Source organism: Tenebrionibacter intestinalis (assembly GCF_016632365.1).
In the GTDB taxonomy this organism is placed as follows: Bacteria; Pseudomonadota; Gammaproteobacteria; order Enterobacterales; family Enterobacteriaceae; genus Tenebrionibacter; species Tenebrionibacter intestinalis.
Map to the genome: position 1 here is coordinate 1 of NZ_JAEPBH010000014.1, position 57201 is coordinate 57201.

Consider the following 57201-nt stretch of genomic DNA (forward strand, 5'->3'; position numbering starts at 1 on the left):
CTGTCTTTTTTCACCCGCCCATTACTGGGGATTCCTCAGGGCCAGAGTGGGGCTTGTTCCCTGAGCGGGTACCGGGAAAGGAAAGCAAAAAAGGCGGGGAGTTGGCCTGTAAAATACCGGGCAGCGCGCTGCCCGGTATTCGTATTAACACGCTGGACGCTTAGTTCGCAGCCGTCAACAGATGTTGATTACTCTGATACATGGTTATCAGGAAACTGTTATAGCTGCTGCCTCTGGTCGAGTATCCCTTCAGCTTATGAATCATATTCATTGCCGTCAGCTCCCGATCCGCCTTGCGCAACTGAGCGCGGGAAGCACGAAACGATTTATACGCCGGGTGGGTATTGAGGTTGTTGACGTAGGCGCTTACCGACTCGTTTACCGAGGAGAAATGAAGATAGCCCTTAACTTTTCCCGGTTCACTGTTACAGCTCTTGCGCGAACATTTCATACCAAACAGATTGGTATTAGCGCGCGCCAGCTTCGAAGTACCCCAGCCGCTTTCCGCCGCCGCCATAGTCGCCACCATGCTGTTTGGAATAATGTCCACGCGCTCAAGCAACGCTTTCCACGGTATCTGACGGGTGTTGCCGTTCCAGGACACTTTGTAATTCTTAGCCAGAGCCTGTAAACGCGCCTTTTCCGAAGGCGCCCAGCGCCCCTCGTACTGTTTTGAGATTAACCAGTTACGATCTGCGGTAATAGCCGCATTTTGCTTTGTAATATAAGGCATTAAAGTCCGAAGAAACGCTTTTTTCCTTTTCGGCCCGGAAGGGTATTGTCGCAAATCAGGAAGTGAACGGCTTACACTATTGCGAGAATACTCTTTTTTACTGGCTGCCAACAATTTACTGTGACTCTGATGAGGCGTATGACTCGTCTTTTCTGTCGCGTGCTTCTTTGCCAGAACCTCTCCTGAGAAACCCAGCGTAAGCGACATGAGTACCATAGCCCCGAGTAATCGGTAGCGTATTGATATCATTATCTCTCCTGGTTGAATGCGCTGCTGTACGGCAAACGCAGTGAAACCATAAAACAACACATGGTGCGTAAATAGTATCAAAAATAAGCAAATTTTACAGCCAGGGAAAAGCCTGATTGCGAAATCAAGGCATTTATAAAGCGCAAATCGCGGACTTTAAAACCAAAAAAATCAACCGGTTATGCACTAAAACGCCAGGGAATCAGCATTTTTTCCTGAACTGCAATGCAATGCTCCTCTTTGCCGCTTAACAACGTTATTGACGGGTAATGTCCTGACTCAACGTAGCGTACAGGGCGCGTCCGCCCACGCCCCGCTCCGGTGTCCGGCCTGCCAACTTCAGGCTGCAAAGTGGGCGCAGGGTACGCGACCCTTATCGCTCATTTTTGACCGACCGTGCTGCTCCTCTACAAAATCCATAAAACACAGTCGTATACCATTTCCACCCCTCCACTGTAGTACACAATGGCCAATTATGCGGCGTTTCGTTACTCCAGACGCGAATAGCCGCACAGTCCCATGCGCCACAGCCAAACCCGGAATAAAATGCTAAACATTTCGCCAGATCACAGAATAAAATTACGAAAAAGCCGGCGAAACCCGGTTTGCACCATACTGGCTGCAGGGTTATGGTGAATGTCTTATTTACTCTTCTCAGACAGATTCACCGCTATGACGTTTTCACTTTTCGGCGAAAAATTTACCCGCCATTCAGGCATTACGCGCCTGATGGAGGATCTTAACGACGGCCTGCGCACCCCAGGCGCGATTATGCTCGGCGGCGGCAACCCGGCCACCATTCCGGCAATGCAAGCGTATTTCCAGGGGCTGCTCACAGAGATGCTGGCCAGCGGAAAAGTTACTGACGCGCTGTGTAATTACGACGGCCCGCAGGGTAAAAACGACCTTCTGGAGGCCCTGGCGGGTATGCTGTGCGAAACGCTGGGCTGGGAGGTTAAACCACAGAATATTGCACTGACTAACGGCAGCCAGAGCGCATTTTTCTACCTTTTTAATCTGTTCGCCGGGCGCATGGCCGACGGCAGCCGCAAAAAAGTGCTGTTTCCGCTGGCGCCTGAATACATTGGCTATGCCGATGCCGGCCTGGATGACGATTTATTCGTTTCCACGCGTCCGAATATTGAACTGCTGCCCGACGGGCAGTTTAAATATTACGTTGACTTCGCAAATCTGAATATCGGCGAAGATACCGGCATGATCTGTGTTTCTCGCCCGACAAACCCTACCGGTAATGTCATTACCGACGATGAACTGCACAAACTGGATAAACTGGCGAAGCAGCACGACATTCCGCTGGTAATTGATAATGCCTACGGCCTGCCGTTTCCGGGCATTATCTTCAGTAACGCCCGCGCCCTGTGGAACCCAAACATTATTCTGTGCATGAGCCTGTCAAAACTGGGCCTGCCGGGCAGCCGCTGCGGCATTATCATCGCGCGCGAGGATATTATTACCGCCATTAGCAACATGAATGGCATTATCAGCCTTGCGCCCGGCGGCACAGGCCCGGCGATCGCCTGTGAAATGATCAAGCGTAAAGACATCCTGCGCCTGTCGGAAACCGTTATTAAGCCGTTCTATCAGCAGCGCGTTCAGGAGACGATAGCGACCATTCGCCGCTATCTGCCCGCAGAGCGCTGCCTTATCCACAAACCCGAAGGCGCTATCTTCCTCTGGCTGTGGTTTAAAGATTTGCCCATTACCGCTGAAGCGCTGTATCAACGCCTGAAAGCGCGCGGCGTGCTGATGGTGCCGGGCAATCACTTCTTCCCGGGCCTGGCGCATCCCTGGCCGCATACGCAACAGTGTATGCGCATGAACTATGTACCAGAGCCGGAAAAAATTGACGCAGGAGTGAAAATTCTCGCGCAAGAGATCGAGCGCGCCTGGCGCGAGGCGACATAACAGGCGGCTTAAACCGCCGGCGTCGGCGCGGCGGCGCACTTTACGGCGCCCGCGCCAAACGCATACGCCCGGCTTACGGGCAAACTCAATCGACGTTAAACAACCTGCCATCGCGCAGCAGGTGTTCGTTGCCGCGCCGCCGGGTATAACCAATACGGTTAAAGTATTCGAGGATTTGAATCGCCAGCTTGCGGCCCACGCCGAGCCGATCGCGAAAATCCGCAGCGCAAGTCGCGCCCCCTTCCCGATCCAGCCTGCGGATTAGCCCGGCAAAGTCGAGAATACGTTCGCGCCGGTAATATCTGTCTTTCACAATCGCGATAATCAGCCCCATGCGCGCCGCCAGGCGCAAAAACTGCCGCATCTTTTGTTCATCCAGCCCGGTTTCGTTCGCCAGATCGCGCACCCACCAGGGATCGTCGCCAAACAGCGCTTCCACCCGTTGCCAGAGCGCCTGCTGCTCGCCGGAAAAACCCGGTTCATGCCCGGGAAGCCGTAACCAGCCCTGGCGGCTCTCCAGCACGCCCTCCTGGCACAGACGTTCAATAAGCTCCAGCACCAGCGCCTCGTTTTCAGCGGGCAGCGCCATACGCCGCAGCCGCTCGCGGCCCGGCCCTGGCTGATCGTCATGCTGTTCATGGTACGTCGCCAGCGTTTTCAACAGCGACTGCTGCCAGCCTGCCGCAACCGCCGGGCTAAGCGCATAATCCCCCGCGCGCAGCAGACCGGGTTGCTGCAGGAGCTTATCCAACCCCGGCTGCGCAAGCTGACGCGCCCAGGCAAACGCCGTAAGCGACACCGCGCCGCGCCGCAACCAGGCATTAAACGCCTGCTCATCTTCGCCGGCCTGCCTGAGTTCGCTTACCCAGTCCAGAAACGGACGGCGGCGCTTACCGCGGCGCGGCGGGTCGAGCAGCAGTACCCGCGCGCCGGCCAGCGTCTGGCGCGCGCTGATATCGCGCAGCACCAGCCTGTCGTCGTCCGCCAGCCACAGCGGCGTATCAAGCGCCAGCTCGGCAAGATCGTTTTCCAGCAAAGAGACTCGCCCTGTGATATGTCGCGCGGCGTGATGCAGATGCAGCGGTTGCCACTGCGCAAGCGGTACATGAGCATCAAGCTGCACAATGACGCGCGAAACCGGCTCGGGCGGGCGTACGGCCAGCAGCCAGTCGCCGCGCTGTATTTGCGCTTTTTGCGCATCGCCGGCGATATTCAACGCAATACGCTGCCCGGCATGGGCGTGCTGCGCCGGCTGATTTTGCGCATGCAAGCCACGCACGCGCATCGGTTTATCCACGCCCGTCAGCCACAGCGTATCGCCTGTGGCCACTTCGCCCGTTAACGCGGTGCCGGTCACCACCAACCCCGCCCCTTTTACGGTAAATGCGCGATCAATCGCAAGGCGAAAGCGTTTATCGGTACGTTGCGGGCGCTCTGTCAGTTCGCTCAGATGCCCCGCCAGCGCCGCAATACCCAGCCCCTGAGTTGCGGCGGTGACAAACAGCGCGGCGTCAGGCCACCCCATCTTCCTGACGGTTTGCAACACCTCGTCACGCACCTGCGCCACGCGCGCATCGCTCACACGATCGGCTTTGGTGAGCGCAACAGTCAGCGCCGGGCGCCCGGTAAGCGTGAGAATCGCCAGGTGTTCGCGGGTTTGCGCCATCACGCCGTCATCGCAAGCGACCACCAGCAGCGCGCGATCGATACCGCCGACGCCTGCCAGCATATTCGCAAGAAATTTTTCATGCCCCGGCACGTCAATAAAGCCGATAACCCGCCCGTCAGGCTGCGGCCAGTAGGCATATCCCAAATCAATGGTCATGCCGCGCGTTTTTTCTTCCGGCAGGCGATCGGCGTTGACGCCGGTTATCGCTTCCAGCAGCGTCGTTTTACCGTGGTCAACGTGCCCGGCAGTGGCAATAATCATTTGAGCAACATCTCCAGTAAACCTGTTTCATCCTCCAGACAGCGCAGATCCAGCCACAGGCGGCCATCGGATATGCGCCCTATTACCGGGCGCGGCAGCTCGCGCAGCTCGCGGGAAAGCGCTTCGAGCGCGCCGCCGCTTCGGGCCTCAAGCGGAGTAAACGTCAGCGCCGCGCCAGGCAGCCTGTCAACCGGCAGCGAACCGCTGCCAATCTGCGACAGGCAAGGCTCTACCCGCAGCGTAAATGCCGGAAAACGCGGCGCAAGCGGCGCAAGCAGGCGCTGACCCAGCGCGGCTATCTCCTGCGCCGGGCGCGTTAAAAAACGCAGCGTCGGGAGGCTTTCACGCAGTTTTTCCGGATGCTTATAGAGCCGCAGCGTGGCCTCCAGCGCGGCAAGCGTCATTTTATCGGCGCGCAGCGCGCGCTTGAGCGGGTGCGATTGTAAACGCGCAATCATTGCTTTTTTGCCAACGATGATCCCGGCCTGCGGGCCGCCCAGCAGCTTGTCGCCGGAGAAGCTCACCAGGCTAACGCCGGCGGCAATCAGGCGCTGCGGCATCGGTTCTGCGGGCAAGCCATACTGCGTCAGATCCACCAGCGAACCACTGCCGAGATCCGTCACTACCGGCACGCCTGAGGCATCGCCAAGCGCCGCCAGTTCGGCTTCGTCCACCGCTTTGGTAAAGCCTTCAATGTAATAATTGCTGGTATGGACTTTCATCAACAGCGCCGTACGCTCGTTCAACGCCGTGCGATAATCGTTAAGGTGGGTGCGATTGGTCGTGCCTACTTCACGCAACTGGCAGCCCGCCTGACGCATAACGTCAGGAATACGAAACGCGCCGCCGATTTCCACCAGCTCGCCGCGTGATACCACCACTTCACCGCCGTCCGCGCAGGCCGCCAACATCAGCAGCACCGCCGCCGCATTGTTATTAACGATACAGGCGTCTTCCGCCCCGGTCAGTTCGCACAGCAAATCCGCCATCGCGCGATCGCGATGGCCGCGCCCGGCGCCGTCAAGGTCGTATTCCAGCGTGACCGGCGCGCGCATGGCCTGCGTAACGGCCGCGATTGCAGCCTCAGCCTGTACGGCGCGCCCAAGGTTGGTGTGCAGCACGGTGCCGGTAAGGTTAAATACCGGGCGCAGCGCACCGGCGTCAGCGCGGGCCAGACGCGTGCGCACGGCCTGCGCCCAGTCGCAGCACCATGCCGGCAGGCGCTGGCGCGCGCGGATTTCAGCTCGCGCCTCGTCCTGCATCAGGCGCAGGGTTTCCACCAGGCGGGTATGACCATACTCAGTAAGCAGTGCGGCGAAAGCCTCCCTGCGCAACAGTTTATCGGTGGCGGGAAGCTGGCTGAATAACGCGTTCTGGCTCATGGAAATGCATCGTTGTGAATAACAAAGGCACAGTTTAACAGGGGCGAACGCCCGCTGTCATAGCGCAAGGTCATGAAGCAGGCGGTTCCGTGCGGGCGAAGCTTTCACGCTGGAACAATTGCCCGGCCATACGCACCAGCAGCGGACGGGTAGCGCACCAGCCCGGCACCACGCGGCGAAAATTGAGGTAGCCGATAGCACTTCCTACGGCGATAGCGCCCAGGCGCGGGGGATCGAACGCAATACGCTGGTCATTAAGGTTTTGCTCCAGCCAGTCGAGGCCGCGCGAAATTTTGTCGCGCTGGCGCAGCAGAAAATCCTCCGACTGCTGCGGGGCCGGGCGCAGACGCTCACGCACCAGCAATACGGCGGCATCGAGAATGCCGTCCGCCGCGGCTTCTATTTGCCGCTCCCACAGCGCCGCCGCCGGTTCACGCGCCAGCAGCGCGGGCGCGATGCCTAACAGTTCGAGATACTGCGCAATAACTGGCGAATCAAACCAGGCCTGGCCATCATCCGCTATCAGAACAGGCACCTTACCCAACGGATTATGCTCCGATACCTGGCTGCCCGCTTCCCACGGCGTTGCGTTCACAAACTCAAAAGCAATGCCTTTCTCCAGCAGCATTACTGAAATTTTGCGCACATAGGGACTGGTATAACTGCCGATAAGTTTCATAGCGCCGTACCTTTTTTAGCCAACAGAATATGTCCTGTTCAGTATGGCGTACCCTGACGGAATGTCGCCTGTGACGAAAAACGGCTACAGTGAGACAGGCGATCCCGATCACAGAGGTAAACATTCGCGCCGCCCACGGGTGATAGAGATCACATTTAGAACACATTTATGACGCTTTAAATTGTGATAAAACTCACAAATAAACCTCATTTTTGGCGGTTTTTGCTCCACTCCCTTTTTTATCTGTCCTTAAATTGTGATTAACATCACGTAATTACCCCATCCACACCCTGAAATTTAGTGATTAAAATCACATTATTTCACCCTGTCTGGACAGACGCCCGATTCAGTGCCAGATTTCGCGTCACGGAATACCAGAACGGCGGACTTCGCCGCTTCATAAACAATTACCAACCGGCGATTTCCGGCGCACAAACATAAAAAGGGGTGTTTTATGTCATCCGATATCAGGATCAAAGTGCAAAGCTTTGGTCGCTTTCTCAGCAATATGGTGATGCCGAATATTGGCGCTTTTATCGCCTGGGGTATCATCACCGCACTTTTTATCCCTACCGGATGGTGGCCTGACGAAACACTGGCGAAGCTGGTTAGCCCGATGATCACTTATCTTCTGCCGCTGCTTATTGGCTACACCGGCGGTCGGCTGGTGGGCGGCGAGCGCGGCGGCGTAGTGGGCGCAATTACCACAATGGGCGTTATCGTCGGTGCGGATATGCCGATGTTTCTCGGCTCCATGATTGCAGGCCCGTTGGGCGGCTACTGCATTAAGAAGTTCGACGCGGCCGTTGACGGCAAGATTAAATCTGGCTTCGAAATGCTGGTGAACAACTTCTCCGCCGGCATCATCGGTATGCTTCTGGCGATTCTGGCGTTTCTGGGCATCGGCCCGGCCGTTGAAGTGCTCTCAAAGCTGCTGGCCGCAGGCGTTAACTTCATGGTGGCGCACGATATGTTGCCGCTGGCGTCTATTTTCGTTGAACCCGCGAAGATCCTGTTTCTCAACAACGCCATTAACCACGGAATCTTCTCGCCGCTGGGGATTCAGCAATCTCATGACATCGGCAAGTCTATCTTCTTCCTGATTGAAGCCAATCCAGGCCCGGGTATGGGCGTGCTGCTGGCCTATATTTTCTTTGGCCGCGGCAGCGCCAAACAGTCTGCGGGGGGGGCCGCAATTATCCACTTCCTGGGCGGTATTCATGAAATCTACTTCCCGTATGTACTGATGAACCCGCGTTTGATAATCGCTGTTATCCTGGGCGGCATGAGCGGCGTGTTTACCCTGAACGTACTGGGCGGCGGCCTGGTCTCCCCGGCGTCTCCAGGTTCCATACTCGCAGTGCTGGCAATGACGCCCAAAGGCGCATACTTCGCCAACATCGCAGCGATTGTTGTCGCAACAGCGGTCTCGTTCGTGGCGGCTGCCGTTTTGCTGAAAACCAGCAAAGTGAAAGAAGAGGATGATATTGAGGCCGCAACCCGCCGCATGCAGGACATGAAAGCCGCCTCCAAAGGCGCCGCGACTGGCGAAGCCGCCAGCGACCTGAGCCACGTGCGTAAAATTATCGTAGCCTGCGACGCAGGCATGGGCTCCAGCGCGATGGGCGCAGGCGTGTTGCGCAAGAAAGTGCAGGATGCGGGCCTGAGCCAAATTTCTGTCGCCAACAGCGCGATTAACAGCCTGCCAGGCGACGTAGACATTGTGATTACCCACCGCGATCTGACGGAGCGCGCCATGCGCCAGGCGCCGCAGGCGCAGCATATTTCGCTCACCAACTTCCTCGACAGCGGCCTCTACAGCAACCTGACAGAACGCCTGGTTGCCGCGCAACGCCACACCGACAATGAGAAGAAAGCGCGCTCCGGTCCGAAAGACAGCGACGATAGCGCCGGCCAGAGCCTGTTCCGCCTTAGCGCAGAAAACGTCTTCCTGGGCTGCCGCGCCGCCCACAAAGAAGAAGCGATTCGCTTTGCAGGCGAACAACTAGTAAAAGGCGGCTACGTTGAACCGCAATACGTAGACGCAATGCTTGAGCGCGAAAAACTGACCCCCACCTATCTGGGCGAGTCCATCGCCGTGCCGCACGGTACGGTGGCAGCAAAAGATCGCGTGCTGAAAACCGGCGTTGTGTTCTGCCAGTACCCGCAAGGCGTGCGCTTCGGCGACAATGAAGACGATATCGCCCGGCTGGTTATCGGTATTGCCGCTCGCAATAACGAGCACATTCAGGTTATCACCAGCCTGACCAACGCGCTGGACGATGAAACGGTTATTGAGCGTCTTGCCGGTACTACCCACGTGGAGGATGTGCTGGCGATACTGGCAGGCCATAAATAAAGACGCCCACAGATAAATAATTTCTCCGTGGGGCAAGTTCAGTCGGCTTATCATTTTTACCGCTGAGCGAAATAACGGCGGCCTGACGCGCGCTTTACGTCAGGCCGCGACATCTTAACCTCTCCCGCAAGAAAGAGGGTTTGGGTAAGGGAATCTTACCCAAACCCTTTCAGGGTCAGTTAATTTAAGAAGGTTCAGAATATGAAAGCATTGCATTTTGGCGCAGGAAATATCGGACGCGGCTTTATCGGCAAACTGCTGGCTGATGCCGGTATTTCACTCACGTTTGCCGATGTTAACCAGGCCGTACTGGATGCGCTGAACGCACGTCACAGCTACCAGGTTCACGTTGTGGGCGAGCAGGAACAGGTCGATACCGTAAGCGGCGTAAACGCCGTCAGCAGCGCCGGGGACGCGGTCATCGACCTGATTGCCGACGTTGACCTGATAACTACCGCCGTCGGCCCGGTGGTGCTGGAGCGCATCGCGCCCGCTATCGCCAAAGGCCTTATCAAGCGCCGCGCCGCGGGCAACGACAGGCCGCTGAACATCATCGCTTGTGAAAATATGGTGCGCGGCACCTCTGAGCTTAAAGCCTGTGTGCTGAAAGCCCTCGGCGAGGAGGATAAAACCTGGGTCGAGGCGCACGTCGGCTTTGTCGATTCCGCCGTTGATCGCATCGTGCCGCCGTCCGCTCGCGCCGACGACGATCCGCTGGCCGTGACGGTGGAAACGTTCAGCGAGTGGATTGTTGATAAAACCCAGTTTAAAGGCGCGCTGCCGCCCATTCCCGGCATGGAGCCAACCGACAATCTGATGGCGTTTGTAGAGCGTAAGCTCTTCACGCTGAACACCGGCCATGCCATTACGGCCTGGCTTGGGCAGCAGGCGGGACATCAGACCATTTGCGAGGCCATTCTTGATAAAAACGTACGCGCCGTCGTTCAAAGCGCAATGGAGGAGAGCGGCGAAGTGCTCATCCGCCGCTACGGCTTTGATGCCGCCAGCCATGCGGCTTACATTCAAAAAATCCTGGGCCGATTTGAAAACCCTTATCTGAAAGATGACGTTGAGCGCGTAGGTCGCCAGCCGCTGCGTAAACTCAGCGCCGGCGACCGGCTCATCAAACCGCTGCTCGGCACGCTGGAGTATGGCCTGCCCCACGCCGGCCTGGTTAAAGGTATCGCGGCCGGGCTGCGCTACCAAAGCCAGGAAGACGCCCAGGCGCAGCAACTGATGCAACTGCTGGCAGAAAAAGGGCCGCGCGACGCGCTGGCGCAAATTTCAGGCCTGGACGCCAACAGCAGTGTCGTCACAGAAGTCGTGAACGCTTACAATACGCAGGCATAACGCCGCGGGGCGCGGCGCGTACCGCGCCCCGGTTAACCTTTATCAGATATGCAGGCGCAAATGGAAGAAACACAGGCCTTTGAAAACCGCGTGCTGGAACGCCTGAACGCCGGCAAAAACGTCAGGAGCCTGCTTATCGCCGCAGTAGAGCTGTTAACAGAAGCGGTCAATAATCTGGTTATGCAAGTGTTTCGCAAGGACGATTACGCCGTTAAATACGCCGTTGAACCGCTGCTCGACGGCAATGGCCCGCTCGGCGAACTCTCAGTGCGTCTGAAGCTGGTTTACGGGCTGGGTGTGATTAGCCGCGCGGAATACGAAGACTGCGAGCTGCTGATGGCGCTACGCGAAGAGCTGAATCACGACGGCAGCGACTATACCTTCATTGATGATGAAATACTCGGGCCTTTCAGCGAACTGCACTGCGTTAGCGCGCTCCCGCCCGCGCCTTCGCCCGACGACGATCCCAAACTGGCCGCAATGCAGATTCAGCGCTACCAACAGATCGTTCGTTCCACTCTGGTGCTTTCGCTGACCGAACTGCTCGCCCGAATCGGCTTAAAAAAAGCCTTCCGCAAATAATCGTTTTCCCTTTTTGGCTACACTCTGGTGTATCCTTGCCGCCCTGTCGGGTAACTATCGCGAATTATCATGAAAGAGATCGAAAAAAACGAAATTAAACGCCTGAGCGACCGTCTGGACGCCGTGCGCCATCAGATGGCGTCGTTATCGCTGGTTGAACAGGCCGACAAGTACGCAGAGCTGGAAAAAGAAAAAGCCTCGCTGGAGACCGAAATTGCCCGCCTGCACGAAGTGCGCGGCGAAAAACTGAGCAAAGAAGCGCAGAAGCTGATGAAGATGCCGTTTAGCCGGGCGATTACGAAAAAAGAACAGGCGGATATGGGCAAGTTAAAGAAAAGCGTGCGCGGCCTGATAGTGGTTCACCCCATGACCGCGCTGGGCCGGGAAATGGGTCTGAAAGTGATGACCGGCTACGCCCACGCAACATTCTGAGGCTACCAGTCCTGGGTTGAGCGAGGCGAATCCGTACGGTGGCTCCAGCGCTTCATCTCACGCAGGCTCTTCGGGGAGAGGTAAACGTTGCCTTTCCCTTCCTTTACGCGCCTTAACAGCCCCAGCGCCGTCAGCTTTTTCAGGTCATCGCGCGCGGTGTTTTCTGACACCTTCATCCGCTTGCTGATTTCAGCCGCCGTAAACAGCACCCCAGGCTGGTGGATTGCGATTGCCGCCAGATCGCGCTGGCGGCCATTCAGATCCGCATATATACCCGATTCATACAACCATTGCTTAAGCCGGGCGCGTGTCTCAATAATCTGCTGAATATAATCAATATATTCCCGCACCGCGCGGCTGACTATCTCGCACTGATAATTCACAAAGTAGGTCAGGTCCATATCATCCGTTTCGGTATAAAGATAGGCCCTTACGTACTGCGATGGCGCATTCTTAAGCAGCTTGCTGATGGAAATATAGCGAAACGCGGTATAACCGCACTTAAGCATATACCAGTAAAACAGCGCTCTGGCGGTGCGGCCGTTGCCATCCCTGAACGGATGCAAATAGCCAATGAAAAAATGCAGGATGCACGCTTTTACCAGTGGATGCAGGTAGTTTTCATCGTTTGCCGTTTCATGAGGCAAGTTGATAAATTCACACAAGTGCGCCAGCGCCTCTGGCAGCACATTCGCCGGCGGCGGCGCGTGAACAACGCTCCCTTCATGATCGACAACCGCAACGTCATCTTCCTCCTGGCGCAGCACGCCGGGCGTATATTTTGTATCATCGATACCTTCAACGGCCATACGGTGCAGCGCAAGTATTTCATTGATATCGAACTTTTTTAAACCACGCTGCGACACATACTGCATCAGACGATAATTTCCCATTATCATCAGTTCGCTTTCATCACGGGGCTGGCGGCCCACTTTAATCATTTCAAGCGCGACACGGCTCGTTGTCGCCGCGCCCTCAAGCTGGCTGGAGGCAATAGATTCCGCCGCCCGCAGCTCGTCCATCAGATATTCCGCGCCGTCAAAACGCTCATATCGCTCCTTTTCCGCCGCAGACGAGGCCAGCCTGTCAACCGTGGAGCAGGATTTTTGTATTGTCGCTGTGTTATTAACAAAAGGCGGCACCAGTTGCTGCATTGCCTCGTTCCAGACTTTCGCCGAAAGCCAGGACGCAGAAAGCAAGCGCGCAAGCTTCAGGTACTCCCACAGTTTATCCAGCTTTTCCGGCGGCGTAATACGGTGTCGAAGCTGGTCATAATGAAAGTATGACGTCCCCTTAAGCCTGTAGCCAATCAGATATTCATTGACCAGATCATCGGTAATTACTGATATATCAAGCGCAGGCGGGCGGGTCACTTTCATGCTTCACCTCAAAAATGTAGAAAATTGAGGTGATAGTGGGTGAAGTGAGCGAAAAAGGCAAGCTGGCGTAATTTGCAAAAGCGATCAACCAAATAACCGGCGGGTAAAACTTTCAATTTTGCCGCTGATGCGCCGCTTTTGCAGGGTTTTCGTCCAGCCTGCAGACAGGCCCGCCGCACTCAGCAGGCGGTGATACTGCTCATCGTCAAAGGGCAAATGCCAGGCGATGGCCGCCGCGTCGTACACGCTGACGTCGCTCAGGCGCGAAACCAGCGCCAGCGGCTCGTCGGCGCTGACTGCGCCGCCCGCAATGACCCGATACAGCCAGCCCACCCGGCCATTTTCCTGCATCCGCTGCGTTAAATCACCGACGCCGGAATGGAAATTAAGCTTGTAACACGGCGAACGCGGCTGCGTCACCTGAATCAGGGCGTGGCCCCAGCGATAGATATCGCCAATGTACACGCTGCGCTCGGTCATGCCTTCAGTAGAAAGATTCTCCCCGAAACCCGGCGCAATAAAAAAATCCGCCTGCTCAGGGAACGCCTGCCGCCAGGCGGCGTAGTGCTCGCGCGGATAGTGACACAGCGCGCGATCAACGCCGCCGTGGATAACTTTCTCCGCCTGGCTGTCGCCCTGAAGCCCGGTCGAGGTCAGCTTCAGCTCGCCATCCACCTGGAATTTCTCAATAGCGCTTGGCCGACTGCCCGGATAGTCACGCACCTTACCGACAAAAACCTGAACCGGATAATGCATCTGCCGCTCCTCTCATTGCGGGGATAAAAAAAGCGAGCCTGTCGGCCCGCTCAGATTGTCGCCAAAGAGGCCAAAAACGTGGTTTCGCCCCCTTTTTCGCTATCAGCCGAAAATCAATACCTTGATTTTCCCTGTTTATTTCGTGACATTGCGTGCCGAAGCCGCGCGTATCGGCATCTGACAATCGTCTCAGCGAACCTTCCGGCCCGCGCTTATTCCTGACGGCGAATTATTTTTTAGCGGCAAAACGCGCTGCGGCTTCGTCCCAGTTCACCACGTTCCAGAACTCTTTGATGTAGTCCGGACGGCGGTTCTGGAATTTGAGATAGTACGCGTGCTCCCACACGTCCAAGCCCAGAATCGGGTAACCGGAAGCGCCGGCAACCGCTTCACCCATCAGCGGGCTGTCCTGGTTTGCAGTAGACGTCACGGCCAGTTTTCCGTCTTTTAATACCAGCCACGCCCAGCCGGAGCCAAAGCGGGTCGCGGCCGCTTTTTCAAACTCTTCTTTAAATTTTTCCACGCTGCCAAAATCACGCTCAATCGCGGCTTTCAGATCGCCCTGAAGCGTCGTGCCTTTTTTCAGGCCCTTCCAGAACAGGCTGTGGTTTGCATGGCCGCCTGCGTTATTGCGCAGCACGGTTTTCTTATCGGCAGGCACCTGATCCAGTTTCGTAATAAGCTCCTCTACCGGCAGGTTCGCCAGCTCCGGCAGGCTTTCCAGCGCCGCGTTCGCGTTATTCACGTAGGTCTGATGATGTTTGGTGTGATGGATTTCCATCGTCTGCTTGTCGAAGTGAGGTTCCAGCGCATCGTAAGCATAAGGCAGAGACGGCAGTGTATAGCTCATAAATTTATCTCCCATATTGTCGGGCGGCAAAGTTGTTAACGCCGCGTGAGCAGTCGGTTTATTATAGTTAGTTAAAAGATATTGAAAATGTTTATCCGTGCCACAGCGATAGATTGCCCTATTGTTAGTAAAAATGTGAGCGTAATCCGTGGATTCCCGCACATTTTGCCAGCCCCCTGCTTAACGCGGCAGCCGTTCAAAGGTTATCCTCTGCGCCTCTTTTTAGACTCCTGCAATTGGGCAGCGCGCACGACGCCTGGCCCGCAACAGGGGGATTAAAACAATGAGTGACGCAATTACAATGGGGATTCTCTGGCATCTGATCGGCGCTGCCAGCGCCGCCTGCTTTTATGCCCCGTTCAAAAAAGTCAAAAACTGGTCATGGGAAACCATGTGGTCGGTCGGCGGCATCGTGTCCTGGCTGGTGCTGCCGTGGCTTATCAGCTTCGCGCTGTTGCCTGATTTTTGGGGCTATTACGGCGCCTTCAGCGCTTCCACGCTGCTGCCGGTATTTCTGTTTGGCGCAATGTGGGGAGTCGGCAATATCAACTATGGGCTGACCATGCGCTACCTGGGGATGTCAATGGGCATCGGTATCGCCATAGGCATTACGCTTATCGTCGGTACGCTGATGACGCCTATTCTTAACGGCAAATTCGACGTACTGATCGGCACGCCTGGCGGCCGCCTGACGCTGCTCGGCGTACTGGTGGCGCTGGTGGGCGTCGGTATTGTCACCCGCGCAGGCCAACTTAAAGAGCGCCAGATGGGTATTAAGGCCGAAGATTTCAATCTGAAAAAAGGCCTGTTGCTGGCGGTGATGTGCGGGGTTTTCTCTGCGGGAATGTCCTTTGCTATGGACGCCGCCAAACCTATGCACGACGCCGCCGCCGCGCTGGGCGTCGATCCGCTATACGCCGCGCTGCCAAGCTATGTGGTTATCATGGGCGGCGGCGCGTTAATCAATCTCGGTTTTTGCTTTATTCGCCTTGCGAAGGTGCCATCGCTATCCATCAAGGCCGATTTCTCCATTGCCAGGCCGCTGATTATCACCAACCTGCTGCTCTCCGCGCTGGGCGGGCTGATGTGGTATCTACAGTTCTTCTTCTATGCCTGGGGCCACGCCAGGATACCGGCGCAGTACGACTACGTAAGCTGGATGCTGCACATGAGCTTCTACGTGCTGTGCGGCGGCCTGGTAGGCCTGGTGCTGCGGGAATGGAACAATGCGGGTCGTCGCCCGGTCGGCGTACTGAGCATCGGCTGCGTGGTGATTATCATCGCTGCCAATATCGTGGGGCTGGGGATGGCGCGCTAAGCCTGCACGGATAATGTCTCACGCGCGGGCGGTGAAGAATTCGCCCGCGCGTTTGCTTTACGAGGCGCGCGCAGCGCCTTCTGCGCTTTACGTTAAACCGGCGCTTCGGTTGCCGCGCCGCTACCGCTGCGCTGACGCCACTGCCTTGGGGTTACGCCGGTTTCCCGGGTAAATACCACCGAAAAGTAGTTACTGTCTTCAAACCCGCAAAGCATGGCGATTTCGCTAATCAATAACCCGGTGCGCTGTAACAGATACTGCGCATGGCAAATGCGTAGCTGGCGCAGATAGTGATTGATGCTCATACCGGTTTGCTGACGGAACTGCTGACGCAGGGAGCGCTCGCTGCACTGGTGCTGCGCACAGAACGCGTCGAGGTCGAACGCCCGGTTCAGGCTGGCCGCCAGCGTGGCAATCAACCTGTCCAGCACGCTTTCGTCCTGCGCCTGCGCCCGATCGGGCTGATAGCGATGGCGCTGTAGCGTCAACAATAGCTGTAAAAACAGCGCTTCGGCCAGTTTACCGGAGAGCGCGTCTTCTCTGGCGCTCTCCTGTTCAAGCTGGCTGATAATCTGCCGCGCCAGCGTCATGCCTACGCCGCCAAGCCGCCAGGCGGGCTGCGCAGGAAGCGTTTCGTTCCAGTCCGCGCCCAGGCGCAGGCGCTCCGGGCACCAAATAATATTTTGTAAAACCAGATCGTTTACCGAGGCGTAGCTATGGCAGTCTTCCGCGCGGATATAAAATAAATCGCCGCGCGTAACGCGATAGGGCCGCCCGTTGAGCACGTGCAGCCCGTTGCCGCGCCACACCAGCACCAGCTCGCAAAAATCATGAGAATGCTCAGCGAAAACACGCTGAGGATAGCGGTCGGCTACTGCCACAGACTGGGCGTCGCACGTGAATAAATCCGTTTTACGCAGGATAAGTTCGGCCACGGAATACCTCAAAAACCAGGGTCGAATATTATCAGCGCAACACGGCCAAAAAACGGTGACCCGTTTCGCGTTACTGAAGCAGCGTGTCCCGCCCCTGGCGTACCTCCCGCGGCGACCAGTTAAATTCTCGCTTAAACAACGTGGAAAAGTGATTGCTGTCGCCAAAACCGCAGCGAAACGCGATATCCGTGACGCTCTCTTCGCTATGGCGAAGCAAATGACGCGCCCTCATCAGCCGCAGCCGGTTGAGATAGCGCTGCGGCGTCAGCCCGGTTTGCTGTTTAAGCTGGCGATGCAGCGTGCGCAACGAGAGCGAAAACGTTGCCGATAGCGTTTCCCAACAGATCTCTTCTGCAAAGTGATCTTCCAGCCAGTTCAGCAAATGGCTGAGCCGCACATCGCCGTCATCCCTGTTCTGCGCCAGGCTTCCCTGGCGCAGCAATACCAGCAGTTGCATAAACAGGATTTCACGCCCGGCAACCACATGGGCGTCGTCGGCGTCCACAGTTTCCTCAAATTTTTCAATTAACTGCCGCACCTGCTGTAGCGTACCTGCCCCCACGCGCCAGTGTGACGGATAGTGGCCGTTATGCTCCTGCGGCAGCAGGCGATCGAGGCTTGAGAGAAAGCTGAACGCGTCCGGCGCACGGTACAGCACATTAGTCAGGCAAAGGTTCTCAGTGTGCTCGAACAGATGTCTGTCGTGGTCGCGCACAAAACAGACTGAACCGCCGCTCAGCGTATAGGGCTGACCGTTGAATATATGCGTGCCGGTGCCATGCTCAACAATAATAATTTCATGAAAATCATGGTGATGCTCCGGGAATTCACCCTGAGGCAGGCGCGGCTCAATGGCAACGGACGCCCGTCCGGAAGGAAAAAAATCAGCGCCATGCAATACCGTCATCGTCATTTCTCCACCGCTGTACTTTGCCCGATAGTAGTGAGCGCGCATTATTCTCACCTTAAAATTTCGGCGCGCAGAGACGCAAAAACTGCACGTTTTTCAAGAAAGACAGCGGCTTTACGCCGAAATGCGCGAGCTGTCACACCCCCGGGCCTGTCGCGCAACGGGCTTTTATGTCGGCTGCGGCGCGCAAGCGCCGCAAATTGTGAGCCACCTCACGTTCACCTTTGCTTCCTTGCCAGCGCCCTGGCCGCGCTGTCAGTAGTAAGAAGGTGGTCCGATACATCGTTTTTTACACTGGCGGACAACAAGTAGCAGAGGAACACGTTATGTCGGTTCGTCATTGTGTCGCCGTAGACCTGGGCGCTTCCAGCGGCCGCGTTATGTTGGCCACCTATAACAGAGAAAAACGTAGCCTTGCGTTAAAGGAGATTCACCGCTTCGCCAACTGCCTGCGGCAGGTGGACGGTAGCGACTGCTGGGATGTGGACGCGCTGGAGAGCGAAATTCGCCACGGCCTGCAAAAGGTCTGTGATGAACACGTGCGCCCGGACAGCATAGGCATTGATACCTGGGGCGTGGATTTTGTGCTGATTGATGAAAACGGCGAGCGCGTCGGGCTGCCGGTGTCCTATCGCGACGCCCGCACCGAAGGCGTCATGCCACAGGCTATCGCAAGCCTCGGGCGTGAAAATATCTATCGCCGCTCCGGCATTCAGTTTCTGCCGTTCAACACGCTCTATCAGCTACGGGCGCTCAGCCAGCAGCAGCCTGCGCTGATTAAGCGCGTGGCCCATGCGCTGCTGATCCCCGATTACTTTTGTTTCCGCCTTACCGGCGCGCTCAACTGGGAATACACCAACGCCACCACTACCCAGTTGGTTAATATCAATACCGATAACTGGGACGACACGTTACTCAACTGGGCGGGCATCCCCCCTGGCTGGTTCGGCGCGCCCACCCACCCTGGCAACGTTATCGGCCAGTGGATCTGCCGCGAAGGCCACCGCATCCCGGTGGTTTCAGTAGCCACGCACGATACCGCCAGCGCGGTGATTGCCGCGCCGCTGGCGGATGCCGACGCCGCGTATCTGTCGTCCGGCACCTGGTCGCTGATGGGGTTTGAAAGCAAAACGCCCTTTATCGACGATAACGCGCTGGCTGCCAACATCACTAACGAGGGCGGTGCGGAAGGGCGCTATCGGGTGCTGAAAAATATTATGGGGCTGTGGCTGTTACAGCGGATCGTACGGGAACAGGCGATAACCGATCTTCCCGATCTTATCGCCCGCACCCGTCAGATCCCGGCCTGCCGGTTTGTTATTAATCCCAACGACGATCGCTTTATTAACCCGGACGACATGAGTCTGGAGATCCGACGCGCCTGCCGTGAAAGCGGTCAGCCGGAACCGCAAAACGATGCCGAACTGGCGCGCTGCATCTTCGACAGCCTGGCGCTGCTGTATGCCAAAGTGCTGGATGAGCTAAGCGCGCTACGCGCTCGCCCGTTCAACCGCCTGCATATTGTCGGCGGCGGCTGCCAGAACCAGCTTTTGAACCAGCTATGCGCCGACGCCTGCGGCATACCGGTTCTGGCCGGGCCGGTGGAGGCCTCCACGCTTGGCAATATCGGCTGCCAGCTTATGGCGCTGGACGAAATACCCGATGTGGACGCCTTTCGCCGCGTGGTGGAAGAAAGCCATATTTTAACGCCGTTTACCCCGCAACCTGAAAGCGACATTGCCCGCTATGTCGCGCAGTATCAGCCACAACGTTTAACCAGGGAGATTTGCGCATGACCACTCAACTTGAACAGGCCTGGCGCCTTGCTAAAGAACGTTTTGCCGCCACAGGCGTTGATGTCGAACAGGCGCTAAGCCAGCTCGATCGCCTGCCGGTGTCCATGCACTGCTGGCAGGGCGATGACGTGGCCGGATTTGAAAACCCGCAGGGGCAGCTTACCGGAGGCATCCAGGCGACCGGCAACTACCCGGGCAAAGCGCGCAACGCCGCGGAGCTTCGCGCCGATCTGGAACAGGCGCTAAGCCTGATTCCAGGCCCAAAGCGCCTGAACCTGCACGCCATCTACCTGGAAGCCGAGGGGCATGTCGATCGCGATCAGATTAAACCTGAACATTTTAAAAACTGGGTGGAATGGGCAAAGGCAAACCGCCTGGGGCTGGATTTCAACCCATCCTGTTTCTCTCACCCGCTGAGCGCCGACGGGTTTACCCTCGCGCATGCCGACGATACTATCCGCCAGTTCTGGATTAACCACTGTAAGGCCAGCCGCCGAATCTCCGCGTATTTCGGCGAGCAGCTCGGCACCCCGTCGGTGATGAATATCTGGATACCGGACGGCATGAAGGACATCACCGTTGACCGTTTCGCGCCGCGTCAGCGCCTGATGGAGGCGCTCGACGATATCATCAGTGAAAAACTCAACCCGGCGCATCACATTGACGCGGTGGAAAGTAAGCTGTTTGGTATTGGCGCAGAGAGCTATACCGTCGGCTCTAACGAGTTCTACATGGGCTATGCCACCAGCCGCCAGACCGCGCTGTGCCTTGACGCCGGGCACTTCCACCCAACCGAGGTTATCTCCGATAAGATTTCCAGCACCATGCTTTACGTGCCGCGCCTGCTGCTGCACGTCAGCCGCCCGGTACGCTGGGACAGCGACCACGTCGTGCTGCTTGATGATGAAACCCAGGCCATCGCCAGCGAAATTATCCGCCACAACCTGTTTGATCGCGTACATATCGGCCTCGACTTCTTCGACGCCTCCATTAACCGCATCGCCGCCTGGGTAATCGGCACCCGCAACATGAAAAAAGCACTGCTGCGCGCCCTGCTGGAACCGACCGAAAAGCTGCGCCAGCTTGAGCGGGACGGCAACTACACCGCGCGCCTGGCGCTGCTTGAAGAACAAAAATGCCTGCCGTGGCAGGCGGTATGGGAAATGTACTGCCAGCGCCACGACACCCCGGCGGGCAGCGGCTGGCTTGACAGTGTGCAGGCCTATGAGAACCGCGTACTGAGTCAGCGCCGTTAACCAACCGTAGCCTCTGCCGTGCAGGCACAGAGGTAGAGAATCCTCCCGGCAAAGCCGGGCTGAGACTGCTGACAAACCCCCTCCTGTCGCAGACAGGAGGGATGAAACACAATAAAAAATAGGGGAAATCAATGCTTTGATTTTCGCCTGCTTACCACAAAGAAGGAAAACCCCCGTTTTTTCCTTCTTTGTCAATAAACTGCGCCCGGCAAAGCCGGGCTAAAGGAATAACCACGATGCAGAGCATTATTAACGCCTGGTTTGTGCAGGGCATGATCAAAGCCACAACCGACGCCTGGCTAAAGGGCTGGGATGAACGCAACGGCGGCAACCTGACGCTGCGGCTGGACGCTGCGGATATCGCGCCGTACCAGGCGGACTTCCACGCGCGCCCGCGTTACATCGCCCTGAGCCAGCCACTGCCCGCGCTGGCGAATATGCCGTTTATCGTCACCGGTTCTGGTAAGTTCTTTCGCAATATGCAGCTCGACCCAGCGGCCAACCTGGGCGTGGTGCAGCTAGACCACGATGGCGCGGGCTATCACATTTTATGGGGGCTTCAGCACGACGCGGTGCCCACTTCAGAGCTACCCGCACACTTTCTGTCACACTGCGCGCGTATCCACGCCACCGGCGGTAAAGACCGCGTGATTATGCACTGCCACGCCACCAACCTCATCGCCCTGACCTACGTGCTGGACAACGACCCCGACATCATTACCCGCAAGCTATGGGAAGGCAGCACCGAGTGTCTGGTCGTTTTTCCGGACGGCGTCGGCATTCTGCCGTGGATGGTGCCAGGTACCGATGAAATCGGCGAAGCAACGGCAAAAGAGATGGATTCGCACTCGCTGGTGCTGTGGCCATTCCACGGCGTATTTGGCAGCGGGCCGAGCCTTGACGACGCCTTCGGCCTGATTGATACCGCTGAAAAATCCGCTGAAATTTTGGTGAAGGTCCTCTCAATGGGCGGTATGAAACACACCATCAGCCGCGAAGAGCTAATAGCGTTGAGCAAACGGTTTGGCGTAACACCGCGCCAGAGCGCGCTTGATTGCTAATACCATGATAAATTTAATGTTTTTTATGCCCACGCTTAGGGCATAACACCAGGAGAACCCAATGAGCTTTATGCTGGCATTACCCAAAATCAGCCTCCACGGCACGGGGGCGATTGGCGATATGGTGAAGATGGTCGCCGATAAACGCTGGGGCAAAGCCCTGATCGTCACCGACGATCGGTTGGTGAAGCTGGGCCTGCTTGACAGCCTGTTTAGCGCGCTTAAAGCGCACGGTATGGCATGGCATCTGTTTGACGGCGTCTTTCCTAACCCAACAGAAAGCCTGGTCCAGAGCGGCTATCAGGCCTATCAGCAAGCACAGTGCGACTATCTGATTGCCTTTGGCGGCGGCAGCCCTATCGACACCGCCAAAGCTATCAGGATCCTCACCGCTAACCCGGCGCCCTCTATCGCCTGTGCCGGCGTTGGCAATGTAAAGCGCCCCGGCGTGCCGCTGGTAGCGATTAACACAACCGCCGGAACCGCCGCGGAAATGACCAGTAACGCGGTCATTATCGACAGCCAGCGCCGTGTTAAAGAGGTCATCATTGATACCAATATCATTCCTGATATTGCCGTAGACGACGTAAGCGTAATGATGAAAATTCCCGCTGACGTTACCGCTGCCACCGGCATGGACGCGCTGACGCATGCCATTGAGGCCTATGTTTCACGCGGCGCGCACCCGCTGACCGACGCCAGCGCGCTGGAGGCTATCCGCCTTATCAATACATGGCTGCCGCAGGCGGTGGCCGACGGCGATAACATACAGGCGCGGGAAATGATGGCCAACGGTCAGTATCTGGCGGGTATGGCGTTCAATAGCGCCGGGCTGGGGTTGGTACACGCGCTGGCTCACCAGCCGGGCGCCACGCACAACCTGCCGCACGGCGTATGCAACGCCATTCTGCTGCCGGTCGTGGAAAACTTTAACCGCCCACAGGCGATATCGCGCTTTGCCCGCGTTGCACAGGCGATGGGGGTAAATATCGCCGGCATGAGCGAAGAACAGGCAAGCCGCGAGGCCATCAACGCCATCCGTCGGCTTTCTGAACAGGTTGGCATCCCGTCTGGCTTCAGCCAGTTAGGCATCACCGCAGACGATATCGAAGGCTGGCTGGATAACGCGCTTGCGGACCCCTGCGCTACCTGTAATCCTCGCGCCGCCAGCCGCGACGAGGTACGCGCTCTGTATCTGGAGGCGCTGTGATTAGAAAAGCGTTTGTTATGCAGGTTAACCCGGATGCGCACGAAGAGTATCAGCGCCGCCACAACCCCATCTGGCCGGAACTGGAAGCTGTGCTAAAAGAGCACGGCGCGCATCATTACGCCATCTACCTTGACGCCAGCCGCCATCTGCTGTTTGCGACGGTGGAAATTGAGTCGCAGGCGCGTTGGGACGCCATAGCGCAAACCGAAGTCTGCCAGCGCTGGTGGCGGCATATGCGCGAGATCATGCCGTCCAACCCGGACAACAGCCCGATCAGCACCGAGCTAAAAAGCGTATTTTATCTGAAATAAACGCCCTCACGCTGCCTCGCCGCAGCGTGAGTCCGCCTTAAGCATCTTTTTTATTTCCCGCCTGCGCAGTTAAAAACCGGGGCTGTTACACCTCTCCTGCAATTACGCCAACGCATCGCGTTGCATTTATATTAAAAAACATTAATGATACGAACAGGCAATAAAGGAACGAGGGTGCATATGGATATTCAGTCAGTTATTATTCTGCTGCTGCTGCTTGCAGTCATCTTTTTTTTATACAAAAGCCGCAATAAAAAACGCGCCTCCTCACCCCCGCCCCAGACTTTTCAACGGCCACGCAGCGTCAGTAACGTAGGCGATCAGCTCTATTTTGTGGAAAACGGCGTATTTAAAAAACACAAGCTAATGAATAAAGAAGAATTTTATCTGTTTCGCAAAATAGAACTCTTCCTTCAGAAAAATTACAGCGGGTATCGCGTTTTCCCTCAGGTAGCGATGGGCGTATATCTTCGCTCCGATGACGCGCAGGCCCACAGCTCTGTTAACAGCAAGCGTGCCGATTTTGTGATTATTTCAAAATTTGGCGAACCGTGCGTTGTGGTGGAATACCACGGCGGCGGCCATTATAAGGCCAATGCCGCATCCCGGGACGCGGTAAAAAAAGAAGCCTGCCGCAAGGCCGGTATCCGCTATATGGAAATTGAGGCGAACTATAAAGATGACGACATCAATGCGATTGGCCGCTATCTCGCCCAGGCGGCGGCGGCCTGACAGGGCTATTTATTCCGCCAGGCGCTGCGCATGGGTATATACCGTGGCGCGGCCAGGTTTGCTAAACCCCACCAGCGTCAGGTTGCAGCGCTCCGCCACCTGCACCGCAAGCGACGTGGCCGCCGAGACGGCAAACAGAATTTCCACACCGCACATCGCCGCCTTTTGCACCATTTCATAGCTGGCGCGGCTCGATACCAGCGCCACGCCATCGCGCCAGCCCTGGCGGCTGCGGCGGCCCAGCAGTTTATCCAGCGCTACGTGGCGCCCCACGTCTTCATGGCCGCCGATTATCTCCCCCTGCGGCGTAAGCCAGGCCGCGATATGCGTACAGCCGGTTAACTGCCCCACGGGCTGAAAGCGTCGGATCTGACCAAGCGCGTCGTCAAGCGCGCGCAGTGAAAACCGCTGCGTAAACGGCAATGGCGCAACCGGCTTGCCGATATCATTAAGTTGCTCAACGCCGCACACACCGCAGCCCGTGCGCCCGGCCATCTGGCGACGGCGCTCTTTAAGCCCCATAAAGCGGCGGCTGGAAAGCTCAATACGCACCTCAATACCGTTACACGCGGGCACAACGTCTATACCGTAAATATCCTGCGGCGACGCAATAATGCCTTCAGACAGCGAAAACCCTAACGCAAACAGCGCCAGATCTTTTGGCGACGCCATCATAACGACATGTGAAATGCCGTTATAAACCAGCGCAACCGGCATCTCTTCCGCCAGCCAGTCTTCGCGACTCGTTTGAAGCGCTGTGCGGCTGCGCACGGGAGCAGCGCGATAGCATGTGAATTCAGTCACATCTCGGAATTTGCTACTGCATATATCATTCACTATAAATTAACCAGATTATAACAAGACCGGTGCAGGTATGTTATTCTCTACCATATCTCGCCATAAGAAGCGGGAATAGATCAAACTTGTACCTTTCATACCGCTGTTAAAAAAAATACTACCTATGAGACAATGTCAAAACAGGAGCACTTCCATGCTAGTCAACAGAAGACAGTTCTTTAAGATCTGCGCTGGCGGTATGGCAGGCACCACGGCCGCCGCGCTGGGCTTCGCGCCCGGCGTTGCGCTGGCGCAAACAAGGCAGTATAAGCTGCTGCGCACCCGTGAAACCCGCCAAACCTGCACATACTGTTCCGTCGGCTGTGGGCTGTTAATGTACAGCAGCGGCGATGGCGCTAAAAACGCAAAAGCTTCCATTTTCCACATCGAAGGCGATGCCGACCACCCTGTTAACCGCGGCGCGCTGTGCCCAAAAGGCGCGGGGCTGATAGATTTTATTCACAGCGAAAGCCGCCTCAAATTTCCGCAATATCGCGCGCCGGGTTCGAATAAATGGCAGCGGTTAAGCTGGGATGAGGCTTTCGCCCGCATCGCAAAACTGATGAAAGAAGATCGCGACGCCAACTTCATCGCACAAAATGATCAGGGCGCTACGGTTAACCGCTGGCTCTCTACCGGCATGCTGTGCGCTTCTGCATCCAGCAACGAAACCGGCTATTTAACCCAAAAATTCACCCGCGCGCTCGGCATGCTGGCCGTGGATAACCAGGCGCGCGTCTGACACGGACCAACGGTAGCAAGTCTTGCTCCAACATTTGGTCGCGGCGCGATGACCAACCACTGGGTTGATATGAAAAACGCCAATCTCATCGTCGTGATGGGCGGAAACGCGGCAGAAGCGCATCCGGTGGGGTTTCGCTGGGCGATGGAAGCCAAAATCCACAACGGCGCGAAACTGATTGTTATCGACCCGCGCTTTACGCGTACTGCCTCGGTCGCAGATTTCTATGCGCCGATTCGCTCCGGCACCGATATCGCGTTTTTATCGGGCGTGCTGCTGTACCTGTTAACCCATAACAAATTTAACCGCGAGTACGTTGAGGCTTATACCAACGCCAGCCTTATCGTACGTGAGGATTACGGTTTTGAAGACGGCCTGTTTACCGGCTACGACGCGCAAAAACGCCAGTATGATAAAACCAGTTGGCATTACGAACTGGATGAAAACGGATTTGCCAAACGCGACACAACGCTCACCCACCCCCGCTGCGTATGGAGCCTGCTAAGGCAACACGTTTCTCGCTATACGCCCGAAATGGTAGAAACGCTCTGCGGCACGCCTGCGGCGGATTTTTTGAAAGTGTGCGAGTACATCGCGCAAACCAGCGTGAAGGATAAAACCGCCTCATTTCTGTATGCGCTCGGCTGGACGCAACACTCCACCGGCGCGCAGAACATCCGCACGATGGCGATGGTGCAGCTACTGCTTGGCAACATGGGCATGGCGGGCGGCGGCGTGAACGCGCTGCGCGGCCACTCCAATATCCAGGGGCTGACCGATCTCGGCCTGCTGTCCACCAGCCTGACGGGCTATATGAACCTGCCCAACGAACAACAGCCGGATATCCAGACCTACCTTGCCGCCAACACGCCGAAACCGCTGCTAAAAGGCCAGGTGAATTACTGGAGCAACTATCCGAAATTCTTCGTGTCGATGATGAAAGCGTTCTACGGCGAGAAAGCCACGGCGGATAACGACTGGGGTTACGACTGGCTGCCGAAGTGGGACAAGAGCTACGACGTGCTGCAATACTTCGAAATGATGCACGAGGGCAAGGTCAACGGCTACCTGTGCCAGGGCTTTAACCCGGTCGCCTCCTTTCCGAATAAAAATAAAGTGGTCGCCAGCCTCAGCAAGCTGAAGTTCCTGGTAACGATCGACCCGCTCATCACCGAAACCTCCACCTTCTGGCAAAACCACGGCGAAGCGAACGATGTCGATCCTTCAGCGATCCAGACCGAGGTCTTCCGCCTGCCATCCACCTGCTTTGCAGAAGAAAATGGCTCCATCGTGAACTCCGGGCGCTGGCTACAGTGGCATTACAAGGGCGCAGACGCCCCCGGCGAGGCCCTTACCGACGGCGAGATTCTGGCAGGCATCTTCCTGCGCCTGCGCGAAATGTACGCCCGCGACGGCGGCGCCGTACCGGAGCCGGTGCTGCACATGAGCTGGGACTACCGCCGCCCGGATGCCCCGGCCTCCGATGAAGTTGCGCAGGAGAGCAACGGCAGGGCGCTGGCGGATATTCTGGATCAAAACGGCGGCCTGCTGTTGAAAAAGGGCGAGCTGCTTACCACTTTCGCTCAGTTGCGCGACGACGGCACCACCTCCAGCGGCTGCTGGATTTTTACCGGTAGCTGGACGCCAAAAGGCAACCAGATGGCGAACCGCGACAACGCCGACCCGTCCGGGCTTGGCAATACGCTGGGCTGGGCCTGGGCATGGCCGCTCAACCGCCGTATTCTGTATAACCGCGCCTCCGCCGACCCGCAGGGCAACCCCTGGGATCCGAAGCGCAAGCTCCTGGAGTGGGACGGCGAAAAATGGGGCGGTGTTGACGTCCCGGATTATGCCGCCGCCGCCGCGCCAGGCAGCGACGTCGGGCCGTTTATTATGCAGCCGGAAGGGCTGGGCCGCCTTTTCGCCATCGACAAAATGGCCGAAGGGCCATTCCCGGAGCACTACGAGCCGTTTGAAACGCCGCTCGGCACCAACCCACTGCATCCGAACGTGATTTCCAACCCTGCGGCACGCGTGTTCACAAGCGATCTGGAGGCAATGGGCAAAGCGGACAAGTTCCCGTACGTGGGCACCACCTATCGCCTGACCGAGCATTTCCACTACTGGACTAAGCATGCGCTGCTAAACGCCATCGCGCAGCCGGAGCAGTTTGTTGAAATTGGCGAAACGCTGGCGAATAAACTCGGCATTGCCCAGGGCGATATGGTGAAAGTCTCCTCCAGGCGCGGCTATATCAAAGCCAAAGCGGTGGTGACCAAACGCCTGCGAACCCTGAAAGTACACGATCGCGACGTGGACACCATCGGCATTCCCATCCACTGGGGCTACGAAGGGGTGGCGAAAAAAGGGTTTCTCGCCAACACGCTGACGCCGTTTGTGGGTGATGCGAACACGCAGACGCCGGAATTTAAAGCCTTTCTGGTGAATGTGGAAAAGGTATAACGGAGACGAATTATGGCTTATCAATCACAAGACGTCATTCGTCGTTCCGCAACTAACGGCTTTACGCCTGCCCCGCAGGCGCGAAGCCATCAGGAAGCCGTGGCGAAGCTTATTGACGTCACGACCTGCATCGGCTGTAAAGCCTGCCAGGTAGCCTGTTCTGAATGGAACGATATCCGCGATGACATTGGTCACAACGTAGGGGTTTATGATAACCCGGCGGACCTGAGCGCAAAATCCTGGACCGTTATGCGCTTCTCAGAGGTGGAGGAGAACGGCAGGCTGGAGTGGCTTATCCGTAAAGACGGCTGCATGCACTGCGCCGAACCGGGCTGTCTGAAAGCCTGCCCGGCGCCAGGGGCGATTATCCAGTATGCCAACGGCATTGTGGATTTTCAGTCTGAGCACTGCATCGGCTGCGGCTACTGCATTGCGGGCTGTCCTTTCGACGTGCCGCGTCTGAATCCGGACGACAACCGCGTGTACAAATGCTCGCTATGCGTAGACCGCGTAGCCGTGGGCCAGGAACCGGCATGCGTGAAGACCTGCCCGACCGGCGCTATTCACTTTGGCACCAAAGAGGATATGCAACATCTGGCGCTCGAACGCGTGGCGGAGCTGAACACCCGCGGCTATAGCAACGCCGGGCTTTACGATCCTCAGGGCGTTGGCGGCACGCACGTCATGTATGTATTACACCACGCCGACAGGCCGAATCTGTACCACGGTCTGCCGGAAAACCCGGCCATCAGCGAAACCGTAAAATTCTGGAAAGGCGTCTGGAAACCGCTGGCCGCCGCCGCCTTTGCGGCAACGTTCGCCGCCAGTATCTTCCACTACGTCGGCATCGGCCCGAACCGCGCGGAAGATGAAGAAGACAACGCTCGCGAGCAGAAAGACGAGGTGCGCAAATGAGAAAACGTGACGCCATCGTGCGCTACACCGCGCCGGAACGCATCAACCACTGGATTACCGCCTTCTGCTTTATGCTGGCGGCGGTAAGCGGCCTTGGGTTCTTTTTCCCGTCATTTAGCTGGCTGACGTATATCCTGGGTACGCCGCAACTGGCGCGCATAGCGCATCCGTTCATTGGCGTGGTGATGTTCGCCTCATTTATTATCATGTTCTTGCGCTACTGGCGCCACAATCTCATCAATCGCGGTGATATTTACTGGGCGAAGAATATTCGTAAGGTTATCGTTAACGATGAAGTTGACAATACCGGGCGCTACAACTTTGGCCAGAAGTGCGTGTTCTGGGCCGCGATCGTTTTTCTGTTCCTGCTGCTGGCAAGCGGCGTCGTTATCTGGCGGCCCTGGTTCGCCCCCCTGTTCCCGCTGCCGGTTATCCGCATTGGTCTGATGCTGCATTCGTTTGCAGCGGTTAGCCTGATTGTCGTGATTATGGTGCATATCTATGCGGCATTGTGGGTAAAAGGCTCTGTCACCGCAATGGCGGAAGGCTGGGTAACCCAGGCATGGGCGAGGAAGCACCACCCCCGCTGGTTCCAGGAAGTGCTTAAAAAGCAGGAAAAAAACGTAAAATAGTTACATGGTAGACAGGCATAAACCGGCATCAGGCGCATAATACGCCTGATGCCTTTTTGTTATTGACAACAGGCGCAAAAAAGCCGCGTCAGCAAGCTGTAATTATTGCGTTTTTACAGAAAAACGCATGCCAGGCCGCACGGGTTACGGCTAGCGCCGGGCGAGTAAGGCAAGCAATCATTTACCGCAATGACGCTAATTGCCGCTATTATAGGGGGCACAACCCGACTTTTAGCGTGCCGGATTTCCATAACCGGCGCAGGCAACGCAGCAATATGCTTTAAGCCATAACAGGAAACAGTCACCGCATGAGTATTCGTATTATTCCTCAGGATCAACTGGAAAAAGGCGACAAGCGCCAGAACGAGGTTATTCCGCCCCTGCTCTTCCCGCGCCTTAAGAACCTTTATAACCGCCGCGCCGAGCGCCTGCGTGAGCTGGCTGAAAATAATCCGCTGGGCGACTACCTGCGTTTTGCCGCACTGATTGCACATGCCCAGGAAGTGGTGCTTTATGACCATCCGCTGGAGATGGATTTAACGGCCCGTATTCACGAAGCCGCCGAACAGGGCAAGCCGCCGCTGGATATTCACATTCTGCCCCGCGACGCCCACTGGCGCCGTCTGCTGCACTCGCTAATAGCCGAGCTAAAGCCAGAAATGAACGGCCCGGCGCTGGCGGTGATTGAAAATCTCGAAAAAGCCGCCGATCAGGAGCTTGAAGAAATGGCCAGCGCGCTGTTTAGCGGTGATTTCTCCACGGTGAGCAGTGATAAAGCGCCGTTCATCTGGGCTGCGCTTTCGCTCTACTGGGCGCAAATGGCCAGCCTTATACCGGGCAAAGCGCGCGCCGAATATGGCGAACAGCGACAGTTCTGCCCGGTATGCGCCAGCGTGCCGGTATCAGGCATAGTCCATATTGGCTCCACCAACGGCCTTCGCTACCTGCACTGCAATCTGTGTGAAACCGAATGGCATGTGGTACGCGTAAAATGCAGCAACTGTGAACAAACCCGCGATCTGGATTACTGGTCGCTGGAAAGCGAAAACGCCGCGGTTAAGGCTGAAAGCTGCGGCGACTGCGGCACCTACCTGAAGATTCTCTATCAGGAAAAAGAGCCGAAGGTGGAAGCCGTGGCGGACGATCTGGCGTCCCTGATGCTTGATGCCCGTATGGAGCAGGAAGGCTTCGCCCGTAGCAGTATTAACCCCTTCCTGTTCCCCGGCGAAGGAGAATAAGCATGCACGGAAACGCGCCAGAGATAAACGCGTTTCCGTTCTGATTAACACACCGCTTTTTTACGACGCCTGGCTGCGATTCTGGTTGCTGACAAAAACGCTTTCGTTCGCTTTTCTGGCTTCTCTACAGGCGATAGAAACAAGCCCCGACGCGCCGCGCCACGCTCACAAGCGGCGCGGCAGTTAAAGGGCGTTCGCGATCGGCATGACAACGTAGCAGCCAGGCGCATAATCCGGCGACATACATAATAAAAAGCATCGGGACTATTGGTAACCTCAGGAAAACCGCTATAATGCGCGCGCCTCCATGTAGCAGTGCAGGCACGGAAGATCGTCGTCTCCGGTGAGGCGGCTGGACTTCAAATCCAGTTGGGGTCGCCAGCGATCCCGGGCAGGTTCGACTCCTGTGATCTTCCGCCAAAATCCCTCCGCAGCCGTCCGAGAAAGTCTAAAAATCCTTTATTTTCAATATTCATAGTGAATAACTCATCCGTAACCGTCCGACAAGATCTCCCTGAATCCGTGAAAAATATGTATAGTGATGTGTATAGATTTTTTATACACATTTTTGGCTTATACACATGGCACTTACAGACATACAAATCAAACGAGCAAAGCCCCAAGACAAGCCGTACACATTGAACGACGGGCAAGGTCTGTCAATGCTTATCAATCCCGATGGTTCGAAGGGCTGGCGTTTCCGTTTCCGCTTTGCTGGGAAAGCGCGGTTAATGTCATTCGGTAGCTACGACCTTGTGAGCCTCGCAGAAGCACGTGAGAAACGCGATACGGCTCGTAAGCAGGTTGCAAACGGCATAGACCCAGTGGAAGAACGCAAAGCCCAAAAGCTGGCACAGCAGCTCTCAACAGAAAATTCATTCGAAGCTATATGTCGGGAGTGGCACTCAAATAAAGCCGATCGCTGGACAGTGGCCTACCGCGAAGAAATCATTAAAACATTTGAGCAAGATATTTTCCCGTTCATTGGTAAACGTCCTATCAGTGAAATCAAACCGTTAGAACTACTTGAAGTATTGCGACGAATAGAGAAGCGTGGAGCACTAGAGAAAACACGTAAGGTGCGTCAGAGATGCGGTGAGGTTTATCGCTACGCAATCATAACTGGCCGCGCTGAATACAATCCTGCGCCTGATTTAGCCATCGCTCTGGCCGTTCCTAAGCAAAAACATCATCCATTTCTATCTGCCGAAGAATTGCCTCATTTTATTCGGGATCTCGAAGCCTACACCGGTAGCATAATCACCAAAAATGCTACAAAGATAGTCATGCTAACTGGTGTAAGAACGCAGGAGATGCGCTTTGCTACGTGGGAAGAGGTTGATTTGGATAAGGGGGTTTGGGAGATACCAGCGGAGCGAATGAAGATGCGCCGACCTCATTTAGTACCGCTTTCAAAACAGGTAATCGATTTGTTTCAACAGCTAAAACCCATCACTGGTCACTATCCCTACATTTTTATTGGACGGAATAACCGTAAAAAGCCTATAAGTAAGGAAAGCGTCAACCAAGTGATTGAGTTGTTAGGTTATAAAGGGAGAGCCACTGGACATGGTTTCAGACACACAATGTCAACGATACTGCATGAAGAGGGTTTCGATAGTACATGGATCGAAACACAGCTTGCCCATGTGGATAAGAACAGTATACGTGGTGTCTATAACCATGCTCAGTATCTTGATGGCAGGGCTCGCATGCTTCAATTTTATGCCGACCAACTGTACCCCAAAAGTAATTATTAACTAATTAAGAGCGATCATTATGTCTTATTTTTTTGACACGGCAGTAAATATCGAAGGCAATACTAAACTTAGAGCTCCACAGATTGAGGCCTATATAAAAATAAAAGACTTTTTCAGTGATGAAGAAAATAAAGAGGCTCTAGTTGTATTACCAACAGGTACAGGCAAGAGTGGTCTTATCTCAATAGCCCCGTTTGGTGTTGCGCATAAAAAAGTTCTAATTATCACCCCAGGACTTATTACAAAAGATAGCATAAGAAAAACCCAAGAGGTTCTTGCTGATAATTTCTGGGTAAACTTCGACATTGTATTTAGCAGTAAAGACATACCCATTGTTAATGAATATTCCTCCGATTTGTCAAACGAACATCTTCTAAGTAGCCACATTGTTTATTCTAATATACAAAAAGTTGCGTCAAGCAGAGATAACGCATTAATCAATAGAGTTCCTTCGGATTTCTTTGATTTAATTATCATTGATGAGGCTCATCATGCACCTGCTCAAAGCTGGCGCGACACGCTCCGTTATTTCTCTAATGCGAAAATACTTCATGTTACAGGAACGCCCTACCGAGGAGATAATCAGGAAATTCCTGGTATAAGAATCCATGAAACACCTTTATCTGAGGTTATGAGAGATAAATATGTAAAATGGTTAAGAAAAGAAACCGTCAATGCGCATGAGCTGTTTTTTACAACTCCGGAACAACCAGGAACAAAGCTTTCTAAAGAGCAAATATTAATGCTCAAAGATAAAGAGTGGATTGAAAAAAGTATCGCTCTATCCAAAGAATGCTCTTTAGATGTCATTGACCATAGCATTTCAAAACTTAAAGAACTAAAGAACACCTCTCAAAAGGTTCCGCATAAAATTTTAGCAGTGGGTTGTAGTATAGCTCACGCAGAAGATTTATTCAGTTGGTATAAAGAAAGAGGTATGACTTCTGTCATAGTACACAGTGAGATGGATCCTAGTGATCTTTCTGACGCTTTGATGAAAGTAGATAATCACCAATGTGATGTAGTGATATCGGTTAATATGTTAATGGAAGGCTATGACCATAAGTACCTCACAATCCTAGCAATATTCCGCCCCTATAGAAGTCTTAACGCTTTCGCTCAAGTAGTTGGAAGGATCTTACGAGCCATACCTTCATCTGAAATAACACATTTCGAAATTGATAATAATGGCATAGTGATATTTCATGAGGAAATAGGCCTAAATGTAATGTGGGAAAATTTCCAGAATGAGGTAGAAAAAGCTCGTAGAGCAACTGTACGCGAGTATACGTTCACTGACAGAGACTATGTCGAAAGAGGCAACGAATTAGCAGGAGTAGAAAGTGAAAGCGCTTATGTCAGCGATAAAGATTCTTACTTAAATGACATTGATTTCAATGCGTTATTCGAACAAAAACGCCATGAGATAAGCGACTCAGTAAACCAACAAATAGAAAAAATTAGACTGGCTGGCCTAGACCTTCCAGAGGATACATTAGAAGAGTTACGCCAGAAATTAGCAGAAAAAGAAGTTCAGAAAGCTGCTGAATACATTGATCCTGAGTTAATTGATAAAAGACCCCATCAAGCAAGAAAATTAATGAGGGATATTCTTAAAAAACGCACTCAAGATGCGGTATCTAATTTACTGATTGATAATGGTATTGGTGAGAAAAGCTCAGAGCTTTATGCGATTTTTAACCGTTACATGCCATATATAAAGACAACTGAGGCTAATGATGCTATATTAGTTAGATATGTTTTTATAAAGCTAGCCAAAGCTTATGGCCCAGTTGATAAGCGAGATAACAAAGCCCTTCTCCAATCGATTAATGATTTAGACAAGGTTCTCGCAGAAGTTGAGAGGATGATTAAATGACAAACTATACTCAAATCATGAAAGAGATTAATAAAATAATTTCTTTTTGCATGGTAAAAGGTGTACAGCCTCATGAGTTAGTTACATCTATTTTTGAGCGTGAATATCAACACATCGAAACTTATAAGAAAGGTGAGCTAGTTCATTTCATTTTAACTTATTCAGACATTCATGATGATGGTGTCAATTTAATTAAAATGAAATATGTCTATAACGATAGACAACAATTGCTATCGATTGCTCAAAAAATTGATTCCTCAAGCTATAAGATCCAATGGGATCGCAGTGAAAAGCTTGATGCGCTGCTCAGTAATTTAGCATCGCAGTTGCCTCAGAACAGTTCGATTATCAGTCAACTTAGAGATGCGATTCCTGATGATTTTAAAACTATTTTTTATCCAGTTTTAAAAGTTGCCTGATAGTTCTAGTTCCTTCATATCAAAGCCGCCAGTAGGCGGCTTTTTCATACCCCTCCACCATCACACCTCAGACGCACCACACCCGCATGATCACACCCAACCACTAACAGCCCAACATCACCCCCCGCCTGCACCGTTACGACGCTCTCAGACGATAATTTTTAATATTAAACACCACCGCTGGCGCGCAATGCTCTCCCCGCCACGCCTGCCCGCTTCCCGGGGCGCTTTTAATGCAGGTGCATGAAGTGGCTCAGGCCGCGCCAGTACTGGTGCGGCGGGGTGTGGAAAATTCAGGTTTTTACATGCAAAGCCATGCAGCGTAGGCATGCATGGCTATTTTTATTAAAAAGACGGGTATTTTCGGGACGTTTTATGCGGATTTTTTGCGGGTCTGCGCGGCCTGTCGGCGCATGAAAATCTGACTCTGTTCAGGCGTATATTTTGCCCGGTTGTCGTCTCTCGATGCTCTGTCAGGCCGGAAACCGATGGTTGTCAGAATGTCGCAATCTTCCTCTGCGTAATCAATATTTCCTCCGCGGGTTACATGAACGGACAGCGCTTCGCGAACACTGGCGGCCGCCCGGTCGAGAGCCCGTTCTCTGACGATGTCAGGTTGTTCGCAGAGATGCATTAATTCCGGTGCCAGAGCGGCGGCCAGCGCATCGCCGCTTACCTGCATAAAAGCGTGGAGCTGACGCCGGATACTGATACGCTGCACGGCCTCATGTGACCGGATGTACTGCCCGGCCGACTGATTTACCGCCCATTTTTTCAGGTCAATATCATCCCGCAGCGCCTGTGCGGCCTCCGGTTCATAACGGGTGCAGGTCAGCTCCAGCTCTTTCAGCGCCATTTCAGCCCGCGCCAGTGCTGACTTGCTGCTCATCCAGTCCGATTTATTCTTCTGACAGGTTTCAAAGGCCTGTTCCAGTAGTGCTCGTGCCATTGTCTTTTCTCCTGAAATCAGTGGCGCAGCGATGAGCGGGCGCAGTCCAGAATTCGGGGTGGTGTTTCTGGTACTGTCTGTGGTGGTTCGGGCTTTTCTTCTGCCGGTGGCCGTATCACCTCGTCGATAGACTCGGTGGTGCGAAAGGTTGCGGAGCAAAAGACATTCACGCACTGGAGGTAGCTTTGTTTGACGTTATCCGACAGGTAACGGCTGGTACGGACATGGGCAGCCTGTTTGCAGTACGGGCAGCGCATCATGGCTTAACCCCCCGCGATTTTTTCTTCTGTGCCAGCTCCTTAGCCCGCGCCATTCTGAGAACAGGGCTTTTAAAGAGCTTCATGTCCACGCCGGTGAGTGCCGGACGGTGAAGCCCAATTTTTGAAATTACCGGCTCCTGCGCCATGTTGAATGTGTAGTACCTGCTTTGCGCCAGTACATTCTCACCCAGCTCCTGAATGAGAACGTTGTGAGGGTGTTCTTCTCCTTTCATTTCGAGTTCACGCAGACGTAACGCAAATGCGCGCACCAGTGAGGGAGGGATGTCTTTCATCACGGTCGCCCACTCATTCCGGGAGTAGGCAGAGAACACCGTAAAATGCGTGCCGACGTACTTATCTCCTGATGTACAGGCGGCCAGCATGGTACTGGCTTTATCATCGTTGAGTTCATCAATCAGGGCGGTGAATTCCTCTGCCAGCTCCCGACCGGCCACTCGCTGACTGTGTTCGGCTTTCAGTTCCGGGGTCATCATGCCGCGCAGTTCGCGAAAACGGGTACGCCAGTTCTGTTCGGCTTCGGCACTTTCATTCAGGGCGTTCTGACGCTCTTTCTCGCTACGGGTAATGGCGGCATCAATATCATTCAGTTTCAGCATATTTTCCGTGTGCGCGGATTTGGCCTTGCTGAACGCATCAAGAGCGTTATTTATCGTGGCCTCTGCGTTCTGGTTTGCTTTCTCGTTAAGGGTATCCAGTGCGCTGTCAATGGCCGTGCGGATGTTCTCATCCTGCGTGCTGCCAATGGTTTTCATTACTGCGGTAAACAAATCTGGTTTCATCGTCGGGTTCTCTCTGTGTTTTCAACCTGACGCCATTCTGCCGTCCCTCAGACAACAACTCGATTCATTGCCGTTGTAGCAGTCATGGCACAAACAGGACTTCAAAACCCGGCTGGCCAGAGAAAGGTCGCAGGGAAACCCCTCTCTCTGTTTGTTTTTTTACTAATAACTATTCACTACTGTTCACTCAGTATAAAAATCTAAGTAAAACAATAAATTAAAGAGTGAACAGTTGAGAGTGAAGTGTTCACCAACTGTTCACTACTGTTCACTGGTTTCGGCAAGCTCCTTTTAGAGAATCATTGTTTTATTAATTATATTTTTATCTATTGATAGGCGATATCAATTAACTGTGATTTATGAACTTCTCAGCGCGTCATGTGGCAATTATTTTTCATATTTTCAGGTCACTGCTTAAATAACAGACAAAACTGCTCCACGACACAACATGCCTCTGTTGCATTGAAGAAAAATATTCACAAAATAGAGCGCTACCTGATACCGGATGGACACGTCCGGATCTCTGCGGATATTAACGAGGTAGCGTTATGCACACAGTTTCATCAGTACCATCGTCCCCCACCACCGCGCACCTGATGCCGGTTTCAGCCCCGGCTCAGGAACGTTTTTTACGTCTCCCGGAAGTCATTCATCAGTGCGGCCTGTCCCGCTCCACGCTCTACGATTTAATTGCCCGTAACGCTTTCCCGGCGCAGGTTTCCCTCGGGGGTAAAAATGTCGCCTGGCTACAGTCTGAAATCACGGCGTGGATGGAAGAACGTGTCGCGCACCGCAACCGGAAATACGACGCATGAATCAGAGCCGTTTTCACAAAGCCCCTTTTTCTGGCTTGCATCCGTTGTGTGTTTCCTGGTACAGTTTTGCTGTTGCCGCAAAATCGGTAACCGGGCGTGAGAACCCGAGCAATCCATCGGCGATACCAGACGCGCCATGCGTCTTTTTTTGTGTCGCAATTAACGCCACAGAGCACCAGATAATGGTGTGGTGTGCGAACATTTGTTCAGGTGCGACTCTTTGTCCCCTGTTCGTATTCGTACATTATGCTGTCATGTCAATGGTAGCTCAGGCGGGGCAGCCTTCGGGCTGGCCGGTACTCGATGGAGCCGGTATTCTCACCCCCGTCTGGGCTATCGCCACTGAGCGTGAGAACTCCGGCGATAGCAATTGTCAGCTATCCATCGGAGGTTGCCTTATGGCTACGATCCTCACCCCGTCACACCCGCAGTTTGTCTTTGTGTTTGCCGCCGTCCGTCGCGCAGACCGTAAGCCCCGTATCTGTATGCTCCGCACCGTTGCCGGTGACGAACTGGCCGCCCGCCGCACCCTTGTCCGCGAATACGTGCTTTCCCTTGCCGCCCGTCTGCCGGTTGTGGAGGTGTCACATGCATAATAAAAACACCCCTCAGACCGTCTCAGCGCGTCGTGATGACCTCAACGCCATCAGTGAACACCTGAGCCTCGAATCATTCCATAAACTCAACCGTGCCTGTGAAACCCTGCAGTATTTCGGCAGTGATTTACGACGCCATGAAATCAACGGACTCAGCCAGCTTTATACCCCGCAAATCCTGAGTTATGTGCATGAGGACATCAGCCATGTGCTCGAAGAACTCAAGGCCAAAGGCCTGTGCCGTGACTTTCTCGCCACGACGTCGGGAAACGGAGGGGAGCACCATGTTTGATTTCCCTCAGCCGGGCGAAACATATCGCTGTACAGGATTTCCTGATGTGGTGGTGTCGGGCGTGCTGGCCGATGGTATTCCGTGGGAAATGCCGTACCGCTGTCCGGGGCTGGTCTGGAATCCGTACCGGCGCACCTACACCATCCTCATTCGTATAATTGCCGGTGGCCGTATGGCAGAAATTCCGCTCGGTCGTTTTTTGCGGGACTTTACCTGTGAGCATCCCGATGTATTTAAGCGCAACCCTGAAAACCGCCACGTCGTATTACGCGAAATAGCGGCTGACCCGGCATTACAGCAATACCGGGCGCGGAATATCGATAACTATCCTGACGATATTCCCCCGGTTAAACGCCCGGCGCCGGTGGCGCATAAATGGCGGAATAATTTCAGGCCGGAAACGGAAATAAAACCGGATAACAGCTACCGCCATTATCTGTAATTAAAAATGACACCCAAAAAATAAAATGTGCGTATCTGCGCAGGGATACGCACGTCCTCAGGAGACGAAATAATGCCTGTTAACAGTACGGAACGGCCGCAGAATATAAACCAGCCCACCATCAGCCGGGCAGACCTTGAATGTCTCGAACATCTTCGCAATGTCGGCCAGCTTGTCGGCGACCTGATGCAGGTGCAGGGCTGCACCTCTTTGCGCCACAATCCGGCGCAGCAGCTACAGCTCACCTCGGTGATTTACCTCATGACTGCCCGGCTCGACGGCGTGGTCGACCGCTGCAATCAGCGCTGGCTGACCGGGGAGGGCAGTGTATGAAAACCGCATTATCTCCCGTTCTGCGCGCTGCACTTTACCGCCGGGCGGTCGCCTGTGCCTGGCTGACCCTGTGCGAACGTCAGCACCGCTACCCGCAGCTCACGCTCAGTACGCTGGAAAGCGCCATTGCCGCCGAGCTGGAGGGCTTCTATCTGCGCCAGCACGGCGAGGAAAAAGGCCGTCAGATTGCATGCGCCCTGCTCGAAGATTTAATGGAAGCCGGACCACTCAAGGCCGCCCCGTCGCTGTCCTTTCTCGGGCTGGCTGTGATGGATGAACTCTGCGCCCGTCATATCACCGCACCGGCACTGCACTGAGGGAAAGCACCATGAAAATGAACGTAACGGACACCGTAAAACAGGCGTGCGGCCACTGGCCGCGCATTCTCCCGGCGCTGGGGGTAACGGTCATCAAAAACCGCCATCAGGCCTGTCCGGTGTGTGGCGGCTCCGACCGCTTCCGCTTTGACGATAAAGAGGGGCGCGGGACGTGGTTCTGTAACCAGTGCGGTGCGGGGGACGGTCTGAAACTGGTTGAGAAAGTGTTCGGCGTGACCCCGTCAGAGGCGGCCGGAAAGGTGAACGCCGTGACCGGCAACCTGCCGCCGGTTTCCCCGGCGGTGACTGTGGCCGCAGACGCTGAAACAGAGGCCGACCGCAAAGCGGCGGCCGCGCTGGCCGCCAGACTGACGGAGAAAGCCCGCCCGGCCACCGGCAACGCCTACCTCACCCGCAAGGGCTTCCCCGGTCGGGAATGTCTGACGCTCACCACCCTGCATAAAACCGGCGGCGTGACGTACCGCGCCGGTGATGTGGTTGTCCCGCTTTATGACGATAGCGGCGCACTGGTTAACGTCCAGCTCATTAATGCAGACGGTCTCAAGCGCACCCTGAAAGGCGGTCAGGTGAAAGGGGCGTGTCATATTCTCGACGGGAGAAAAGAGGCGGGAAAACGGCTGTGGATAGCGGAGGGCTACGCGACCGCGCTCACCGTGCATCACCTGACCGGCGAAACCGTCATGGTGGCGCTGTCGTCGGTGAACCTCCTTTCTCTGGCGAGCCTTGCCCGTCACAAATATCCGGCCTGCCGGATTGTGCTGGCCGCCGACCGTGACCTTAACGGCGACGGCCAGACCAAAGCGTCTGCGGCCGCAGAGTCCTGTGAGGGCGTGGTCGCCCTGCCGCCGGTGTTCGGTGACTGGAATGATGCGTATACACAGCACGGCGGGGAGGCCACGCGTAAAGCCATGTATGACGCCATCCGGCCACCGGCTGACAGCCCTTTCTCTACCATGAGCGAGGCGGAATTTACCGCCATGAGTACCAGTGAGAAAGCCATGCGGGTGCATGAGCATTACGGCGAAGCGCTGGCCGTGGATGCGAACGGCCAGCTCCTGTCCCGCTATGAGGCGGGAATCTGGAAAATCATTCCGCCGTCGGACTTTGCGCGCGACGTGGCCGGGCTGTTCCAGCGCCTGCGCGCCCCGTTCTCATCGGGGAAAATTGCCTCGGTGGTGGACACCCTGAAACTGATTATTCCCCAGCAGGACGCCCCGGCGCGGCGGCTGATTGGCTTTCGCAACGGCGTGCTCGATACCAAAAGCGGTATATTCAGCCCGCACAGCAAAGCGCACTGGCTGCGCACGCTGTGCGATGTGGATTTCACCCCGCCGGTGGAGGGGGAAACGCTGGAGACGCACGCGCCGAATTTCTGGCGCTGGCTCGACCGCGCCGCCGGTTCACGTGCCGATAAACGTGACGTGATACTCGCCGCGCTGTTTATGGTACTGGCGAACCGTTACGACTGGCAGCTCTTCCTCGAAGTGACCGGTCCCGGCGGCAGCGGGAAAAGTATTCTGGCCGAAATTGCGACGATGCTCGCCGGGGAAGATAACGCCACGTCGGCGACCATCGAGACGCTGGAATCCCCCCGCGAACGCGCGGCGCTGATTGGCTTCTCGCTGATACGTCTGCCTGACCAGGAGAAATGGAGCGGTGACGGGGCAGGACTCAAGGCCATTACCGGCGGGGATGCGGTCTCCGTTGATCCGAAATACCGCGATGCGTACTCCACCCATATTCCGGCGGTGATACTGGCCGTAAACAACAACCCTATGCGCTTCACCGACCGCAGCGGCGGGGTGTCGCGTCGTCGGGTGATAATGCACTTCCCGGAACAGATTGCGCCGGAAGAGCGTGACCCGAAGCTGAAAGATAAAATCGCCCGGGAGCTGGCCGTCATCGTGCGCCAGCTCATGCAGACATTCAGCGACCCGATGACCGCGCGCGCACTGCTCCAGTCGCAGCAGAACTCCGACGAGGCACTCAGCATCAAGCGCGACGCCGACCCTACGTTCGATTTTTGCGGTTATCTGGAGGCGCTGCCCGAGCCTGACGGTATGTATATGGGGAATGCGAATATCATCCCGCGACAGCCGCGTCTGTACCTGTATCACGCCTATCTGGTGTACATGGAGGCACACGGCTACAAGAACACACTCAGCCTGACCATGTTCGGCAAAGGGCTGTCATCGATGCTGAAAGAGTACGGGCTGAATTACGCCAGGCGGCGAACGAATCAGGGGATGCAGACGAATCTTGCGCTCAGGGAGGAAAGCAACGCCGACTGGCTACCCCGGTGTGATGAAACCACCGCGACATAACCTACCCGGACCGGCATCAGCCGGTCTTTTTTTACCTGAAATCCCGGAAAGTGAACAGTAAAGTGTTCACTGTTCACGGACTGTTCACTGTATATCGCATTGAAAATAAACACAAATAATGGCGAGTGAACAGTGTGAACAGTTTTCCGTAAAAAAAGTTTTTTTCGTAGTTTGAGCTTGTGCGAAAAATGAGCACATCCGCTCATGTGTATAGCGATGTGTATATTATTGATGTGTTATATATTTTTAAATCAATAAAAACATTACGTTACTCGTGTTTTTTGACTCCTGTGATCTCCGCCAGTTTGCCTCTACTGAACTCTCCCGACGTCAACAAAACCCCTTCTAACCCCTTATATATCAGGCTTTCTTTATATCCCGAGGTCAACCGTCTTCACCTCACATCAGGTTGTTTTTGGGGTGCATTAGGGGATGCCGTTTTCCTCTTAGCGTATCCGCACCCCCATAATGGTAAAAATGTAAGATATAACAAGGGGTTTTAAAGCCATCTTTGTTATACAAGAGGTGCGTTGGGGGAATCAGGTTAGTGACTGGCGGAAATCCCCCGGGAGGATGGATTCATCAAAAGCCGGAGGACGTTGGGGCGCTAACCGATGTTAAAGTGAAAACCGCGAAGCCAAAAGAAAAGCCCTATAAGCTGGCTGATGGCGGCGGTATGTACCTGCTGATTAACGCTAATGGTTCCAAATACTGGCGAATGAAGTACCGCTTCGCCGGTATTTCTATTGGCGTATACCCTGATGTAACGCTTGCCGACGCGCGCGAAAAGCGCAGCGAAGCCAGAAAAATTCTGGCTGCGGGAAGCGAGCCGGGTGAAGTAAAAAAAGAAGAGAACGTGGCCCAGAAAATGGGCCTGAAAATTACCTTCGAGGCCGTTGCTCGCAAGTGGCGTCAGGCGAACGGCGATCGCACGTCATTACACGACCAGGAGCTGCCGGCTAATACGGGCCGCACATCAGGCTGATGATAACACAAGCGATCCGATTAAATAGCCGCACATTGCACGCCTTCACCTGGGTTATTTCCTGAGGTACGTTATGCGCGCCATCAGGCCTGCCATTTGGCGCATGCCAGGCCTGCGTCGTTGCCCGATGCTTCCCTGCGCCGCGCATCAACAGAGCGAGAACGCATCGTTACGGATTTATTCAGCGTTGAGGGTGACCTGACAGACCGCCGTGTAATCTCCCGCCTTTTCGGTCTGGTAATCCCAGTTTATTTTTATTTTCTCTCCCGTCTGGAGCGTGTGCGGACTCTCCCACGGGGAAGATGTGGCCGCATCGCTCAGGGTGCATCGTCCTGGCCCTGACGTGGTTGTGACTGAAGCCTGCAAATGTACGCCAGCCCCCCCGATCCCGAGGTAGTACCAGTCCAGGCTGGTTTCACCATGCGCGATTTCCCCCCCCCCTGCACCTCACCAATTTCGACTGTCTTACTGGCGGCTTTCGTCGCAATTACCGGTTTGTACACCACCGAGTACATGCTTCCTGCTCCTACCCCCGCCTGAATCATTTCCACTACCGTGTTAGCGGGTATTGTGGCGCGAAAAGTGAGTTCGCCGCGCGAGTGCCACGCGTCCTGCGGCCCGAGGCTGCCGTTCCGGTTACTTAATTCTGTTACGACTTCACTTGCGCCTTCGACGACGGGCAACGCCTGATACCCGAGTTTATTTGCCGGGTCCGTTTGCGCAAGCGACCCACTGGTCATATGGATAAGCCCCTGGTCTACTGTGTATCTCAGGCAATCCATGTAGGCGATGCCTTTCTCAAGCACCATCCCCTGGCCGGAGTCAGTGTCCACATTCATTGTCTTTTCCGCATACCGCATGGCCTGCATTTGCCCCAACGCCGAGCCGTCGTTGTTTTCAACGACGACCATCCCCGAGGGGGTAATCCGGTAGCGGTGGTCCCCGTTCGGTATTTCAATTTCCCCGCTGCTCCCGCCGGTATGCCACCCTACGCGATCCGAGGCGATACACACGTCAGTACAGAATCCGGCAGGGCTGGCGAAAACTCCGGCCAGGCCCAAAACAAAAAGCGCCTCATATTTTTGACTTATTTTTTCGAACATTTTCTTTCTTTCCCACTTCCTCGCTTTCGTCTGTTTTCCCGCGTATGAATATGTTCTGCCCTGGGTACGTTTTCCTCTTAACACAAGAGGTGTTTAGGGTTTTGCGTGAGGCGCCGTGGCCGTTACCCGGCGTGAATGTGCAATCCAGGACGACGGCCCGTTTCTGCGCGCGAGAACAGACTACATGCGCCATGTCCCCCGTGAGTTGGTTGATTATCCCGTTGTACAAAAATTGCCGAATGTCCGGCCCCCCGGCGCTGAATCACTTGATGGCGAGGCCTGTCATTTAGATTTCAGTAACCCGGTCACATTCCGGAACCTGTTACAATCCGGGCCGCGCATAGTGGAATGCGAAGGCGGCGTTTAAAAATTGTGGAAACATCACAGACTTTCCGCAGGCCCAGTACTCTTGTTTGCTGTTCACTTCGCATTTATTCTGCAAATCCTTTTTTGTATTTTAGGTCGCGCGAGCCGAGGATACGATGGCTTAGTCGCAACCGGATGTTGCACGGGCGAATCGCAATACGACATTCCCCGCAGACGTTGACTACGTTTATCCTCCAGTCTCGCGGTACAACTGACGTAGTTACAGATTACTCGCAAGCTCGCTCAGACGGCGCAAATCCGCGTTTCCTGAGCACGGCCTCATTGCTGATCGGGTCTTGTCTGCCTGGTCGTCAGCGGTCACCCGGTCATGGCGATCACGATAAGCCTATGCTCACCGTACAAATACCTTCATGTATGCCGGGGTCCAGGTCATCCGGCGCGTCCCATTCCAGTTTCGGTGGTTTACCAGGGATCAGATGCTTAACCACGCCCTTCCCCGTGCTGTCAGATAGCGTGCATTCGCCTTCCCCAGAGCTCCTGACCGTAATCGTCACATCGTCGGGTGATGAGTCAGTCACGGCCCACCAGTTGACGGTCACTTCCCTGTGCGGCGCCGTCCCCCGGGGCGTAGGTGCCAGAGTAATTTGTGTATATTCCGGGGCCACGATAAAGAGTGGATCGGCTGACCATTGGTAGGGCGTTCCGCCCAGGTTGTAGATTTGCGAAGCGGCAGGAGGGGCTATCGAGGCGCTGTCGAGTGTTATCGAGAGGGATATCGTTCCAGTTTCTTGGAGTTGACCATCCCGGACCGATGCGGTCCAGCCATGATCCGCGGAGAGGTTCATGTAGTACGGCCCAAACGAAGCGACCCCCCCAGATGATTTTTCGATTGTTGATCTTGACACCCATGCGTCATTGTGGTAGTCGTGACCATGGTGAAGGATATATTTGTAGCACTGAACACTGACGATGACGCCGGAAGCGATAGATAGTTGGTTGTCGTGAATCGTCGCGTTCATTGGGGCTGGCTGCGGGCGTTCGGGAAGGGGAACGCCAACCGATAGCAGTGAGTTTTGGTCACCTTTTTCGGCTGACGGCCAGACGGCCAGACGGCCAGTACGGAGTTTATCATGAGCCATGTCGATGCACCTATTCCGGTGGTAGTGAATGGTCCTACGGTGTAATGAGGGTCGGATGCAACGCAGAGAGACGCCGCCTCACCCCAGTCTTCCACGATGTCGCCGATGGGATCGGTTCGCCCGTCATTGTAGAGCCATCCGGAGTCATGGTTAGTCGGGTACGCAGCGGAGAGGTTAGGGGTAGCGAGCATCATGCCCGCGATACAATAGAGTGGTATGAGTTGTTTAGATGTCATGATATTGTTGGTCCAGTTGTGGTTCTTTTTAGTTAATTAGAGGCATGGCAGCAGGGACGGGGGGGTTCCGGTGCTGTGAGATGTACGGTTGCTTTACTCCCGCGCAGGATACGTCGCCGCGCGCAGTATCCCTTTCGCCCATGTTATCCACCGTAATTCATACGCCTGCATTCGCCGCCGGGCTTCCTCACTGGAATAGCCTTTGCGACGAATCTGCTCAAAAAGCCGCACGCGACGCTCACGGTGGTTTTGTAACGCCCGTGGAGCTATGGCGGGTCCGTCCGCCCCAAACCAGACACCGAGCCAGTCAAATCCGCGCTCGATACGTCCCGTTTGCGTTTTATCCGGATGACGCTCAAAGCCGCTGAGTTCGAAAAACGAGGCGAGCTGTTGTATCCCGCGACGCAACTGCCATCGGGTCCGGGTAAGGAGCAAAAAATCATCCATATAGCGGGCATAAAAATAATCCTCTGGCGGAAGGCTTTCGTAATAGCCGTCAATGTGCTGAAGAAAGCTTGCGCCGTTAAGCGGGCTCAGGGCGCATCCCCGGGGGATGCCCGTGACTGGCGTGTGAAACTCCCCGCCCTGCTCAACGCTGTAATGCAAATACTGCTTTATCAAATCACGGTGGATCGCGTTACTAACAAACCGCTCAATCTGGCTGGCGACATGGTCTTTGCGTATATGTTCGTAATAGCCGCGAATATCCGTGCGGTGAACGAACCGGAACTGACTGTGGCGCTGAGCCATAGCCAGCGCCTGCAGGCTTTTTCTCACCCCCCGCCCTTTCAGATGCATACATGACGGTCGGACGGGTAAAAAGTTTGCCACATGCAGCGCCACCCACTTAAGCACCAGCGCATCCTGCGCTGACCACATTGCCCTCGCCTCCCGGCCACCGTGAACAATCAGCATCGGGCTTAACCGATAAGCGCCGGCGTTCACGATATTGAACAGTTTTTCCTTCATTTCCGGCCAGTGATACCGGAGATGCCAGACATCCGCGCTGGCGGGCGCATGCCTTCGTTGGCGGCAAAGCCATTGATACGCCTCACGCCATTGCGCATCCCCCATCGTTTAACGATGTCCTGTCAGGCATAGCTGATATTCAGGGTAAACACGCTCTGTACATCGCCGCCGTGAGGACGAATATCGCTGGTCTGTACCATCGATACTTCGAGAGGCAGCGTAGCGATACGATCTTCTGAAGGTTCAACTGAAACCGTGTTGATACCGGCGGGGTCCAGTGCTACGTCGCCGCTTGCAACTTTGATTCCAACGCCTGCGCCGGCTGAGCCTGCATTAGGAAAGGCGGTTGGATCATCTTTATCCGCATCGGTAGGCTCCACGCTAAACGCCACGGCGTTAACGGATTCATCACAATCCTGCAACTGAACAGAAAACTTTTTCTGCGCGACAACCGTCCCTTTTCCTTTGAATTTGAGGTCTGAAACCTCGCCCAGAGGCAAAGTCGTATCGCCCGGCAGCGTTGCGCAAGTGCCAGCCAGTACGACGACATGAAAAGTCACTGTCGCCGTGCTGCTCGGTGTGGCCGCGCCTGCGGTATGGCCTCCCAGGAGCCCTGACAAAGCAAAAAATATCCCTGCAGCCAGCCTTGCGGCGCCTGTTTTTTGTTTGGTTAGCATCCCATTATCCCGGTTGTTATCGGTCGGTAATATTTGCGCATTCAACATAAAAATGGCCTCCGGTATAGGGGTATAACGGAGGCCACAATAGGGATCAGGCCTTATGGATAACCCGTTTCCTGAACGCGCTAACTTAGCTGTAAGTTACGTTCATGGTAACAACAGAGTTGACCGAACCGACGGTTGGGGCTGTATCGCCTACCTGGACCATCGCAGCGGTCAGTTCGGCTTTCGCAGAACCATCTTCCCCCGGAACAACGTCAATTGCGTTACCGCCATTACTGGTCATAGCGGTTTCGCCACTGAGGATTTCAATGGCCACATTTTTGGCGTCGCCGGTGCTGGCAAAACCATTGGTGAAGATCGGGTCTGCAGTACCGGTAGCGGCGATATTGATATTGGCGATACCATCCGCCCCGGTCGGGCAGCCGGAGAAAGAAAGCTCGAAAGGTTTGCTGTTGCCGACTGAGCCTGCGCCGCTGAACGCATCCACGCCTACAGAGCCCAGATCGACGGTCATTGCGCTGTTAGCCGCGTTATCAATTTTACAGGTTGTTTCCACAATCTTACCGGTGACGGTAATATCAACTGTATCCGCCTGAGCGCCCATTGATGCGGCCAGAAGAACGGAAGCCACGAACGCTGCTGCGCCAGTTTTTTTCATAGTAGACATCATTTTTCCTTATTTACCACAGTAATACTGTTCTTCTGAACAGCGTGTTAAACCATCTGTATTAAGCAAACGTCACATACAGATTTCAGTATCCCGAATAACAGAGACATCATCTCCGGGCTTCGGCAGGTTATAGTCGAGCGCGCAATGCTGATCGGCCTGTTTACCCCACTGGGCCTCAATGTGTCCATGAGGCTTAAGGCCTGCAAGGAAAACCTGGCCATCGTCGCCGACAATGCCGGTCCCGTCATCCGTGGTGACCATCGTGCCAAACGGGACGGGCCGCCCGTGGAATTTGAGCGTAATCAGGGCGCGCTCGCCGGTATGCGCTCTGAAGCTTGCCCGCACCAGCGCGCCACGGGTCGGCACCAGGCGGACGGTAGAACTGTCAAGTTCGGTATGGCTGTCCAGATGTGTGACATCCAGGGAAACCTGGCTCTCGCGATAGGGCTGACCGAGAGGCGATACGGCATAACCGCGCCAGTCGGTACGGACGCCCGAGCCATTTTCCACCGGGACATCGGATGCCCCCGGCGCCGCAATAAGCACGTTCGTTTCACCCGGCATTTCACCAAGCGTGAGGCCATTGCGATGGATATATACGCCGCCATTGACGCCATAATTTAACTGGCGGTAACTGCCATCCGCGTAGCTGTAGCCCACAGAGGCTGAGCCATACCCGCCGCGATACTCCAGACCCGCATCTCCGCTGTAGCCGCTGTGTTCCATATACCCCTGGCTGAGGCTCCAGCTCAGGTTACGCTGTTCAAGCAGATTGCCCGACATACCGACCTGATGTGTCAAATCACCATTACTGTCACGGCGGCTGCTGAAGTGGGCCCAGCTTGATGACAGGCTGGAATCGCCCGGCAGTAAGGCGCTAAACGGCACGGATACGTTGACATATCCAGTCTTGTCGGCATCGCGTCCACTGTCCCGGTTATAGCTGTATGACAGGCTGTAGCTGACGGCGCCGACTGAACTGCTGAATCCGACTGTCAGATAATCCGACGATCCGCCACGGTTCCAGTATGTCTGGCGGCTCGCAGACAGATACAGGGAGCCGAGATCGCCCAGCCTCTGAGTGACGTTGGCCTGCAAACGCGCCCGGCGGGTGTTATACAGGTTGTAATAGTCGGTATAAGGGCGGGCGATGGGCCGCCCCTGCGCGTCCACATCCACCTCGTCATACAGCCAGCCTTCCATTCCCTTCATGGCTGTTTCGCTCAGGGTATGGAACCCGCGGGTAGAATAGCGATAGCCTGTTAACTGGAAAGTGGTTCCCAGCTCATTGAGGGAGCGGGCATACAGAAACCGAACGGACTGCCCCTGATGTTTGCTGTCATCGGCCAGTTGGCTTTTGGCATGGGTAATATCCGCAGAAATCGCCCCCCAGTCGCCCATATTAAGACCCAGGCCCAGGGCAAGCGCCTGGTAACGCCCGGCATACTGCACCCCGCCATATGCGGTGACATCCGCAGGCAAGCCCCACAGCAGGTTGCCGGTGACAAACCCCGGATTGTTATACTGACTGCTGTTGCTACGGAATCTACCGCCCGCCACGCTGTAGCGTAAGGTGCCTTCGCGACGTAAAACAGGAACGGATGAATAAGGTACGGTGAAAACGTGCGTCGTGCCGTCGGCTTCGATGACAGAGACGTCGAGATCCCCCCCTGCGGATAACGCATACAGATCGTTGATAACAAACGCGCCCGCAGGAACGAAGGTTTGATAAATCTGAGAACCATTCTGGCGAATAACAACGCGTGCGTTGCTGCCGGCTGTACCGCGGATAACCGGCGCATAGCCGTGCATACTATCCGGATACATTTCCTCATCGGAGGCCAGCTTAACCCCGCGGAAACTAACGGAGTCGAAAACGTCTGCCGGCGTATTCGCTTCACCCAGCGTCAGTTGGCTTTTAAGCGCAATGATGCTTCTTTCAGCATAAGTATTCAGACGCTCCCAGCGGTGAGACGAGTTATATTTATTTGTATAGGCGCTCAGGGAACGCGTATCGCGCAGTCGCCACGGACCAAGGTTAAGGCGGCTGTCCAGATTTAAATAATTAGTACGGCTGTCGCCATAACGGCCGTGGTTATCGCTGCCGTTAAACTGATACCCAACCATCAGGGCGTTAATGCCGTTATCCCAGCGCTCAGGGGGGATCCATCCACGTGGGCGATGAAGCAGGGCCGCCTGCGGGATACTGATATCCAGCCTCATTTTTGCGAAATCAAACGCCGTATAGGCTCCTGCAATAATATGCCCCGGAGACACTTTTGTTGCGCCCGGCAGGGAAGACAGCGCCGGATAAAGCGAAGTATTTACACCGAATTCAATCAGATCATTCACGGTAAGGCAGGCAATTAACCCTGTCTTGTCATGTACTTCAGACTTATCAGCCCTGAAATTATCCGTATCGGTTGTATTATTTCCCTTTTTATTATTTCCGTTTCCCGGGATTGGTATAAAACGAACAGAGCGCTGAGTGATTTCCTCGCCATTGTCGTAAATACGAACATCATAAACCCCAGGCAACTGAGCGCCTGCATGTGAAAGCAACGATAAATCCGCCACGGCGCCGTCATTACCAGACAACATCGCAGGCATAAAATACAACTCTTTTGCCTGTGCGGATATTGATGCAAAGAAACACAACGCAGCAAGTGGAGAAATTGCGAATAATGCTATGCCGCTATGGCTGGATAAATGACGTTGCATAGTTACTCTTATATTTACTGATTGCCTGAAAGCAGAAGTTTAAAAAACAATAACAGAACAAAGCGCCAGATTATTTAATGGTTCTGGTTAATAACGGAGTTGAGCCGCCAAAATCATTAATAGTAGAAAAAGTTACCTGTGTAGCGCCGGCCGGTAATCCTTCGACCCTGATATTACCTTTAGGCGGCACCATGAATGTTTTCATAAGATGGCCCGACGCTTTCAGCCCGGCGACAGTCAGGTAATAAGGAGAGGGATTACTGACGCTGAGATCTTTACCCTGGCGGCTGAATGTCAGCATTTCCGGCGCCTTATCAACTGACGGCGACAGCCCCTTCGGGCGGGCAAATAATTTCAGCCGATTAGCCGTGGCAATGAGCAGCGTGTTTTTACCCTTCATTTTATCTTTATCAACAGAAGGGATAGATTTTTCAATAAAGTAATAAAGCGATTCCCGATCCTTTGGCTGTTCAGGGCCGACGTAAACCAGTCGTAATGCATTCGTATCCCCCGGGCCGCTCATATAAAGCGGAGGCGTCACCAGAAAGTCATTACTTTTTTTTCCCGAGGCATCTTCCACCCATGACTGAATCAGAAAGCTATCGGAGCTGGAAGCATTAATGACTTTTACTGCGGCCTGCCCGGCGCTTTCATCAAAAACGACGCGCGTACCAAGAACGGCAACGCCGCCGCCAGCGTACGCCAGCCCCGATGTCAGCAGCAGCGTGGCCAGCAAACTCTTTTTAATTAAGGTATTCATTTTTGTGGTCAACATAATAATTCCGGTAAACAGCAGAAATTGCTCTGTTATGGATAGTCAAATTAAATAAGATCAAATCCTGCTGCAATCTCAGCAACAGCGACGAAGTAAATATAAATATAGCTCCCTCGCGCCGGCACATAATGACGGAGGGAGAAAGGCGACTCACTGAGTCGCAAATTAATATCATTTTTTTATTACGGTACTGCCGCCACTCCTTAAATATTAACCCAACGACTGGCAATACAGGTGCGCAGCAACCGGGCGAGACAAAATATACATACAAAAATATTTATTGACAAAGAAAATATCGAAGCGGGATCGAATAAAGAAAAATCGCCTGAACGTTTTATATTTTTTTATCGTTTACTACAAAAAGCATCGTAATGCCCTTCATTACGACATTAAAAACCACTTTGTCTATTTTATCAGGTAAAGAAGGCGACGTTCTTCACATAGGCAGTATAAATTACTACAGCGTGAAACATGAAAATTCACAACAAAAATATTACAATTAGCTTAATCTTAACCTGATTTTTAATATAGCAATAAGTTATTAACCTGAAATTGCATCAGCGACATATCATCTGATTTGAAAGCAGCACGGCGGGGGCCGGGAATAGCTTATGCGTTTGCTTAGCTACAGATATTACGGTCTGAGCGGTAAAAGTGGCGCTGTTTAACCAGGTAGAAAACGTTGTCAGGGCAGCCGAAAGGCAAGGCAGCGTTTAATAATACATTCACCTGCGGATATCGGGTTCTAACCTGGCAGGGGGCGACACGCCAGGGCGACTTTCCGCGATGACGCTTTTCGCATTTCAGTGCTGAGAAAACGAAAAGCCACGTCAGATTGTTGAAAAAGAAGGAAAAAACGGGGTTTTTCCTTCTTTGTGGTAAGCAGGCGAAAATCCATGCATTGATTTCCCCTATTTTTTATTGTGTTTCATCCCTCCTGTCTGCGACAGGATGGGGGGTTTGTCAGCAGTCTCGTTTTCTTTTTCCTTNTGGGGGGTTTGTCAGCAGTCTCGTTTTCTTTTTCCTTTATCGGGGTTAATACAGCGGTATTATCAGGACGGGGCAGCCGTCTGCGAATCTGTCAGGCAAAGGAACGGCCCCCCTGATGTTCCGCTACGCGCCGGCGAGCGCCGGGTTTAGGGGAGATCTACGCGCCAGCCGCCGTCTGTCAGCCGACATTTAAAGCAACAGCGCCGCTTTTCAAACTATCCGGAACAGGCTGCAGCTTGCCTGTAGCGGCTATATCACTGCTGAACTCATCCAAAATCGTGCTGACGCCAGCAAGCTGCACCGGGGCCTGGCCCGGTATAAAGGCGAAGAAGTAGGTGTCTGTAATGTAGGGACAGCGAAAACGGCCTTAACGGATGGCGTTAGCGAGCTTAACGGCATGGGCGACCTGCGGCTGGATTTTAGCGGGGATAAAACCCGTCGCGTCAGCAGAACTTTCGCGCGTCTGGCAGGCTAAACGGGATCAATGCCTGGCATTTAACGACCGCGAGCTTCTGCAGGGCGCGGGTAAAGCCAGTAAAAAATTAGCCGATGAAAAAGCGCAGGCGCAACAGGGTCAGTTTGCCAGGTAACTTCTTTTAAGCGCCGACGGTGAAAAAGATATTGTTGCTTTACTACAGTGGGAGAAAGCGCCTGAAAAGCCGCCCTGAGCGCATCCGCGCTACGCAAGCAAAACCATCTGGATAATGCTCTACTGAAATTAGCGCTACAGTAAGCCTTTGAATTAAGACAATTTCACCCAAAAGAGCGCCTAAATCTGCTGTAAAGCGCCCGTTATACCGAAGTACAGACAGAGTTAGCTTTGCGACCGAATGGAGGCGATGAGCCGTAGAACGGGGGTTTACGAAGCCACATTTAACGCACCACGGCCTTAATCAGGGGTTATAAAACCTCAACGGCCGCTCATTATCAGCGATGACTGAAACGCCAAACGTCAACAGCCGCCTCGCTTTACGTTCACGTAAAGCGAGGCGGCCGAGAGCGACAGCATTATCCCGAAACGTTTAACCTTGAAGCGGTAAAACGGGCGATTGCCCGATTGCCCGATTGCCCGATTGCCCGATTGCCCGAGATCGTTGCGCTTTTAGCGCGGCATTACAACCCGATCACCTCACGCACAGGCTTTGCTTCTGTATTCAATATTAAGCAAGCTACACAAACAAAAACGCCGCCATCGCGCTATAAATTTTTAATTTATCGCTGATATACGTCCTGTGCATACCCTTTCAGATTACCCAACCTTCTGGTGAGTTTAACGGCTTACTTCGCCATACACTTAAAAAGATATACACCTTTCTTTCATCTATAAAAAATATTAATACCTTCAGCGAATCTTGTTATACCTTTTGCCCGGGCCTGTTAACTTCTGATAAGTGAATAATCAATCATGGTATAAAGAGCTTTACTTTTAACAGGTTAAGCATCCGCCTTATCCGGCAATCGTCATCAATAACACATGCATGTAATTTATATATTCTTTACTAAAAAGGTGACATTCAGGCTTAAACATCAGACCCCGCGTTATTACCTGAAGTTAAGCAAACGAAAAATGCGCACGCCATTATTTTTTTATAAATATCCTCTTACAAATTATATAAGGATAAGCACCGCTGAAGCCTGCGTTTACTTGCTCTAAAGATGAAAGATTTATGTTTATAACCAGGAATACTCGCATTGCTTTGCGAGATAATAATACCTCTTCTGGTCATTAATTGATAATTAATGACCAGAAAATACGCCAGGTTGCAAAGACAAAACCCTGTTGTTAGAATAGCTTAATTCAACTGGCTTTTATGGTAAAAACCATCTGTGATGCTTTTGCATTTTATTCCTGCTTACCTGGCCATATTTTTCCAGAGGCAGGAGTAAGTGCCTGATTTTGTAAATTGACATACCACAGCAATTGGCAAGTTCCCTTGTGGATAGCCCTTTATCACCATGTTCTTTTAATAACTGGAGAATAATTTCCTGCTCCGGCACATTTACCGCTGCATGATTATTTATCCCCATAGCAGTCGCTAACGTTCTGAGGCTATCGAGAGGGGCGCTGGAACGCTTCAGAGATTTATCCGAATATTCAGTAAAAGAGACAAGCTTCATCATAAACAATCCTTTGTTTTGAAGACAGTCACAGGGTGACACCCTAAGTTATCACCGACAATATTAGCTTAAAATAAAAACCAAAACAGAATATTTACCTAATATTCACATGTTTTTCCTGTAAAAACGCCAAGACAGAGCTAACTTTTAGGTTTGGTGTGGAGACAAACATGAAATTCGAAATTGAGGAATTTATTCATTTTGATACAGAGGACGCCTCACTTGTTAACCAGAAAACCGGCGATCGTCTGGAGCTTTCACTGACTTCCACCCGGTTGCTGGCAAAGTTACTTTGCCATCGCAAAGATGTTCTTTCGCGCGATGAAATTTTTCAGTCCGTTTTCGATCAGTTTGGCGCCCGTTCTTCAAATAGTAACCTCAATCAATATATTTCCATATTAAGGAGAAACCTTGCCGAACTGGGTATGGTAAAAGAAACTATCACCACTGTTCCACGCGTTGGTTTCAGGATTTCAGAAGACGTTATGGTAAAAATGACCGATAACGCTAAAAAACCTGTTACCCTTCCTGAGTCCCACAAAAAAAAAACCTACAAATATTTTTCCCTTTTCCGTATTTTTTTTCCGTTATCTATTATCCTGTTCATCTCTTGCTTATTCATCGCAAACAGTCTGGAAAGCAAACTGAAAAGCGTCAGCCTCAAAAAAACGGCAATGGATAAATGCACCATTTTTTCATCCACGAGCTTTTCAACCAGTGAGATTGAGGAGGCGCTAAGTACAAATTCTCGCCATTCAAGGAAACTGGATTGTTCGATACCTAAAGAAATATATATCGAAAGGCTACAGATGAACAGTACCCTTGGTACGAACAAGCATTATCTGTTCGTTGAATGCCTGTTATCAAGTAATAAATGTGTAAGCTATTATTTCAGGGAAAAAGAAAATGCTTAAAAACATTGCTATAGCTGTAATCGCAATCGTTATCTCTATAATAACTTACTTTAGCTGGTCGTTTTACCAACGTTACCTGTCGGCCCCCTTCTTTTGTGAGTCCGAATTCTCAATTATCGAGAAAATAAATGATAATCATATTCGCGCTGACGGGCTTTTTTCCCTCGTAATGACCGACAAACATCTGTTTATCAACATTGACGGCCTGATGACGAAAAATGACAGCAAGTTTATCATTTCACGCGTCATACGCGTTGAATATAACCGCCATAACCGTGAGTCGCCCTTCCACAGGATCGAAAACATTAAAACGTCACGATATAGCACCGATAATATAGATGATGATTTAGCCAGTGTTCTGTTATTCTCGCCCACGGGTGAAAATCAGCTACTGTATATCCAAAAAGTCAACAACAACATGCTGTTCTTTGGCAGTCAGTTATTTCCACGGTATGGTTGTAAACGTAATTAAACCGCATGAGGCCATGCCTTCTGGCGAGCAATGTAAAACGTGCTGTCCCCTCTTTTTTCATCCCAAACAGGCATCCGGTAAAGCCTTTTTTAGCGATAAACCTGACGCACCATTAACCCAGGCCCGCGGTATACAAGAGCGCCGCAGCAACTAAGCTGCGGCGTCAGTTATCTCTCCTGTTTCAGGCAGACAGGCCGCCATCCAGCACCAGCGTTTGCCCTGTCAGATAGCGGCTGCCGTCATTAATCAGAAACGCCGCCGTATCGACAACGTCCTGCATTTGACCCAGCCGCCGCAGCGGAATTTCCTGGCGCATCGCTTTAAGCTTTGTCTGCGGTATGGCCGCAGTCATATCGCTTTCAATAAGACCCGGCGCCAGGCAATTAACCCTGATGCCAAAGCGCCCCACTTCCCGCGCCAGCGAGCGGGCGACGCCCATCATGGCCGCCTTGCTGGCGGCATAGGCGGTCTGCCCGCTATTTCCTTTGACGGCCGTCACGGAAGACATCATGACGATAGCGCCTTCTCCTTGCGTCATCATTGCCGGCAACAGCGCCTTGTTCCAGCTCACCATTGCGATCAGGTTGTTATCCAACACATCGCGCCAGACGTCCGCATCCTGATGAATATGCAGCGCGTCCCGGGCAATGCCGGCATTATGAATAATGGCCCCCGGCGGACCGAACTCGTCAAGCATCGCCTGCGCCAGCTCTTCCACGCGCTGCTCATCTTTCCCGTCGCAACAATAACCCCTGACCCAGGCATCCGTATGCGCCTGCGCCTGCGCAAGAGTTTGCGCGACGCCTTCTTCGCGACGTCCGGTAAAAGCGACATTCCACTGCGGGAGCAGGCCGGTCACCAGTGCCCGGCCAATGCCGCGGCTGCCGCCAGTGATCAAAACCCATTTCTGCATCATTCAGGCCGCCGTT

53 protein-coding genes, 1 tRNA gene and 1 pseudogene (1 of these 55 only partly in view) are annotated in these 57201 nt (G+C 54.0%); 32 read left to right on the forward strand and 23 right to left on the reverse strand.

What is annotated here, in order from left to right:
* Positions 1-160: 160 nt before the first annotated feature.
* Positions 161-982 (reverse strand): protein bax, encoded by an 822-nt coding sequence (locus tag JJB97_RS06760; RefSeq protein ID WP_238713267.1) that lies wholly within the window; start codon positions 980-982, stop codon positions 161-163.
* Positions 983-1654: 672 nt separating this feature from the next.
* Here JJB97_RS06760 and avtA point away from each other — a divergent pair.
* The gene (gene avtA / locus JJB97_RS06765; protein WP_238713331.1) at positions 1655-2908 is read left to right on the forward strand and encodes a valine--pyruvate transaminase; all 1254 of its coding nucleotides are present in this window, start codon (positions 1655-1657) and stop codon (positions 2906-2908) included.
* 85 nt (positions 2909-2993) lie between these two features.
* Here the strand turns inward: avtA and selB are convergent, their stop codons facing one another.
* The 3 genes from selB to JJB97_RS06780 all read right to left on the reverse strand — a co-directional run bounded on the left by selB (position 2994) and on the right by JJB97_RS06780 (position 6899).
* A complete protein-coding gene (selB, locus tag JJB97_RS06770) occupies positions 2994-4838 on the reverse strand; it encodes a selenocysteine-specific translation elongation factor (protein WP_238713268.1) in 1845 nt (614 codons plus the stop codon).
* On the reverse strand, positions 4835-6220 hold the full coding sequence (gene selA, locus JJB97_RS06775; RefSeq protein ID WP_238713269.1) for an L-seryl-tRNA(Sec) selenium transferase: 1386 nt from the start codon (positions 6218-6220) through the stop codon (positions 4835-4837). The genes selB and selA overlap by 4 nt, the downstream gene beginning before the upstream one ends.
* Before the next feature lie 70 nt (positions 6221-6290).
* The gene (locus JJB97_RS06780) at positions 6291-6899 is read right to left on the reverse strand and encodes a glutathione S-transferase (RefSeq protein ID WP_238713270.1); all 609 of its coding nucleotides are present in this window, start codon (positions 6897-6899) and stop codon (positions 6291-6293) included.
* Between the two features lie 454 nt (positions 6900-7353).
* On the opposite strand from JJB97_RS06780, the gene JJB97_RS06785 reads away from it, so the two are divergent.
* From JJB97_RS06785 to JJB97_RS06800, 4 genes are all read left to right on the forward strand, one after another.
* Complete coding sequence (locus JJB97_RS06785) at positions 7354-9258, forward strand: PTS mannitol transporter subunit IICBA (RefSeq protein ID WP_238713271.1); 1905 nt, start codon at positions 7354-7356, stop codon at positions 9256-9258.
* Between the two features lie 201 nt (positions 9259-9459).
* Positions 9460-10608 carry a mannitol-1-phosphate 5-dehydrogenase gene (mtlD, locus tag JJB97_RS06790; protein ID WP_238713272.1) on the forward strand — a complete coding sequence of 383 codons (1149 nt, stop codon included), beginning with the start codon at positions 9460-9462 and terminating at the stop codon, positions 10606-10608.
* Positions 10609-10656: 48 nt separating this feature from the next.
* Complete coding sequence (mtlR, locus tag JJB97_RS06795; RefSeq protein WP_238713273.1) at positions 10657-11190, forward strand: mannitol operon repressor MtlR; 534 nt, start codon at positions 10657-10659, stop codon at positions 11188-11190.
* 69 nt (positions 11191-11259) lie between these two features.
* Positions 11260-11622 (forward strand): YibL family ribosome-associated protein, encoded by a 363-nt coding sequence (locus tag JJB97_RS06800; protein WP_238713274.1) that lies wholly within the window; start codon positions 11260-11262, stop codon positions 11620-11622.
* A 2-nt stretch (positions 11623-11624) separates the two neighbouring features.
* Here JJB97_RS06800 and JJB97_RS06805 read toward each other — a convergent pair whose 3' ends face one another.
* The 3 genes from JJB97_RS06805 to sodA all read right to left on the reverse strand — a co-directional run bounded on the left by JJB97_RS06805 (position 11625) and on the right by sodA (position 14607).
* Positions 11625-13001, reverse strand: a complete 1377-nt coding sequence (locus tag JJB97_RS06805) for a Fic family protein (protein ID WP_238713275.1) — start codon at positions 12999-13001, stop codon at positions 11625-11627.
* A gap of 84 nt (positions 13002-13085) precedes the next feature.
* Positions 13086-13757: a 6-hydroxyaminopurine reductase gene (gene yiiM / locus JJB97_RS06810; RefSeq protein WP_238713276.1), complete on the reverse strand. Its 672-nt coding sequence runs from the start codon at positions 13755-13757 to the stop codon at positions 13086-13088.
* 229 nt (positions 13758-13986) lie between these two features.
* Positions 13987-14607 carry a superoxide dismutase [Mn] gene (gene sodA, locus JJB97_RS06815; protein ID WP_238713277.1) on the reverse strand — a complete coding sequence of 207 codons (621 nt, stop codon included), beginning with the start codon at positions 14605-14607 and terminating at the stop codon, positions 13987-13989.
* 283 nt (positions 14608-14890) lie between these two features.
* On the opposite strand from sodA, the gene rhaT reads away from it, so the two are divergent.
* Complete coding sequence (gene rhaT, locus JJB97_RS06820; RefSeq protein WP_238713278.1) at positions 14891-15925, forward strand: L-rhamnose/proton symporter RhaT; 1035 nt, start codon at positions 14891-14893, stop codon at positions 15923-15925.
* A 92-nt stretch (positions 15926-16017) separates the two neighbouring features.
* Here rhaT and rhaR read toward each other — a convergent pair whose 3' ends face one another.
* Together rhaR and rhaS are read right to left on the reverse strand one after the other, a co-directional pair.
* Positions 16018-16860, reverse strand: coding sequence for an HTH-type transcriptional activator RhaR (gene rhaR / locus JJB97_RS06825; RefSeq protein WP_238713279.1), 843 nt, complete (start codon positions 16858-16860; stop codon positions 16018-16020).
* 70 nt (positions 16861-16930) lie between these two features.
* A complete protein-coding gene (rhaS, locus tag JJB97_RS06830) occupies positions 16931-17767 on the reverse strand; it encodes an HTH-type transcriptional activator RhaS (protein WP_238713333.1) in 837 nt (278 codons plus the stop codon).
* Between the two features lie 329 nt (positions 17768-18096).
* Here rhaS and rhaB point away from each other — a divergent pair, with 329 nt between their 5' ends.
* The 6 genes from rhaB (at position 18097) to JJB97_RS06860 (ending at position 24136) form a co-directional block, all read left to right on the forward strand.
* The gene (gene rhaB / locus JJB97_RS06835; RefSeq protein ID WP_238713280.1) at positions 18097-19566 is read left to right on the forward strand and encodes a rhamnulokinase; all 1470 of its coding nucleotides are present in this window, start codon (positions 18097-18099) and stop codon (positions 19564-19566) included.
* Complete coding sequence (locus JJB97_RS06840; protein ID WP_238713281.1) at positions 19563-20822, forward strand: L-rhamnose isomerase; 1260 nt, start codon at positions 19563-19565, stop codon at positions 20820-20822. The genes rhaB and JJB97_RS06840 overlap by 4 nt, the downstream gene beginning before the upstream one ends.
* 236 nt (positions 20823-21058) lie before the next feature.
* Complete coding sequence (rhaD, locus tag JJB97_RS06845) at positions 21059-21883, forward strand: rhamnulose-1-phosphate aldolase (protein WP_238713282.1); 825 nt, start codon at positions 21059-21061, stop codon at positions 21881-21883.
* A 61-nt stretch (positions 21884-21944) separates the two neighbouring features.
* Entirely contained in the window at positions 21945-23093 is a 1149-nt protein-coding gene (fucO, locus tag JJB97_RS06850) for a lactaldehyde reductase (protein ID WP_238713283.1), read from the forward strand.
* On the forward strand, positions 23090-23404 hold the full coding sequence (gene rhaM, locus JJB97_RS06855; RefSeq protein WP_238713284.1) for an L-rhamnose mutarotase: 315 nt from the start codon (positions 23090-23092) through the stop codon (positions 23402-23404). Before fucO ends, rhaM begins: the two co-directional genes overlap by 4 nt.
* A gap of 180 nt (positions 23405-23584) precedes the next feature.
* Positions 23585-24136, forward strand: coding sequence for a DUF2726 domain-containing protein (locus JJB97_RS06860; RefSeq protein WP_238713285.1), 552 nt, complete (start codon positions 23585-23587; stop codon positions 24134-24136).
* A gap of 9 nt (positions 24137-24145) precedes the next feature.
* Here the strand turns inward: JJB97_RS06860 and fdhD are convergent, their stop codons facing one another.
* Entirely contained in the window at positions 24146-24940 is a 795-nt protein-coding gene (gene fdhD / locus JJB97_RS06865; protein ID WP_238713286.1) for a formate dehydrogenase accessory sulfurtransferase FdhD, read from the reverse strand.
* Between the two features lie 187 nt (positions 24941-25127).
* Between fdhD and fdnG the strand changes: the two genes are divergently transcribed.
* The 8 genes from fdnG to JJB97_RS06905 all read left to right on the forward strand — a co-directional run bounded on the left by fdnG (position 25128) and on the right by JJB97_RS06905 (position 35021).
* A complete protein-coding gene (fdnG, locus tag JJB97_RS06870; RefSeq protein ID WP_238713287.1) occupies positions 25128-28178 on the forward strand; it encodes a formate dehydrogenase-N subunit alpha in 3051 nt (1016 codons plus the stop codon).
* Between the two features lie 12 nt (positions 28179-28190).
* Complete coding sequence (fdxH, locus tag JJB97_RS06875) at positions 28191-29093, forward strand: formate dehydrogenase subunit beta (RefSeq protein WP_238713288.1); 903 nt, start codon at positions 28191-28193, stop codon at positions 29091-29093.
* The gene (gene fdoI / locus JJB97_RS06880; RefSeq protein ID WP_238713289.1) at positions 29090-29725 is read left to right on the forward strand and encodes a formate dehydrogenase cytochrome b556 subunit; all 636 of its coding nucleotides are present in this window, start codon (positions 29090-29092) and stop codon (positions 29723-29725) included. Before fdxH ends, fdoI begins: the two co-directional genes overlap by 4 nt.
* 308 nt (positions 29726-30033) lie before the next feature.
* Positions 30034-30963, forward strand: a complete 930-nt coding sequence (fdhE, locus tag JJB97_RS06885; protein ID WP_238713290.1) for a formate dehydrogenase accessory protein FdhE — start codon at positions 30034-30036, stop codon at positions 30961-30963.
* 325 nt (positions 30964-31288) lie between these two features.
* Positions 31289-31383, forward strand: a tRNA-Sec gene (locus JJB97_RS06890).
* Between the two features lie 161 nt (positions 31384-31544).
* Positions 31545-32723, forward strand: a complete 1179-nt coding sequence (locus JJB97_RS06895) for a tyrosine-type recombinase/integrase (protein WP_155107257.1) — start codon at positions 31545-31547, stop codon at positions 32721-32723.
* A gap of 19 nt (positions 32724-32742) precedes the next feature.
* Positions 32743-34602: a DEAD/DEAH box helicase gene (locus tag JJB97_RS06900; protein WP_155107258.1), complete on the forward strand. Its 1860-nt coding sequence runs from the start codon at positions 32743-32745 to the stop codon at positions 34600-34602.
* The gene (locus JJB97_RS06905) at positions 34599-35021 is read left to right on the forward strand and encodes a hypothetical protein (RefSeq protein ID WP_155107259.1); all 423 of its coding nucleotides are present in this window, start codon (positions 34599-34601) and stop codon (positions 35019-35021) included. The genes JJB97_RS06900 and JJB97_RS06905 overlap by 4 nt, the downstream gene beginning before the upstream one ends.
* A gap of 373 nt (positions 35022-35394) precedes the next feature.
* On the opposite strand, the gene JJB97_RS06910 is transcribed toward JJB97_RS06905, so the two are convergent.
* The 3 genes from JJB97_RS06910 to JJB97_RS06920 are packed head-to-tail and all read right to left on the reverse strand — an operon-like array spanning position 35395 to position 37030.
* The gene (locus tag JJB97_RS06910; protein WP_155107260.1) at positions 35395-35970 is read right to left on the reverse strand and encodes a phage polarity suppression protein; all 576 of its coding nucleotides are present in this window, start codon (positions 35968-35970) and stop codon (positions 35395-35397) included.
* A 17-nt stretch (positions 35971-35987) separates the two neighbouring features.
* On the reverse strand, positions 35988-36230 hold the full coding sequence (locus JJB97_RS06915) for an ogr/Delta-like zinc finger family protein (RefSeq protein ID WP_000984214.1): 243 nt from the start codon (positions 36228-36230) through the stop codon (positions 35988-35990).
* On the reverse strand, positions 36227-37030 hold the full coding sequence (locus tag JJB97_RS06920; RefSeq protein WP_155107261.1) for a capsid protein: 804 nt from the start codon (positions 37028-37030) through the stop codon (positions 36227-36229). The genes JJB97_RS06915 and JJB97_RS06920 overlap by 4 nt, the downstream gene beginning before the upstream one ends.
* Positions 37031-37578: 548 nt before the next feature.
* Here JJB97_RS06920 and JJB97_RS06925 point away from each other — a divergent pair.
* The 8 genes and pseudogenes from JJB97_RS06925 to JJB97_RS06960 form a co-directional block, all read left to right on the forward strand.
* Positions 37579-37845, forward strand: a complete 267-nt coding sequence (locus tag JJB97_RS06925) for a helix-turn-helix transcriptional regulator (protein WP_096879252.1) — start codon at positions 37579-37581, stop codon at positions 37843-37845.
* Positions 37842-38441: a host cell division inhibitor Icd-like protein gene (locus JJB97_RS06930; RefSeq protein WP_096879243.1), complete on the forward strand. Its 600-nt coding sequence runs from the start codon at positions 37842-37844 to the stop codon at positions 38439-38441. The genes JJB97_RS06925 and JJB97_RS06930 overlap by 4 nt, the downstream gene beginning before the upstream one ends.
* Positions 38434-38733, forward strand: coding sequence for a Derepression protein (locus JJB97_RS06935; RefSeq protein ID WP_096879244.1), 300 nt, complete (start codon positions 38434-38436; stop codon positions 38731-38733). Before JJB97_RS06930 ends, JJB97_RS06935 begins: the two co-directional genes overlap by 8 nt.
* On the forward strand, positions 38726-39175 hold the full coding sequence (locus tag JJB97_RS06940; RefSeq protein WP_155107262.1) for a hypothetical protein: 450 nt from the start codon (positions 38726-38728) through the stop codon (positions 39173-39175). The genes JJB97_RS06935 and JJB97_RS06940 overlap by 8 nt, the downstream gene beginning before the upstream one ends.
* Before the next feature lie 72 nt (positions 39176-39247).
* Complete coding sequence (locus tag JJB97_RS06945; protein ID WP_052160487.1) at positions 39248-39508, forward strand: hypothetical protein; 261 nt, start codon at positions 39248-39250, stop codon at positions 39506-39508.
* A complete protein-coding gene (locus tag JJB97_RS06950; protein WP_016151192.1) occupies positions 39505-39825 on the forward strand; it encodes a DUF5375 domain-containing protein in 321 nt (106 codons plus the stop codon). The genes JJB97_RS06945 and JJB97_RS06950 overlap by 4 nt, the downstream gene beginning before the upstream one ends.
* Positions 39826-39836: 11 nt before the next feature.
* Positions 39837-42170: a primase-helicase zinc-binding domain-containing protein gene (locus JJB97_RS06955; RefSeq protein WP_155107263.1), complete on the forward strand. Its 2334-nt coding sequence runs from the start codon at positions 39837-39839 to the stop codon at positions 42168-42170.
* A gap of 577 nt (positions 42171-42747) precedes the next feature.
* Positions 42748-43110: pseudogene (locus JJB97_RS06960) on the forward strand (Arm DNA-binding domain-containing protein); the annotation flags it as partial.
* Between the two features lie 362 nt (positions 43111-43472).
* Here the strand turns inward: JJB97_RS06960 and JJB97_RS06965 are convergent.
* The 7 genes from JJB97_RS06965 to JJB97_RS06995 all read right to left on the reverse strand — a co-directional run bounded on the left by JJB97_RS06965 (position 43473) and on the right by JJB97_RS06995 (position 51778).
* Positions 43473-44258 (reverse strand): hypothetical protein, encoded by a 786-nt coding sequence (locus JJB97_RS06965; protein ID WP_238713291.1) that lies wholly within the window; start codon positions 44256-44258, stop codon positions 43473-43475.
* 701 nt (positions 44259-44959) lie between these two features.
* The gene (locus JJB97_RS06970; protein ID WP_238713292.1) at positions 44960-45724 is read right to left on the reverse strand and encodes a hypothetical protein; all 765 of its coding nucleotides are present in this window, start codon (positions 45722-45724) and stop codon (positions 44960-44962) included.
* A gap of 329 nt (positions 45725-46053) precedes the next feature.
* Complete coding sequence (locus JJB97_RS06975) at positions 46054-47034, reverse strand: reverse transcriptase domain-containing protein (protein WP_238713293.1); 981 nt, start codon at positions 47032-47034, stop codon at positions 46054-46056.
* Positions 47035-47051: 17 nt separating this feature from the next.
* The gene (locus tag JJB97_RS06980) at positions 47052-47606 is read right to left on the reverse strand and encodes a fimbrial protein (RefSeq protein WP_238713294.1); all 555 of its coding nucleotides are present in this window, start codon (positions 47604-47606) and stop codon (positions 47052-47054) included.
* A 133-nt stretch (positions 47607-47739) separates the two neighbouring features.
* Positions 47740-48243 (reverse strand): fimbrial protein, encoded by a 504-nt coding sequence (locus tag JJB97_RS06985; protein ID WP_238713295.1) that lies wholly within the window; start codon positions 48241-48243, stop codon positions 47740-47742.
* A 108-nt stretch (positions 48244-48351) separates the two neighbouring features.
* Positions 48352-51003, reverse strand: a complete 2652-nt coding sequence (locus tag JJB97_RS06990) for a fimbria/pilus outer membrane usher protein (RefSeq protein ID WP_238713296.1) — start codon at positions 51001-51003, stop codon at positions 48352-48354.
* A gap of 70 nt (positions 51004-51073) precedes the next feature.
* Positions 51074-51778, reverse strand: a complete 705-nt coding sequence (locus tag JJB97_RS06995; protein ID WP_238713297.1) for a fimbria/pilus periplasmic chaperone — start codon at positions 51776-51778, stop codon at positions 51074-51076.
* Between the two features lie 1243 nt (positions 51779-53021).
* Between JJB97_RS06995 and JJB97_RS18740 the strand changes: the two genes are divergently transcribed.
* Together JJB97_RS18740 and JJB97_RS07000 are read left to right on the forward strand one after the other, a co-directional pair.
* On the forward strand, positions 53022-53243 hold the full coding sequence (locus JJB97_RS18740) for a hypothetical protein (RefSeq protein ID WP_399198234.1): 222 nt from the start codon (positions 53022-53024) through the stop codon (positions 53241-53243).
* A complete protein-coding gene (locus tag JJB97_RS07000; RefSeq protein WP_238713298.1) occupies positions 53143-53358 on the forward strand; it encodes a hypothetical protein in 216 nt (71 codons plus the stop codon). The genes JJB97_RS18740 and JJB97_RS07000 overlap by 101 nt, the downstream gene beginning before the upstream one ends.
* A gap of 1219 nt (positions 53359-54577) precedes the next feature.
* Here JJB97_RS07000 and JJB97_RS07005 read toward each other — a convergent pair.
* Positions 54578-54889: a FaeA/PapI family transcriptional regulator gene (locus JJB97_RS07005; protein WP_399198223.1), complete on the reverse strand. Its 312-nt coding sequence runs from the start codon at positions 54887-54889 to the stop codon at positions 54578-54580.
* Positions 54890-55056: 167 nt separating this feature from the next.
* On the opposite strand from JJB97_RS07005, the gene JJB97_RS07010 reads away from it, so the two are divergent.
* The gene (locus JJB97_RS07010; RefSeq protein WP_238713299.1) at positions 55057-55800 is read left to right on the forward strand and encodes a winged helix-turn-helix domain-containing protein; all 744 of its coding nucleotides are present in this window, start codon (positions 55057-55059) and stop codon (positions 55798-55800) included.
* Positions 55793-56272, forward strand: a complete 480-nt coding sequence (locus JJB97_RS07015) for a FidL-like protein (protein ID WP_238713300.1) — start codon at positions 55793-55795, stop codon at positions 56270-56272. The genes JJB97_RS07010 and JJB97_RS07015 overlap by 8 nt, the downstream gene beginning before the upstream one ends.
* Before the next feature lie 181 nt (positions 56273-56453).
* Here the strand turns inward: JJB97_RS07015 and JJB97_RS07020 are convergent, their stop codons facing one another.
* Both JJB97_RS07020 and JJB97_RS07025 read right to left on the reverse strand, forming a co-directional pair.
* Entirely contained in the window at positions 56454-57188 is a 735-nt protein-coding gene (locus JJB97_RS07020) for an SDR family NAD(P)-dependent oxidoreductase (RefSeq protein ID WP_238713301.1), read from the reverse strand.
* Positions 57189-57201, reverse strand: the end of a protein-coding gene (locus tag JJB97_RS07025; protein WP_238713302.1) for an acyl carrier protein. 239 nt of this gene lie beyond the right edge of the window; 13 of the gene's 252 nt are visible here — the last part of the coding sequence; its start codon lies off the right edge, out of view; the stop codon is at positions 57189-57191. It abuts the gene before it with no gap.

What these genes read in the sequence shown, in the direction of transcription:
- fdoI (WP_238713289.1), top strand. Translation starts at nt 29,090, where the DNA reads ATGAGAAAACGTGACGCCATCGTGCGCTACACCGCGCCGGAACGCATC.
- JJB97_RS06895 (WP_155107257.1), top strand. Translation starts at nt 31,545, where the DNA reads ATGGCACTTACAGACATACAAATCAAACGAGCAAAGCCCCAAGACAAG.
- selB (WP_238713268.1), bottom strand. Translation starts at nt 4,838, where the DNA reads ATGATTATTGCCACTGCCGGGCACGTTGACCACGGTAAAACGACGCTG.
- rhaS (WP_238713333.1), bottom strand. Translation starts at nt 17,767, where the DNA reads ATGACGGTATTGCATGGCGCTGATTTTTTTCCTTCCGGACGGGCGTCC.
- selA (WP_238713269.1), bottom strand. Translation starts at nt 6,220, where the DNA reads ATGAGCCAGAACGCGTTATTCAGCCAGCTTCCCGCCACCGATAAACTG.
- JJB97_RS07020 (WP_238713301.1), bottom strand. Translation starts at nt 57,188, where the DNA reads ATGATGCAGAAATGGGTTTTGATCACTGGCGGCAGCCGCGGCATTGGC.
- mtlD (WP_238713272.1), top strand. Translation starts at nt 9,460, where the DNA reads ATGAAAGCATTGCATTTTGGCGCAGGAAATATCGGACGCGGCTTTATC.
- fdxH (WP_238713288.1), top strand. Translation starts at nt 28,191, where the DNA reads ATGGCTTATCAATCACAAGACGTCATTCGTCGTTCCGCAACTAACGGC.
- JJB97_RS06965 (WP_238713291.1), bottom strand. Translation starts at nt 44,258, where the DNA reads ATGTTCGAAAAAATAAGTCAAAAATATGAGGCGCTTTTTGTTTTGGGC.
- avtA (WP_238713331.1), top strand. Translation starts at nt 1,655, where the DNA reads ATGACGTTTTCACTTTTCGGCGAAAAATTTACCCGCCATTCAGGCATT.
- rhaT (WP_238713278.1), top strand. Translation starts at nt 14,891, where the DNA reads ATGAGTGACGCAATTACAATGGGGATTCTCTGGCATCTGATCGGCGCT.
- fdhE (WP_238713290.1), top strand. Translation starts at nt 30,034, where the DNA reads ATGAGTATTCGTATTATTCCTCAGGATCAACTGGAAAAAGGCGACAAG.
- JJB97_RS06800 (WP_238713274.1), top strand. Translation starts at nt 11,260, where the DNA reads ATGAAAGAGATCGAAAAAAACGAAATTAAACGCCTGAGCGACCGTCTG.
- sodA (WP_238713277.1), bottom strand. Translation starts at nt 14,607, where the DNA reads ATGAGCTATACACTGCCGTCTCTGCCTTATGCTTACGATGCGCTGGAA.
- JJB97_RS06950 (WP_016151192.1), top strand. Translation starts at nt 39,505, where the DNA reads ATGAAAACCGCATTATCTCCCGTTCTGCGCGCTGCACTTTACCGCCGG.
- JJB97_RS06780 (WP_238713270.1), bottom strand. Translation starts at nt 6,899, where the DNA reads ATGAAACTTATCGGCAGTTATACCAGTCCCTATGTGCGCAAAATTTCA.
- JJB97_RS06980 (WP_238713294.1), bottom strand. Translation starts at nt 47,606, where the DNA reads ATGCTAACCAAACAAAAAACAGGCGCCGCAAGGCTGGCTGCAGGGATA.
- JJB97_RS06920 (WP_155107261.1), bottom strand. Translation starts at nt 37,030, where the DNA reads ATGAAACCAGATTTGTTTACCGCAGTAATGAAAACCATTGGCAGCACG.
- JJB97_RS06970 (WP_238713292.1), bottom strand. Translation starts at nt 45,724, where the DNA reads ATGGCTCATGATAAACTCCGTACTGGCCGTCTGGCCGTCTGGCCGTCA.
- JJB97_RS06905 (WP_155107259.1), top strand. Translation starts at nt 34,599, where the DNA reads ATGACAAACTATACTCAAATCATGAAAGAGATTAATAAAATAATTTCT.
- JJB97_RS06925 (WP_096879252.1), top strand. Translation starts at nt 37,579, where the DNA reads ATGCACACAGTTTCATCAGTACCATCGTCCCCCACCACCGCGCACCTG.
- mtlR (WP_238713273.1), top strand. Translation starts at nt 10,657, where the DNA reads ATGCAGGCGCAAATGGAAGAAACACAGGCCTTTGAAAACCGCGTGCTG.
- JJB97_RS07010 (WP_238713299.1), top strand. Translation starts at nt 55,057, where the DNA reads ATGAAATTCGAAATTGAGGAATTTATTCATTTTGATACAGAGGACGCC.
- rhaB (WP_238713280.1), top strand. Translation starts at nt 18,097, where the DNA reads ATGTCGGTTCGTCATTGTGTCGCCGTAGACCTGGGCGCTTCCAGCGGC.
- JJB97_RS06910 (WP_155107260.1), bottom strand. Translation starts at nt 35,970, where the DNA reads ATGGCACGAGCACTACTGGAACAGGCCTTTGAAACCTGTCAGAAGAAT.
- JJB97_RS06900 (WP_155107258.1), top strand. Translation starts at nt 32,743, where the DNA reads ATGTCTTATTTTTTTGACACGGCAGTAAATATCGAAGGCAATACTAAA.
- JJB97_RS07005 (WP_399198223.1), bottom strand. Translation starts at nt 54,889, where the DNA reads ATGATGAAGCTTGTCTCTTTTACTGAATATTCGGATAAATCTCTGAAG.
- JJB97_RS06840 (WP_238713281.1), top strand. Translation starts at nt 19,563, where the DNA reads ATGACCACTCAACTTGAACAGGCCTGGCGCCTTGCTAAAGAACGTTTT.
- JJB97_RS06995 (WP_238713297.1), bottom strand. Translation starts at nt 51,778, where the DNA reads ATGTTGACCACAAAAATGAATACCTTAATTAAAAAGAGTTTGCTGGCC.
- JJB97_RS06805 (WP_238713275.1), bottom strand. Translation starts at nt 13,001, where the DNA reads ATGAAAGTGACCCGCCCGCCTGCGCTTGATATATCAGTAATTACCGAT.
- JJB97_RS06860 (WP_238713285.1), top strand. Translation starts at nt 23,585, where the DNA reads ATGGATATTCAGTCAGTTATTATTCTGCTGCTGCTGCTTGCAGTCATC.
- JJB97_RS06915 (WP_000984214.1), bottom strand. Translation starts at nt 36,230, where the DNA reads ATGATGCGCTGCCCGTACTGCAAACAGGCTGCCCATGTCCGTACCAGC.
- JJB97_RS06955 (WP_155107263.1), top strand. Translation starts at nt 39,837, where the DNA reads ATGAAAATGAACGTAACGGACACCGTAAAACAGGCGTGCGGCCACTGG.
- JJB97_RS06990 (WP_238713296.1), bottom strand. Translation starts at nt 51,003, where the DNA reads ATGCAACGTCATTTATCCAGCCATAGCGGCATAGCATTATTCGCAATT.
- JJB97_RS06760 (WP_238713267.1), bottom strand. Translation starts at nt 982, where the DNA reads ATGATATCAATACGCTACCGATTACTCGGGGCTATGGTACTCATGTCG.
- yiiM (WP_238713276.1), bottom strand. Translation starts at nt 13,757, where the DNA reads ATGCATTATCCGGTTCAGGTTTTTGTCGGTAAGGTGCGTGACTATCCG.
- JJB97_RS07015 (WP_238713300.1), top strand. Translation starts at nt 55,793, where the DNA reads ATGCTTAAAAACATTGCTATAGCTGTAATCGCAATCGTTATCTCTATA.
- fucO (WP_238713283.1), top strand. Translation starts at nt 21,945, where the DNA reads ATGAGCTTTATGCTGGCATTACCCAAAATCAGCCTCCACGGCACGGGG.
- rhaD (WP_238713282.1), top strand. Translation starts at nt 21,059, where the DNA reads ATGCAGAGCATTATTAACGCCTGGTTTGTGCAGGGCATGATCAAAGCC.
- JJB97_RS06940 (WP_155107262.1), top strand. Translation starts at nt 38,726, where the DNA reads ATGTTTGATTTCCCTCAGCCGGGCGAAACATATCGCTGTACAGGATTT.
- JJB97_RS06785 (WP_238713271.1), top strand. Translation starts at nt 7,354, where the DNA reads ATGTCATCCGATATCAGGATCAAAGTGCAAAGCTTTGGTCGCTTTCTC.
- JJB97_RS06945 (WP_052160487.1), top strand. Translation starts at nt 39,248, where the DNA reads ATGCCTGTTAACAGTACGGAACGGCCGCAGAATATAAACCAGCCCACC.
- JJB97_RS06975 (WP_238713293.1), bottom strand. Translation starts at nt 47,034, where the DNA reads ATGGGGGATGCGCAATGGCGTGAGGCGTATCAATGGCTTTGCCGCCAA.
- JJB97_RS07000 (WP_238713298.1), top strand. Translation starts at nt 53,143, where the DNA reads ATGGCGTTAGCGAGCTTAACGGCATGGGCGACCTGCGGCTGGATTTTA.
- JJB97_RS06935 (WP_096879244.1), top strand. Translation starts at nt 38,434, where the DNA reads ATGCATAATAAAAACACCCCTCAGACCGTCTCAGCGCGTCGTGATGAC.
- JJB97_RS06930 (WP_096879243.1), top strand. Translation starts at nt 37,842, where the DNA reads ATGAATCAGAGCCGTTTTCACAAAGCCCCTTTTTCTGGCTTGCATCCG.